The sequence below is a fragment of the Streptomyces sp. BE20 genome (genome assembly GCF_036322525.1).
Classification (GTDB): Bacteria; Actinomycetota; Actinomycetes; order Streptomycetales; family Streptomycetaceae; genus Kitasatospora.
In genome coordinates this window covers 1-48,403 of the sequence record NZ_JAQYWW010000848.1, presented here as the reverse complement: position 1 = coordinate 48,403, position 48,403 = coordinate 1, and the positions used below count along the sequence as shown (strand labels likewise).

Sequence of the window (48,403 nt, the reverse complement as noted above, 5' to 3'; positions counted from 1 at the left end):
TACATGGACTTCCACGCGATCTTCCCGTACGACCTCGGCAAGGTGGACCCGGCCGTGAAGGCCACCGTGGACGGCAAGGTCAAGGCCGACCCCAACTGGGCGCCCATCTTCGAACAGCTCGCCCGCAACACCCCCGACCTGCTGCTCCAGGACCGGCACGCCTTCCAGGCCCGCTGGGACGCCCAGAAGGCCAACATCGTGGCCGGCGTCAACGGCCAGATCCCCGTCGACAAGGCACTGAAGACCGTCGACGACGCGGTCGGCCAGGCCCTCGGCAAGGAATGACGGACCGTGGCGAGGGGCGAGGGAGACCTGTGACGAGGACGACCGGGCTCCTCGCGCAGCACCCCCTCGGCGGTCCTGCCGCCGGGGGCGGCCAGGGCCGGACAGCGAAGACCACGTAGCCCCGGCGCGGGCGTTCCAGTGGCGCGCTGGCCGGCCGGCTGCCGGTGGCGCCCGCGCTCCCGGTGATCCTGGGCGCCGATCCTCCTCGGCGGACTCCAGCGCATCCCCGACCAGATCTACGAGGCCGCCGCCATCGACCGCGCCGGCCCCTGGCGGCAGCTCCGCTCGATCACCCTGCCGATGCTCAAGCCGGCCACCGCCGCCGTCCTCCTCCGGCGGCCCTTCGTCCGCGGACTCATCGGTGGTCCCGTCGAGGAGTAGGACCCACGCGCGCCCGGTCGTCGCACGGGTGAACCGGGGAGGACCGGCCCGGCCAGGTGCCAGAGACAGGCACCCGGTCGGGCCTGCGGCATTCGCGCGTCGGGCCTGCGGTGGTCGCCCCGGCCGCAGTCGGCTCGCCGATGGAGGGCGGCAGGAGTGCAAGGGGCTCACGGGCCTTCGATCCGGGTGGTTCGCTCGGCACGGGCGAACACGACGCCGGTCGGACGCACTGCGCCGCTGGCGGCGGCACGGGCACACGAGCGACCGGGCTCGGTGCCGGCGATCGGCGGCCCCGGGGCCCAGTGCGGAGGCGGCCCGATGCGGGCCGGCGGCACCGGTGTCCGCACCGAGGGCGGCGTCGAGGGCGGCGTCGAGGCCGAGTGACGCTCGGGCCCGTTCAAGGACCTTCAGGGCGCGGGCGGAGTTCGGTGACCCCTCGACGGCATCGATGCCGCGGGCGAACAGGGTGGGCGCACCCAGGGCGGCGCCGGGGCGTCGCCCCTCACCCTTGTCCCTCTCAAGGGCCGGGCTCCCGCCGGTACGAGAGCAGGGAACGGGCCGTCGGCTTGCACGAATTCCTCGGGGGCACGGAGAAACTGGGCCGGGGCAGAGATAGGTACACGTTCAATCAGCTCAGAAAGCGCACTCGACCTCGTGCACGGCCTGCGAGCCGATGTGGGCGCGGACCGCGTCCGCGGCCGCGACCGGATCGCGCCGGCGCAGCGCGTCCACGATCACGTCGTGCTCGGCGACCACGGAGCGCCAGTCCCGGTCGCCCATCGGTACGGTGATGCGGTAGCGGCGGATGGTGAGCAGCAGTTGGCCGGTGAGGTCGTGCAGGACGCGGTAGCCCGCACTCCGGGCCAGGGTCCGGTGGAAGCGGGAGTTCAGCTCGGCCATCTTCTCCAGCGTGCCCGCGGCCAGCGCGTCGTGCATCGCCCGCTGGATGCTTTCGAGTTCGGCGAGCCGGGCGTCGTCCATCCGCTCGGCCGCGAGCTGGGCGACCAGCGCCTCGATGGCCTCGCGGGCGAGGAAGACGCCTCGCATCTCGGCGACGTCGATCGGGGTCACGGTGATGCCCGCGTGCATCCGCGAGACCAGCAGACCGTCCGACTCCAGCCGCTTCACCGCCTCGCGGATGGGGATCTTGCTGATGCCGAACCGGCGGGCCAGCTCGTCCATGTTGATCCGCTCGCCGGGTCGCAGACCCCCCTGGGCGATGGCGTTGTACAGGCTCTCGTAAACGAGGTCGGCCTTGCTCTTCACGGCGGGGATGCGCTCCGCCCAGCTGGTTCGGTCCATTCGTTCATAGTATGCGATATCCCGATGATCGGAGCCTTTCCCCAGAGGTGAATTCCTCATCTCGGCCCGGGGCTTCATCCAGTTCGCCCCGGATGTATCGTCTCCAGGATTCGTGTACCGAATTCGATAAGCCTTCATTCGGCAGCCGCGAAGCCCGCGCGCACGCGGCCCTACGGCGCCTGCGGCCGGCAGCAAAAAGGCGCGCGCCTGAAACGTCGAGGCGGCGAATCGGGCTTCGCCGGCGGGTGCGGGTGCGGCGAACGTCTCCCGGCCAGGTCCGGCCGGGAGACGTTCTTCACCATGCGTGCCGTGGCGCGTCGGGTTCGGGTGCGGGCCCGGAGTCCGATCGACCGCGGCGGAAACGGCTCGACCTACGGGCGCGGCCGGTCAGGGGGTGCGGACCCAGAACTCGATCGACCGCGGTGGGACGGTGATGGTGAGGGTGGGTCCGGTGAGCGTGGGGATGTCCTGGTTGTTGGTGGCCGGGCCGTAGCGGTGGCCCTGGAAGGAGGCGGCCGTCTGGGTATTGACGGTGTAGGTGAACGGCTGGGTGGCGGAGCGGTTGGTGATGACGAAGACCGGCTTGCCCTCCGGGGTCTTCCACGCCATGATCCGCTGGTCGCCGAGTTCCGCGGATTCGTCGACGTGGTAGCGCACCGAGTTCCACGGCATGTACTTCACGAACCCGGCGACGGCGTTCCAGTTCTGGGGGTTCCAGGTCCAGTGGCCGACCGGGAGGTCGGGGAAGTGGTTGGCGCTGAAGTCGGTGTCGCTCGGGGGGCGCCAGAAGCCGAGGGAGTAGCCGGGCGATTCGGCGTTGGTGGTGGGCTTGAGGGCGTGCAGCCAGAACCAGGTGGGGGAGTTCTGGAAGGTCATCCAGTTCATGATCGACTGGGCGGTGTTGATCGTTCTGTCGTCACTGGTCAAGTTGTCGAGGTACTCGAACTCGTTGTTGAAGACGGGCCTTCCGAGCGCTCCCGAGGTGTAGTCCCTCCCGAGCGGCTTCTTGCTCGGCATCTGCTCGTTGCTCGGCGAGCCGACGCGGTGGAAGGTCCAGGCGTCGACGTAGGACAGGGCCACGGGGTCGGCGGCGACGGCCTTGCCCCAGGGGCTCTCCCAGCCGTCCCGGCTGTCGGCGTGGATCATCGCTCGGGGGTAGCGGGCCTTGACCTTGGGTGCGACGGCCTTGAACGTCTTGAGGTACCCCTCGGGCGTGTACTGGCACGTGGAGTACGTGTTCTCCGCGTCCGGCTCGTTCTGCAGGCCCCACATGGAGATGGGAACACCGCGTGCCGAGAGGTAGTCGAGGTCGCCGACCATGGCGTCGCCCAACTGGTCGAGGAACGCCGGCTCGACGGACGCGAGACTGCCTCTGACGTAGGAGTTGTTGCTCTTCCAGCCGGGCGCGGGTGACCAGTACTCGGCCGCCACGCCCTCCATGCGACTGCTGTTGATCATGTCGGCGAGCAGGGCGGTCTGGCCGGGGTAGCGGTCGATGATGTGCTTGCCCGTGGGATCGAGACCGCGGTGGTAGAGCCCGAGCGCGAGCCGGCAGTAGCGGAAGCCCCGGTCGGTGCGGCCGCCCATGACCAACTGCTGGTAGAAGCGGGTCCGTTCGGCCGGCGTCAGGTCGTAGGGCACGCCGGAGACGGTGGCCGGCAGGCCGTTGTTGCCCGAGCCGATCGAGTCCGACTGGATCTCGAAGCCGAGGCCGAGGATGGTCTGCTTGCGCGCCTGGTCGAAGCGGATGGTGTAGGCGCCGGCCGTGGCGGCCGTGGCGGTGGAGAGGTTGAGCAGCGGGGTGATGGCCGCTCCGGCGCCTGCGACGGCCGCTCCGCGCAGGACGGAGCGGCGGCTGATGCCGTGAGGCTCGGGTCTGGTCATGTTCTGTCTCCGTGGGGGATGAGGGTGGGGGTGGAGGTGGCCTGCCGCCGTGGGGCGCGGGCGAGACCGCCTCCGGCAGGGGTGATGCCGGCACGGACAGTGGGTGCGAAGCTCGGGCGGGCGGTGCTTCGGCGACATGGGGCAACGGGCGCGGATCGGGGTCCGCGCCGGAGGGGCTTCGGGGCGTGACGGTGCTCGGGCCCGCTGATTCAGTAGACCGGCTGCCGGGAGTCAGGCTGTGGTGGCGGGCGCGAAGGTGTCCGCCGGGAGATGGCGGCGGATCCGCTGCGCGATGGTGTCATGCGCGCGTCTCTTGTGGGACGGGCCGCGGCTGGATCGACCCCGGGGTACGTGCGGGAGCAGGGAGAGGCCGGTCGCGATCCGGCTCTACACCCGCCCCCCCGAACGGCGCGTCGAAACTTCGGCGCGACATCCGGAGTCGTGCGTGAAATATATTCGATATACGAAAAGAGCACCAGGTGTGTTGCCGTTTCATTTCCGCTGGTCGAGGTCGATCCAGCGGGCGATGCGGTCCAGCTCGTGGGGCGGTACCCGTCTCTGAGGGCCCACCGGAGGCCCAGCCGGCCGAAGATGGCCGTGGCCGCTCGTAGGTCCGGGGTACTGGTCCGGCCGGTCCGGTGGGAGAGCGGCGCCGTGACACGAGCGCCGAGGTACTCCGGTGGGGAGGTCGCCGACACGCCCCGACATCCGGGCCCGTCGGTGGGCCCGGATGCCGCGGCGTCCGCGAAGGGGTGACGGGGCCCTCTCGGGTCAGTCGCCGATCTCGATGGCGATGTCGTCGAGGACGAAGCTGGTCCTGAGGCTGAAGTCCTCGGTCCCCTTGAACATCAGGGTCACGGTCTGCCCGGCGTAGGCCGAGAGGTCGACGCTCCGCCGGGTGTAGCCGTCGGCCCGGTCGAGGTTCGAGTGGGCCGCCAGTTGGGTGCCGTTGACCGTGACGGTGAGCCGGTCGAAGGCGACGGCGCTCGTGTCCTCGTCCGAGTCGACGTGCAGCCAGTACCCGAGGCTCGCCCGGCAGCCCGCCGGGACGGTGACCGTCTGGGCGAGGGTGTCCGTGCGGGAGGATCCGTACCCGTTCAGCCAGGCCTTCCACGCGCCGTCGTGGGCGGCCTGGCTCGGGTCGGCGTCCACCACTCCGGAGGTGGCCGTCCAGGGCGCCGCCGTGCCGCTCTCGAAGCCGGCGTTCCCGAGCAGTCGGGCGGAGGGACACGGGCCGGTGCCGTCGGTGACGGCCCAGGTGAACCGGGTGTCGGCGGTCGCGCCCGAGGCGAACGTCGCGGTCACGGTCACCGTCGTGGACCCGGCGTCGGTGGGTGTGCCGGCGATCCTGCCGGTGCCGGCGTCGATCGCCAGCCCGGCCGGCAGGCCCTCGGCCGAGAAGGTGGGCTCACCGGCAGCAGTGGGGGCCGCGATCAGGAGTTCGGCCGGCGTCCCGACCGCGGTGACCTGGTCGCCCGGGTGGGTGACCACGGGCGTGGTGGGGAGGACGGCTCCCACGTTGACGGCGGCCCAGGCCGCCCCGACGGTGGCGTACGCCGCGCTGTTCGCGCCGTAGAGCTCGGCGGCGGCCCGGAGGGTGGCCGTGCGGGCCCCGGCGAAGTCGGTGGTGGAGGTCATGTGGACGGTCAGCGCGCGGTACCAGATGGCGGCCGCCTCGTCCCGGCCGATGCCGGTGACGGTGATGCCGCCCCGGGTGGGCGAGTCGTAGTGGACACCGTTAATGTCCTTCGCGCCGCTGCCCTCGGCGAGGAGGTAGAAGAAGTGGTTGGCGACCCCGGAGGAGTTGTGGACGTCCAATCGGCCGATGCCCCGGTACCAGGAGTCGGGCGATTCGCCGTCCTTGGAGGGCTTGTCCATGTGCCGCAGGGGGGAGCCGTTGCCGAAGAGGTCGAGCTTCTCGCCGATGAGGTAGTCGGGGGTGTCGGCGGCGAGGTCGGCGTGGAATTCCACCATGGAGCCGAGGATGTCGCTGGTGGCCTCGTTCAGGGCGCCGGACTCGCCGGAGTAGACGAGGTCGGCCGTGACGGACGTGACGCCGTGGGTCATCTCGTGGCCGGCGACGTCGATGCTGGTCAGCGGGTGGGTGTCGCCGTCGCCGTCGCCGAACGTCATGCAGAAGCAGCTGTCGTCCCAGAACGCGTTCACGTACCCGCTGCCGTAGTGCACACGGCTGAGGGCGCCGACCCCGTCGCCGCCGATCCCCGCGCGGCCGAAGGTGTCCTTGTAGTAGTCCCAGGTGGCTCCGACGCCGAAGTGGGCGTCGACCGCCGCCGACTCGCGGTTGCCCGGTGTGCCGTCGCCCCAGCCGTCCTCGGTGGGCCGGGTGAACACGGACCCGGCTCCGGAGCGCTGGTTGCCCAGGTCCGTGGTGTAGCTTCCGCCGCGGGCGCCGTCCCGGAGCTCGTACCCCGATCCGCTCGCCGTGGTGCCCACCGCGACCTCTCCGACGTGGACGCCGTGACCGGTACCGGTCTGCACGCCCTCGAAGGTCCTGAGCGCCGCACCGTCGGCCGCGTCGGCGATCACGTGCAGCTTGCTCGGGCCGCCGTCGGCGGCGGATCCGGCGAGCACGGTTTCCCAGGCGAGGCGGGGCACGCCGTCCGCCGCCCAGACCACCAGCCGCGGCGCGCGGCCGACCGGGGCGCCCGGCCGGGAGTCGAGTGCCGCCGTCTGCGCCGCCGCGGCGTCGATCGCGGGCGTGCTGCCGAGGCCGGCCAACGACGCGGTCGAGGCGCGGTCGACATCCTTCAGCGCCCCGTCGGCACGCTGGTGCACCACCAGGTCGCCGCCGAGGACGGGCAGTCCGGCATAGGTGCGTTCGTAGCGCAGGTGCCGGGTGCCGTCCGCGTCGTGGACGACGTCCTTGGCGACCAGCTTCTCCTGCCCGGTGAGCCCCAGGCTCCGGGCGAAGTCGACTCCCTGGCGGTCCGCGGCCGCCAGCGCGGCCGACCGGTCGGCGGCGGGCCGCACCGGGGCGACGGAGGGCGACGGGGCGGTGGACGGCACCGGGGCGGACATGGCGGGGGCGGCGCACACCGAGGTACCGGTCACCAGCAGCGCGGTGGTGACGGCGAGCGGGACGAGCCGGTGCAGGGGAACGGAACGGGACACGGAATCTCCTTTGCCTGCCGGCCTTCGACGGCCGGCTGCTGAGTCCACGCCGCGGAAGGCGGCGCGTGGGGACGGTCGGCACTCGGTGCGGGGACACCGGAGCGGGCCGCCGGGGCTCCAGGCGGTCTGGGAGGTACAGGAGGAGCTGCCGCACCGCGGAAGCCCTTCGATTGATGACATGCACATGACATAAATGGGGGCGCACGTCACCCTGGCGGAAGGCGCGAGACACTTTCATCGAGGCTCGCGCAATGCCGCTTTCCCGCAACCCACTTGAGGAAGAGGCCACCTGAAGCCTAGCTGAAGCGCCGTGGAATCATGTTTGACTGTGCTTGATTTCATTGTTTTCTGTTGGCAATTTCGGCCATCCCGACGCCCGACACACCTCCGGCGAACGCGCCGGTGAGCGGCCGTCACGCCGGGGCCCGCAGCGGCGCGGACCGGTTCACCTGGCAGGACGTCGGCCGCTGCCGCATACGGCATCGACCGGATCCGCACGCCTTCGCCCCCCTCGTCGCCGCGGTCACGGCGCCCCGCGGGCCGGACGGTCGGGTGGACCGGGCGACCCGCGCCGGTGTTCACGGCGACCATCCGCCGGCCGCGCCGCCGTCGTCGGACCCGCAGCCGTCGGCCGCTCCCGGACCGAGCTCCCCTGTTCCCGGACGCTCCCGGAGCCACTGTTCGGTGCTGTTGACGTGCAGCAGCACCGCCGCCTCCCTGAGGGAGGCGGCACGGGTCAGGTCCCGCAGAGCAGGGCGCCGGTCCTGATCAGCTCACGGACCTCTTCTACGGCCCTGTCCGTCAGCGACACTCCGTGCCTCTCCCCCGGCCCTGTTCCAGGGGCACGTCCGACCTGATGAGGCCCCGGGCGCGGAGGTCGCTCCAGAGTCCTTCGGGCGTGTTCCTGCCGTGGAGTTCCACGTTCCGTACGACCTGTTCCGGGTTCCGCATACCGAGGGTGACGTTGATGACCTGGGAATGGGTCAGCGGGAAGGCGATCGCCGCCGCGGGCAGCGTGGTGCCGTGAGCCTCGCATACCTCCGCGATCGCACGGGCCCGGGCGACGAGGTCACGAGAGGCCTCCCGGTAGTCGTACCTCATTCCCTCGACGGGCCAGTCCCGGGAGAGCAGACCCGAGTTGAACACGCCCACCGCCACGACGCTCTTGCCGAGGTCCCGGGCGGCGGGCAGGACGTCGTCCAGGGCGGACTGGTCGAGCAGGCTGTAGCGCCCGGCGAGCATCACGACGTCGGCGGCGGTCTCGCGCAGGAAGCGGGCGAGCATGGCCGACTGGTTCATGCCCGCGCCGATCGCACCGATCACGCCCTGGTCGCGCAGTTCCGCGAGCGCGGGCATGGCCTCCTCGGCCGCCTGCCGCCAGTGGTCGTCCGGGTCGTGCAGGTACACGACGTCCAGCCGGTCCAGGCCGGTGCGCTCCAGCGTGTCCTCGACGGACCGGAGCACTCCGTCGCGGCTGAAGTCCCACTGCCGGCGCAGGTCGTCCGGCACGGCGAAGCCCTCGGGGTCGATGCCCTGCGGATCCTCGTTGGGCACGAGCAGCCGGCCCACCTTCGAGGAGACGACGTACTCGTCGCGGGGCCGGCCCCGCAGGGCGTCGCCGAGGCGGCGCTCGGAGAGGCCGAGGCCGTAGTGCGGTGCGGTGTCGAAGTACCGCACGCCGGCGTCCCACGCGGTGTCGACGGCGGCTGTCGCGACGTCGGCCGGGGTGATGCGGTAGAGGTTGCCGATGACGGAGGCTCCGAAGCCCAGCTCGGTGAGGGGGATGGAGGTGCTCTGGATGTTCCGCTGCTGCACGTCGTGCTCCTGGAGTAGGGGTGTGGGGGGTGTCCGTCAGCGGCTGACGTGGGCCGACCCGCCCGCGACGAGTGCCTCGACCTCGGCGAGGGTGGCCATGGAGACGTCTCCGGGCGTGGTCATGGTGAGGGCCCCGTGGGCGGTGCCGTAGGCCAGGGCGCGCTCCAGGCCGGTGCCGCCGAGCAGTCCGTGGATCAGGCCGGCCGCGAAGCCGTCGCCGGAGCCGATGCGGTCGAGGACGTGCAGTCCGGGCATGCGGTGCCCGGCGACGAAGCCGGTCTCCGCCGACCAGGCGGCCGACGACCAGTCGTTGACCCCGGCCGAGGGCACGTCACGCAGGGTCGTCGCCAGCACTTTCGCCCCGGGCAGCAGACCGGCGACCTCCGCGAGGGCTCCGGCGACCTCGTCGGCCCCGACGCGGGTCTGCCCCGGGTGCGCGCCGGCCAGGCCCAGGGCGCCGACCACGACGTCGGCGTGCCGGGCGAGCCGCAGGTCCACCTCTCGGGCCCGGACGGCGCCGCCCCGGCCGGCCCAGAGGCTGGCGCGGTAGTTGGGGTCGTAGGAGGTCGTGACACCGTGTCGGCGGGCCGCGGCCATGGCCTCGTCGGCGACGTCGGCGGTGGTGTCCGACAGACCGGCGAAGACGCCGCCGGTGTGGAACCAGCGCACCCCGGCCGAGAAGACGGCGTCCCAGTCCACGTCGCCCTTGCCCCACTGCGAGACGGCCGTGTGCGCGCGGTCGCTGACGCCGAGCGCGCCGCGGATGCCGTACCCCCGCTCGACGAAGTTCAGCCCGTTGCGTGCCGTGTGGTGCCCCACGCCGCCGTCGGGCGTCCACCGGATCATCGAGGTGTCGACGCCTCCCTGGAGGATCAGGTCCTCGACGAGGCGGCCCACCGCGTTGTCCACGAGCGCCGTGACGACGGCCGTGCGGAGGCCGAAGCAGCGGCGCAGGCCGCGTACGACGTTGTACTCGCCGCCGCCCTCCCAGACCCGGAACGAGCGGGCGGTGCGGATCCGGCCCTCACCCGGGTCGAAGCGCAGCATCACCTCGCCGAGAGCGACGACCTCCGGGCCGCTTCCCGTACACCTCGCCGCGGCCGGCGCGGATTCCGGTCCGGTGCCGCTCATCTGCCGAGCCATCCGCCGTCGACGGGCAGAACGGTGCCGTGGACGTAGGCGGCGGCGTCCGAGGCCAGGAACACGACGGCGCCGGCGAGGTCGTCGGCGCTGCCCCAGCGGCCGGCGGGGATGCGCTCCAGGATGGCCTTGCTGCGCGCCGGGTCGTCCTGGAGTGCCCGGGTGTTGTCGGTGGCGATGTAGCCGGGCGCGACGGCGTTGACGTTGACGCCGCGCGAGGCCCACTCGTTGGCCAGCGCCTTGGTCAGGCCGGCGACGCCGTGCTTGGCCGCGGTGTAGCCGGGGACGGTGATGCCGCCCTGGAAGCTCAGCAGCGACGCCGTGAAGACGATCTTCCCCCGGCCGCGTGCCGCCATCGTCGCGCCCACGGCCCTGGTCAGCGCGAACTGCGCGGTCAGGTTGACCTGGAGCACCAGGTCCCAGTCGTCGTCGGTGTGTTCGGCGGCGGGGGCGCGGCGGATCGTGCCCGCGTTGTTGACCAGGATGTCCACCGGCCGTTCGCGACCGGCGAGGTCCGCGCCCAGGGCGCGGACGGCTTCGGGGTCGGCGAAGTCGGTGCGGATCGCCTCGAACGTGCGGCCGGCGGCGATCACGTCCTCCTCCACCGCGCTGCCGGACTCCTCCAACGAGGCGCTGACGCCGATGACGTCCGCCCCCACTTCGGCGAGCGCACGGGCCACGGCCCGGCCGATGCCGCGCCGCGCTCCCGTGACGACGGCGAGCCTCCCGGTGAGGTCGAAGGGCGTCATGCGGCGTCTCCCCGGTCGTTGTCGGTGCCTTCCACGGTGGTGCCGTCCACGGCGGTGCCTTCCACGGCCGTGCAGTCCACCAGGATCTTCATCACGTCGCCGCCGCCCTCCAGGGCCTCGAACGCGGCGGGTGCCCGGGTGAGCGGTACGACCTTGCTGATCAGCCGCTCGGCCGGGATCGTACCCTCGGCGACGAGGGTGACCGCCCTCTCGAAGTCGGAGCGGTCGTACAACCGGGCTCCCACCAGGGTGAGTTCGCGCCAGAAGAAGCGGTGCAGGTTCACCTCGCGGGGTCGGGGGTGGATGGCCACCAGGCACAGCCGTCCGCGCGCGCCCAGTACGTCGACCGCCGTGTCGACGCCGCCTGCCGCGCCGGACACCTCGAACGCGACGTCCGCCCCCGCGTCACCGGTCCACTGCCGGACCAGCGCCGGCAGGTCGTCGTCGGCGGGGTTCCAGGTGGTCAGACCCAACTCCTCGGCGAGCAGGCGACGGTGGGTGCTCGGCTCGACGACCCGGACCTCGGCGCCCGCCGCCCGCGCGACCAGGGCGATGAGGACGCCGACGGGTCCGCCGCCGACCACGACGGCCTTCTCGCCCGCCCGGACGCCGGCCCGTGCGACGTCGTGCACGGCCACCGCGGTGGGTTCGACGAGCGCGGCGCGGTCCAGGGGCAGGGAGTCCGGGAGCCGGACCAGGGTGGAGGCGGGCACCGTCCAGCGCTGCTGCAGCGCGCCCGGGGAGTCGATGCCGATGAAGTCGAGGTGCTGGCAAATGTGCTGGTGACCGGCCCGGCAGGCCGGACAGGTGTCGTCCCAGCGCAGCGGCATCACGGTGACCGCGTCACCGGGCCGCCAGCCCTCCACGTCCGGGCCGACGCGTACGACGCGGCCGGACATCTCGTGTCCGAGGACGGCGGGCGCGACCACGCGGGCGTCCATGTCGCCGTGGAAGATGTGCAGGTCGGTGCCGCAGATGCCGACGTAGGCGGGCGCCAGCAGCACCTCCCCGGGACCGGGCTCGGGGGTCTCGGCGGGTGCCGTGTCGAGGGTTCGTGCGGCCAGGTAGCGGACTGCGAGTGTCATCGTGGTTTCAGTGTCCCTTCAGCGCGGACGCCGATGGTGAGCAGCAGGTTGGCGTAGGTGCGGGTGTCGGCGGTGACGACGGCGAGGGCCAGGTCCCGCGAGCGGGCGGCCTCGTAGAAGGCGGCGCGGTCGAGTGCCGTGACCGTTCGGGGTGCCAGCACGGAGCGGTACTCGGCGAGGGCCGGCGGCTCCGGTTCGCCCGCGGGCGGCACCATCACGTGGGCCGACTCGACGGGCAGCGCGCGCAGCAGGACGTCCAGCACGGTGGTCACGTCGAGCAGGCCCGGGGCCAGGTTGAGGTGGACGGTCCTGGCGCGCTCGCCGGTGGCGGTGCTGGCGGGGTAGTGGCCGTCGGCGAGCAGGACGCGGGCGCCGTGGCCGGCGCCGGCGAGGGATTCGAGGATCCCTGGGTGCAGCAGCTCGTTCAGGAGCACGGGCGTGGACCTTCCGTCGTTGCGGACAGCCGGTAGAAGGAGGTCGCCGTACCGGAGAGCACGGCCTGCTTCTCGCTCTCGGAGCAGTCGTCGAGCAGTTCCTCGACGGTGGCGGCCCAGCGGTTCCAGCCGCCGGCGAGGACGCACACCGGCCAGTCGGAGCCGAACATCAGCCGGTCGGCGCCGAAGGCGTCCAGCAGGACGTCCCAGACCGGCCGGACGTCCTCGATCGTCCAGGTCCGGTGGTCGGCCTCCGTGATCAGCCCGGAGACCTTGCACCGCACGTGGGGGGATCCGGCCAGCGCGCGCAGCTTCGGCTCCCAGTCGGACAGCGCGCGGCCGACGGGCGGCTTGCCGGCGTGGTCCAGGACCAGGGGCAGGTCGGGGAGGCGCCGGGCGAGTCGGATCGCCTGGGGGAGCTGGTCGCTGCGGATGAGGGCGTCGTAGCCGAGCCCGCTGTCCCGGACGGCCCGCAGGCCCCGTTCGACGGTGTGGCGTTGCAGCCACTCGGGGTCGTCCTCGCCCTGCACGACGTGCCGCAGGGCCCGCAGGTGCCCGCCTCCGGGTCCGGAGCGCAGGTCGTCGAGCACGTCGCCGATCGCGGGTGAGGTGAGGTCCGCCCAACCGACGACGGCGCCGATCAGCGGGTCCTGTTCGGCGAGGGCCAGCAGCTCCCGCGTCTCGGCGACGGACGTCACGCACTGCACGAGCACGGTGCTTGTCAGCCGCCGCCCGGAGATCGTCCGGGTCGCGGTCCGTCGCAGGTCGTCGACCGTGTGCGTTCGGCGGATCGGCTCGTGGCCGGGCTCGTCCAGCCAGGGCTGCGGCCGGCGGTCCAGGTCCCACACGTGGTGGTGGGCGTCGATCAGGGGCGGCGGCTCAGACACGGGCGGACCAGACCGGGCCGTCGGGGTAGGCGTACTCCTTGAGGGACTCGGCGTGCATCTGCGCGCCCAGCCCGGGACGCGCGGGTGCGAGGTAGTGGCCGTCGGTGATGCGGACCGGGTCGACGAAGTGCTCGTGCAGGTGGTCGACGTACTCGATGACCCGGTCCTCGACCGTGCCGGAGACGGCGACGTAGTCGAACATCGACAGGTGCTGCACCATCTCGCAGAGGCCGACACCACCGGCGTGCGGGCAGACCGGGACGCCGAACTTGGCGGCGAGCAGCAGGATCGCGATGTTCTCGTTGACGCCGCCGACCCGTGCGGCGTCGATCTGCACGATGTCCACCGCGCCGGCCTGGAGGAGCTGCTTGAAGACGACCCGGTTGGCGATGTGCTCGCCGGTGGCGACCTTGACCGGACCGACGGCGCTGCGGACGGCGGCGTGGCCGAGGATGTCGTCGGGCGAGGTGGGCTCCTCGATCCAGTACGGCCGGTAGGGGGCCAGGGCGCTCATCCAGTCGATCGCGGCCTGGACGTCCCACCGCTGGTTGGCGTCCACCGCGATGCGGATGCCGTCGCCGACCGCCTCACGGGCGGTGCGCAGGCGCCGTACGTCGTCCTCCAGGGAGGCGCCGACCTTGAGCTTGATCTGGGTGAAGCCGTCGGCGACGGCCTCGCGGGCGAGGCGGGCCAGCTTCTCGTCGGAGTATCCGAGCCAGCCCGGCGTGGTGGTGTAGGCGGGGTAGCCCCGGTCGAGCAGCCGGCCGATGCGCTGTTCGCGACCGGGTTCGGCGCGTCGCAGGATCTCCAGGGCCTCCTCGGGGGTGAGCGCGTCGCTGAGCCAGCGGAAGTCGATCTGCGCGACCAGCTCCTCCGGCGACATCTCGCCCAGGAACCGCCAGACGGGCTTGTCGACGCGCTTGGCCGCGAGGTCCCAGGCGGCGTTGACGACGGCGCCGACGGCCATGTGGATGGCGCCCTTCTCCGGGCCCAGCCAGCGCAGCTGGGGGTCGTGGACGAGGGAGCGGGAGAAGGCTCCGAGGTCGGCGCAGACCTCGTCGACGGACAGGCCGACCACGTGCGGGGCGAGGGCCGCGATGGCGGCGGCCTGCACGTCGTTGCCGCGCCCCGTGGTGAAGGCCAGGGCGTGGCCCTCCAGTTCGTCGGCGGCGTCGGTGCGCAGGACGACGTAGGCGGCCGAGTAGTCCGGCTCGGGGTTCATCGCGTCCGAGCCGTCGAGGTGCTCGGAGGTGGGGAAGCGCACGTCCAGGACGTCGAGGGCGGTGATGCGGGCGGATTCCGGGGAGGCGGGCAGGGGGGATGACATGGCGACAACTCCTGTGTGGGCAGGGGAACACGGTCCCCTGCGACGAGATGGGGAGGAAGGGCGTGGGGCGTGGGCGCCCGGGTCACTCCTGGGCCTTGCCGCCCGTGATGCGCGAGATGATCAGCGCCACCAGGATGATCAGGCCGTTCAGCGCCCCGATCCACTGGGCGGGGACGCCCCCGAGGGTGAGCACGTTCTGGATCATGAAGAGGAGCAGGATGCCGCTGAAGGCTCCGAACATCGTGCCCTTGCCGCCGTTGAGGCTGATCCCGCCGATGACGGCGGCGGCGAAGACGGTGAAGATGTAGCCGTCGCCCTGGGCCGCGGCGACGGAGGCGAGCCGTCCGGAGAGCAGCAGTCCGGCGAGGGCGGCGAGCACGCTGCCGCTGACGATGACGATCCACAGCACCCGGTCGGTGCGGATGCCGGCCGCCTTCGCCGCGTCGACGTTGCCGCCGATCGCGTACAGGGAGCGGCCGAAGCCGGTCCAGCCGAGGAGGACGACGGCGACGGCGAACAGCGCCAGGCATATCCAGATGGACGCCGGTGTCCCGAACCACTCCGCGGTGCCCAGGTAGAGCATGGAGGGCGGGAGCTGGAAGAACGTCTGGCCGCCGGAGAGGCCGGTGAGGATGCCGCGCAGGACGATCAGCATGCCGAGGGTCACGATGAAGCCGTTGAGCCCGAAGCGGATGATCAGCAGGGCGTTGAGCACACCGACGACCGCGCCCACGGCGAGGGTCACCGGTACGGCCCAGGCCCCGGGGATCAGCCCGAGCCCGTGTCCGGCACCGGCCGGAACGACCAGCAGGGCGGCGACCCCGGGGGCGAGTCCCATGGTGGACTCCAGGGACATGTCCATCTTCTTGACGATCAGGATCATCGTCTGGGCGAGGACCAGGAGGGCGATCTCGGACATGGTCTGCAGGACGTTGACGAGGTTGTCGGCCTGCAGGAACACGGGGTTGACGATCTGGCCGACGATCGCGATGACCACGATCGCGGGGACGAGCGCGAGGTCCCGGAGCCGGGCCAGCGGCACCCGGCCGCCGAACAGCGCGGTCCGCCTCACCCGCGGTTCCGTGGCCTCCGGTGGGGCTGTGTCCACGAGGACGGTGTCAGGCATTGAGGTCCACTCCTTCCATCGCGGCCACGAGGTCGTGATCGTGCCAGCCGCGGGCGATCTCCGATGTCACACGGCCCTGGAACATCACGAGGACCCGGTCGCACATGCGCAGGTCGTCGAGTTCGTCGGAGGCGACGAGCACTCCGGTGCCGGTCCGCGCCGTCTCCTCGACCTTGCCGAGGAGGAATTCCTTGGACCGCACGTCCACCCCGGCGGTCGGGTTGATCAGGACCAGCAGCCGGGGGTCGTCGGCGAGGGCGCGCGCCATGACGACCTTCTGCTGGTTGCCGCCGGACAGCGCGGAGACGGGCAGGTCGGGCCCAGGAGTCTTGATGGCCAGCTTCTCGATCATGCTCGCGGCGAGCCGGTCCCGGCGGGCGCGGCTCAGGAAGCCGTTGCTGCCGATCCGGCCCGGTACGGACAGGGTGGCGTTGTCCGCGATCGACATGTCGGGCACGAAGCCCTGGTGGTGCCGGTCCTGCGGAACGAATCCGGCACCCGCCGCCAGCGCCGCCGGCACGCTGCCCGGCCGGGGCCGGTGGCCCGCGATCTCCAACTCGCCGCCGTCGGCGGCCCGCAGCCCCACGACGGTCTCGGCGACCTCGGTGCGACCGCTGCCCGCGGCCCCCGCGAGCCCGACGATTTCCCCCGCGGCGACCCGGAAGGTGACGCCGCCGTAGGTGGCACCGCTCAGGCCGCGGACGCTCAGCGCGGCCGTGGCGCCGGGGTCGGCGGTACTCACCCGTTCCCCGCGCCGGGTGGCTGCGGCCTCGCCGGTCATCGCGGCGACCAGCTCGCCGCGGGGGAACTCCGTCACCGGCGCGGTCACGATGTGCCGGGCGTCCCGGAACACCGTCACCGTGTCGCAGATCTCGTAGACCTCCTGGAGGTGGTGGCTGATGAACAGGAAGGTCACGCCCTGGTCCTGCAGATCGCGGATCCTGTCGAAGAGCCGGTTGATGGCCGCCCCGTCGAGCTGGGCGGTCGGCTCGTCCAGGATGATGAACCGGGCCCCGAAGGACAGGGCCCGGGCGATCTCCACGAACTGCCGCTGCTCCACGTCGAGATCGCCGGCGGGGGTCTGGGGATCGACGTCCACCGACCAGGTCGCCAGCAGTTCCTCCGCGCGGCGGCGCACGTCCCCCCAGCTGATCAGGCGACCGCGGCCGGGGGCGTGCCGGTTCAGGAAGAGGTTCTCGGCGACGGTCAGCGTGGGGATGATCGTCGACTTCTGGTAGACGCAGGCCACGCGTCGGCGCCAGGCGTCCCGGTCCGCCTGCCGCGGCGCCGGGCTGCCGGCGAAGGTGACCGTTCCCTCGTCGGGGGCCTGAAGGCCGGTGAGGACGGACACCAGGGTGGACTTTCCGGCCCCGTTGCGGCCGACCAGCGCGTGGGTCTCACCGGGTCTGATGGTGATCCGGGCGCCGTTGAGGGCCACCGTCGGACCGAATCGTTTGACGATGCCCGTCGCCTCGACGACGGGCGGGTCCGTGAGGGTCCGCCCGTCGTCCGCCGGGGCGGGCACGGGGCCGACCACTCGCTCCCCGTCGCTCATCTCAACCGCCTTCTGCTCGAATGCCGTGGGGTTGCCGGTCGGGAGGTCAGCCGACGTTGTTGCCCCACAGGGACTTGTCGTCGCTCTTCACACTGGTCACGCCGCCGTAGGTGCCGCCGTCGGCGGTGACGAGCGGGGCCTGGAGCTGGTCCTCCAACAGACCGTCACGGACCTGGACGATCGTGCTGTCGTGGTCGGTAGGACCGGGCTGGAACGTTCTCCCGTCGATCGCGGCCCTCAAGTAGTGCAGGGCGTACCGGGCGTAGAGGTCGGCCGGCTGGGAGACGGTGGCGTCGATCTTCCCCGCGGCGATGTTCCTGAGCTCCTCGGGGATGCCGTCGTTGGAGACGACGAAGACGTGCTTCTCGTCCTTCGGGTCCACCAGCAGCCCCGCCTGCTTCAGGACCTGGAGCGTGCCGGCGAGGGCGAAGCTGGACTGCATGTAGACGCCCTTGATGTCCGGGTTGGCGACGAGGTCCGTCTGGAGCTTCTGCGCGGCGACCGCGCCGTCCCAGTTGGTGGCCTCGCCGAACACCTTGATGCCGGGGAAGTTCTTCTTCATGCAGTCGTTGAACGCCTCGGTGCGGTCACGGCCGTTGATGGAGGACAGGTCGCCCTCCAGCATCACGACCTTGCCCCGGCCGTCCAGCTTCGTACCGAGGTACTGGCACGCCTTCTCCCCGTACGCCCGGTTGTCGGCCCGCACCACCATGAAGACCTTGCCGCTGTCCGGGCGGGTGTCCACGGTCACGACGGGGATCTTCTTCGCGGCCAGCTGATCCAGCGTCGGGGCGATGGCGGCGGTGTCCTGCGGGGCCATCGCGATGCCCTTGACGCCCTGGCTGATGAAGGTCTGGGCGTTGGCGGTGAGCTTGGCGACGTCTCCCTGGGAGTTGGTGGTCTTCAGGGACAGGCCTAGCTGCCCCGCGGACCCGGGCGTGTACTTGATGTACGAGTTCCAGAAGTCGGTGTCGGAACGCGGGTAGTCCACGCCGATCAGCGACCGGTCCGACGACGCGGTGGTTCCGGAGCCGCATGCGCCGAGCAGCGCAACGGCGGAGAGCGCGGAGACGGTCGGGCAGAGGGCGTTTCTGAGTCTCATCGGTGGTTCCTCGTGGTGGTCCCGGAGCAGGGGATCGCCCCTAGCGGATACGGCAGGTGTCACGCTTCGGAGACATGGGATGTTTATAGGTCTCAGCTGAAGAAGCTGTCAATGCCTCGGTGGAACCATGCTGCAAATAAGGCATTCTGCGACGGCGAGGGGTCAGGTCCGCTCAGATCGGCCGACGATTGATCCCATCAATAGCGAGGATCGACGGTGCGGCGTCACGGGCCGCCGTCCACTCCCGAGCGGCGTCGGCCGGGCGCCGCGCCCCTCGGTCGACTCGGGCACGGCCACTCGGGGAGGACGCCCGGTCCGCGATGCCGGCCGACGACCGGGCCTCGGGATCGGTCGGTGCGGATGTGGCATCGGCGGGCCCGAGTCATTCGCGGCACGGGCCCGAACGCACTGCGGGCACTCCGGCCGGTCCGGGCCGGCCCGCTCACGCGGCCCCGGCTCGGATCGGGTCAGGCGGGACGGCGGGCGAGTTCGGCGCGGGTGGTCCGGAGCCCGACCAGGCCGCGGGCGACATGGTTCTCGACCGTGCGGATCGGGCCACCTGGGCGGTCACGAGCGCCGGGTCGTCGCCGGCCCCCGTCACTGTCCGCTCGACGTGGCGCGGCCGTGGGCCTGCCATCGTGCCTATGTTTACGCAACCATCTCCCTGTGGCAAGCATCCTGACCGCCGGGACGGTCCCCCCGACCGTGCCGGCCCGGCCGAGCGAACGGGTTGACATCGGTACGGAAGGAGCGTTGACGGACGGGTCGGACAGCCCGCAGACTTTGCGCACCGGCGGGGCCTCCACGGACCGCCGGAACGGTTGCGGGCCGTCACCCGCGGATCAGCGGCCCCGAGCCGACTGCCCTGCCGACCGCCCCGCCGACCGCCGTTCCCGCGGTCGACCGTGCCCGCTCCGCGGTCGGACGAAATCGGCCCGCCCGGCTCGCCCGTCACGGGTCCCGCACCCGCCGTCCTGATGCAGAGGAGGTGCATTCCGTTTTTCGTCGGCGTCGTAGGGCCACCAGCGCGGCCCGCGCCGCGAGCTCTTGTCCCGTCCCGCCTCGGCGCGGATCCACCCGAGGCCCGCCGGTCGGCGGGCCTCCGAACACCGGCCGAGGTGCGGGTTGAGCAAGCCGATCAAGGTACGGAAGACACCCAGGGCGCTCAAGGCGTCCAAGGACCCCGAGGGGCGGATGGCCCTCGCCGACCACCTGCGGGAGCTGCGCAACCGCGTGGCCAAGTCGGTCCTGGCGATCGTCGTGTTCACCGTCCTGGCGCTGTTCTTCCACAAGAGGATCGAGGACTTCCTGCTGCAACCGCTCCGCTGCACCCCGGAGATCATCGCCACGGGGAAGGAGAAGTGCGCGCAGGTCTCGACCATCGGCCTCACGGCCGGCTTCACCTGGATGCTCAAGGTCGCCCTGACCGCCGGCGTGGTGGCCACCGTCCCCGTCTGGCTCTACCAGATCTGGGCCTTCGTCGTGCCCGGTCTGCACCGGAACGAACGCAAGTACACCCGGATCTTCGTCGCCTGCGGCGCCCCGCTGTTCCTGGCCGGAGCCGCCCTGGCGATGGTGCTGCTGCCGACGACGGTCCAGATGCTCATGTCGTTCACCCCCGACAACACCACGCCGATCCTGCCGCCCGACGACTACTTCGACATCGCCACCCGGCTGGTCCTGGTCTTCGGCCTGGCCTTCGAGTTCCCGCTGCTGCTGGTGATGCTCAACCTGACCGGCATCGTCACCGGCAAGCGGCTGCTCGGCTGGTGGCGCGGCATGGTACTGGGCATCACCGTCTTCGCCGCGTTCGCCACCCCGAGCGTCGACCCGCTGAGCATGCTGGCACTGGCCGCACCGATCTGGGCCCTCTTCTTCCTCGCCTGCGGCATCGCGACGGTCAACGACCGGCGCAAGGCCCGGCGCAACCCCGACCACGGGCTCGGCGCCGACGAGGCCTCCGACGTCGACCTGACGGTGCAGCCGGTGGCGGAGGTGGCGGCCGTCGAGGCCTCCACCCGGCCGGCCGCGAGCATCGAGGTGCACATCCCCCGCCAGGAACACCCGGAGCACCGGGCGCACCTGGACGACATCACCTGATCCGACGGCGGGCGGCCGAACCGCACGCCTCGGCGCCCGACCCACCGGACGCGGGACCGTGGCCACCGGGGCCCCGGCCGTCCGGATCACGATTGTGCATCCCACCGGGCTCCGGAGCCGCCTCCGCACTCCTTCCCCCGGAAGCGGCACGCGCCGGGGCACACCGCGACCGGGGCGTGGTCGGCCCGGTCGCGGTGGCCTGCGCGGCGCGCCATTGGTGCGGTTTCGGGGAGGCGGGTGTTTCATGAGCCGGTTCGGCCGGGGCCGGGGACGGGGGTGCGGCTCGGGGCCGGTAGCGGTTCCGCGGTGGCCCCGAGCGGTCGCCGGAGGGACGAGCGGCTTCCGGCCCGGGAGGGAAGCAGGACGCGACCGGGGCCGGACACGGCCTTCCTCCCGCTCGCGTGGGCGAAGGCCCGCGATCCAGCCGGCGCCCGTCCGCACAGCCGCGCCGGTGTCCTCACCCGGGCGTTTCGACGAAGCGGGCGCCCGCGTGGAGGCGGTGGTGCTCCACCCGCACGATGCGGCCGTCCGCCATGGACGCGGTGACGTCGACACCCGTGCTGCCGCCGGGGTCAAGGACGTCGAGGTCGTGGGAGACCACCACGGTGGCAACCCCACGGTCACGGACGAGCTCCGCCAGCAGGGCGATGATCCGACGGCCGCGCTCCCGGTCCAGGGCCGACGTGGGCTCGTCGACGAGCAACAGGGAGGGCGAACCCATCAGCGACCTCGCGATGTTGACGCGCTGCCGCATGCCGCCGGACAACTGGTGAGGCCGGCGATCCGCGGCGTCGGCGAGGCCGACCTGTTCCAGCAGTTCCATGGCCAGGGTCCGATGCGCGCGCCTGCTGCCCCTCCGCAGGTCCACGGCCAGCAGCACCTGCTCAAAGGCGGTGAGGGACGGGATCAGGTTGTCCTGCTGGAAGACGAAGCCGATGTGGTCGCGGCGGACCCGGGCCCGCTCGGCCGCCGGAAGGTCGGCAGTCCGGACGCCCTCCGCGCACCCCGCCACCAGCTCGACGGGCTCGTCCGCACCGGACCCCTCGGCCGGCGGATCCCCCGACGGCCACGACCCCTGCCACCAACCAGGTGACAGGCGTTTCCGGATGATCCGGCTGCTGCTCGTCGACGACCATCCTGTGGTGCGCGCCGTGCTGTCGGCCACCGACGACCTCCATGTGCGCGGTGAGATCGTGCCCGGAAAGGAACACCCGCGGACTTTCCGACGGCCGACGCCGTGGATTCACCGCGCTGCTCGATCCCGCACGAATCCCTTCCGCGACGGATCCCGTAGAACGACCGGCGGGCCACGTCCGGCAATTCCCCGAAGTCGCACCGCCCAAGGCCCGGAGCCCTCGCGACCCACCATGACGCACCGGAGAGCGAGCGTTCACCCCACGGCCTCGGGATCGGCGGCTCCGTCGTATCCCGGAGCGGCCAAGCAGGGTGCCGAGTCCGGCCGCTCGATCGACACCGTCGCCAACACCGGGCCGTACCTGTGAGCCGGCCGACCCGGGCCCTGGAGCACGGCGGATTCACCCCCCACCCACCACTCCGTATTCGCCGGCGGACCACTACTCCCCATTTCCTCACCAGAGAGCCGAATACTCAATGGCCGCCAGGGAAGTCCGCTTTCTCTTGAATGTCCGACTCTGTCGGGTATTCTGCACGACAAGGCCGATGACAGCGGAAACGCCGGTGTGTAGCGCCGCCGAGACCCCGATCAGCCATCCGCCCGCACGGCCGGGCCCTCGCCGGGCCGGGCGCCTCCTCGAATCCCGCGGAGCCCGTACATGCGCGTATCCGACACCTCCCCCACCCTGCGGCCGGCCGCCTACCTGTGCAGCCCCCCACAGAATCCGAGGGCAGCGACCGGTGACCGCGAAGCGCTGACGCACTTCGCCGCCCGGCTCGGCCTGCCCACTCCGGTGTTCTACCTCGACGACGTCCACCCGTCCTCCTGGGGCCACCGGTCCCGGCCCCAGTTCGAGACGCTCGTACGCGCGGTGATCGACGGCACGCACCGGCTCCTGCTGATACCGGGCCCCTGGGTCTTCTCCGCCGACGAGGGTCGCATCCGCCTGTCGCTCCGTGTCCTCACCGCGGCCGGCTGCACCCGGGTCCTGACCCTCCCGAAGCAGCCGGCCCCCGTCCCGCGGGAGCACCCGGCGACGGCCGGCGCGCGTCCCGGGCGAGTGCCGGGCCAGCGAAGGCCTCCCGCGTGACCGAGCCCTGAGCGACGCCGGGGAGGAAGGACCCCGGCCGGCGCGCGTACAGCGGCGGCCGGGGTCCGCCGGGGCGAGGAGGGCGAATCGATCGCCCCTGCAAACGATCGGTGTCCTCGCCGACCTGGTCCGACGGGGAGTCCCTCGGCGGCTGCCTGACCGGCAGGCCGACGGCGGTCAGCCAGGCACCCGGCAGTCTCGACGACTTCGTCCTCCGGGCCACGGACGACCACCTGGCCGAGAAGTCCTTCAACGGCGTGTTCTGGTCCGCCTGCACCGATCTCGGCGCACCCGCCCCGCGACAGGATCGTCGGGGCACCCGCGGCGATCTCGCCGGAGAACGGACGCGTGGACGTGTTCGTCCGCGGATCGGACGACGCGCTCCGGCAGAGGTCGTCCGTCGGCGACAGCAGGACGGGGTGCACGACTCACCACGAGTGGTGACAACGAGTCCCGGACCGCGACGGGCGCCCGGTGGTCGTCAGGGGTGCGGAGCCTGGTCGTGGACCCAGGCGGCCACCTGGGCACGGCGGGTGAGGCCCAGCTTGAGCAGAATCCGCTGCACGTGCCCCTGTGCGGTCCGCGGCGAGATCACGAGCCGAGCGGCGATCTGCTTGTCCGACAGCCCCTCCCGGAGCAGATCCGCGACCTGCTGCTCCCGGGCGGTGAGGAGCGGGCGGACGGCCTTCTGCACGGGCTCGGCGAGGACACGGTCGTCCAACAGGGCCAGGGCGAGGGACTGCTGGACCGTCGAGGTCTCACCCCTTCGGACATGCGCCTCGAACGCGGCATCGCCCAGCGCCGTCCGCAGCTCGCGCTCGCACGCCAGGTGGTGGACGGCCAACTGCCCCATGCCGGAGATGGCGGTACCGGTCCACCGCCACAGGCTGCGGGCCGCACCCAGGTGTTCGGCCGCCTCCTGGCTCTGGCCCTGCCGCGCCCTCGCCCAGGCCATCGTCTCCAGGCACCGGGCCACCAGCAGCCGGTCGTGCCCGGGCAGGGCGGCGCGGAGGCTCTCGCGCAGCACGGCGACGGCCTGCTCGGCGTCCCGGGCCGACCAGTGCCGCAGGGCCAGGGCCCACAGGGCGTGGGGACGGGCCCACCGGAGGTCGTCGGTGTCACACCGGTCCAGGCACTCCTGGGCGAGAGCGGCCGCGCGCCGGTCGCCGGCGAGGCAGGAGGCGACGGCGAGGAGATGGAGGGCGGTCCAGTACTCCCCGGGATCACCGAGGGCCTCGGAGCGGACGAGCGCGTCCTCCAGGAGCTCGACGGCCCGCACCGGATCGCCCCGGAACAGCGCGCCGAGCCCGGCCAGTCGGCCCGCCGCCGCGATGGAGCCGGGGTCGTCCATGGCCCGGGCCAGCTCGCCGCACTCGTCGGCCCGGACCTCGCCGCCGGCCGCATCGCCGGTGAAGAGCGCCAGCCAGCCGTCCGTCCAGAGGGCCTTCGCCCTGACCGGGCTCGGCTCGGTGTCCACTGCGAGCAGCTGCGCGAGCCAGCCGCGGTCCTCCTCCAAGTCGCCGATGCCCACCCCGTGACTGCGGACCGCGGTGATGATCTCCATCCCTCTGCGCGCCTCCCCCGGCTCGTCCAGGCAGGACCGCAGCGCGTCACGGATGTTGGGCTGCTCACGTCGCAGCCGGGCCAGCCACTCGGGCTGCTTCGCGGTGAACCGTTCCGCCTCCGCACGCCGGACGAGGGCGTGGTAGTGCTCCCGGTGCCGCCGCACCACGTCCCGCTGTCCTCCGTGCTCGGGCAGCCGGAGCCGTCCGTACTGCCGCGCGATGCCCGGCATCCGGTAGTAGACCTGCTGCTCCTGTTCCTCGCGGACGAGCACGGACTTGTCGACCAGGCCCGCCACCACGTCGAGCACGGCCGGGCGCGGCAGGGACTCGTCCGTGCAGACCGCCTCGACCGCGGCGAGGTCGAAACCGGCGGTGAAGACCGACGCCCGTGCCCAGAGCCGCCGTTCCTCCTCGCCGCAGAGGTCGTAGCTCCGGTCGACGGCCGCCCGCAGGCTCCGCAGGCGCGGCGGCGCGGACCGGCTCCCGCCCGTGAGCAGGCCGAAGCTGTCGTCGAGGCGGTCGAGGATCTGGTCGCAGGCGAGGACCCGCAGGCGGGCGGCGGCCAGTTCGATCGCCAGGGGAACGCCTTCCAGGCGGTGGCAGATCTCGGCGGCGGCCCGGGCTTCGGCGGGCGACGGGTCGAAGGCGCCGAGGACGGAGACGGCGCGGTCGGTGAACAACCGCAGCGCGTCGTTGCGCGCCACCGGTCCGGTGGGACGGAGGCCCGGTCCGGGTGCGGGAAGCGGCGGGACCACGAGCAGTTGCTCGCCGTCCACCCCGAGCGCCTGCCGACTGGTGGCGATCACCCGCAGGTGGGGGGCGGCCTCCAGGAGTGCGCCGGCGAGGACCGCTGCGGTGTGCAGGAGGTGCTCGCAGTTGTCGAGCACGACCAGCGTCCGGCGGTCCCGCAGGTATGCCGTCAACGCCCCGATCGGCCGTTGGCCGGGAGCGACACACAGTCCGAACACGGCCAGGGCGGCGGTGACGACGCCGTCCTCCGTCTCGAAGGCCGCCAGGTCGATCAGCCAGGTGCCGGCCGAGAACGAGCGCCGGAGTGTGTGGGCGAGGTGCACGGCGAGGCGGGACTTGCCGATACCGGCGGGGCCGGTCATGGTCAGCAGTCTGCTCCTGCCGACCAGGTGCCGGGCGAGTGCGAGCTCCCGCCGCCGTCCGATGAAGCTGGTCGTATCCGCGGGGAGGTTCCCGTGTCCCGTACGCACTGCCGTCCTGCCTCTGTTCTCTGGTTCGGGGTGCTGCGTCCGACCCGTTCCGCCGACGCGGGCCCGGCACGTGCCGGGCCCGCGCTCCTGCGGAAAGCGAAGGCCGGGACCGTCCGCGGATCGCGTGGTTCGGCTTCCGAGGACGAGCGGGGGAAGACCCGGCCCGGCTCCGCCGGAACGCCTGAGCCGGGTATGCGAAACTCGATGATGCGCCCGGTCGAAATGCGCAGGGATTTCTCCCGGAGAATCGCCCGACCAGCCCACGAATTTCCCGTCCGGACCGTATGCCATATGAGATCTCCACGGCGACGCGATCGTCAAGTCGGACCAGCGACCGCCGATCAATCGTGACGGACCGTCACCATGCGTGTCCGGAAAACCGCTTCACGGGCAATCGCTCCAGAAGGAGGGCAGCGGAAAACAGGTAATGAGACAGGTAAACGTACGTGTGCGGGCCCGTCGCCCATCGGGCCACAATGAGCCCCGGATCGGCTGACGGACCGCCGGTCGGACTCGCGAGAATTTCGTCACGACCCCTTAACACCTCTCTTGTGGCGTCACATTGACGATTCAACGGGTGGCGACGGGTCGATACGCCTTTCACTGACGACCGACACCGGGTCATGCCGATCACCGCCCGGCCGAGGCGCACCCTGCGCCGGCCCGAATTCCTGGAGATGTCCGCGTGACTCGCAGAACCGCCCGCACAGCCGTCAAGCTCGCAACCGTCCTGTCCCTGACGCTGGGCGCCGGGCTCGCCGCCGGCCAGCCGGCCTTCGCGTACTGCCCGGCGTGCTCGCACCCGGGCCAGTTCCACGACGAACCCCAGGAGCAGAAGCCGCGCACGACCGGCGACAAGGTCCACGAAGGCATCGAGATCGCCCTCGGCGTGCTCGGCGGCCTCACGATCACTCCAGAGTTCGGTGGCGTCGAGGGTGTCGGGGTCGGTGAGGCCGGAGCCCGGGGCGGCGACGAGGCTGGGGGTGAGCGCGGCGGCCCGTCACGGTCCGGCGGCACCCGCGACGAGAGTCCCCAGCGCCCGACAAAGCCGGACGGGGCGCAGAAGCCGACCACCGGCACCGGAGCGGCCAAGCCGGAGGCCGGCCGCCCGGAAGAGAAGTTCGTGGAGGCCGACCGCGGCCCGGGCTACGGGATCGTGACCGAGGGCGACACCGCGTCCGGCCAGCCCACGAAGGTGCCGGAGTCCGGGATGGAACTCGACTTCCAGACCCTCGACCTGAACTCCCAGAAGCCCGCCGACGGCGTGACCCGGATCAGGACCGGCCGGACGAAGCTGGCCGAGGACGACCCGAACTACGACTCGGACAGTGACGACTTCGACGAGGCCTACCGCGGCCGGATCCCCAAGCCCACCTCTCAGTCCGAGGTCGCGAAAGCCGTGGCCTCGGGGGCGGACCGGACCGTGATCCTGTGGCGGGGCACCGGCCTGAAGGCGGCCGAGAGCATGGCCAAGCAGGGATCCGCGTCAGGGGACCCCGCCTCGGCCGCCACGGCCAGGCCGTCCGCCGCGACCGCCGCCCAGCAGGTCGGGAAGGGCGGGGTGCTCCCCGAGTTCACCACGGACCCCGGTGTCGCCGAAGGCTTCAGCCACAAGAACGCCCTGGTGGTGATCGAGATATCGGCCAAGTACCTTGCCAAGGGCAGTAGTTCGGAGTCCGGCTGGGTGGCCGCCCGGACCGCCCCGGCGAAGGTCCGGGTGATCGTGGACCGCACGGGCGGCGCCGGTGGCTCCGGCGGCCCCAACGCCTCCTGATCCCGCTCCGCCCCGCGGTGCCCGTGCACCGCGGGGCGCCACTCGGTGAGGACCGCGGTCTCGCACGATCCGCAGATGCCCTGACGGCAGGTGGACGGGACCACCGTCCCCGCCTCCTCCGGCGCGTGGAGCAGCGTCCGGTCCGCGCCGTCGGCGGCGCCGGACCGGCTCGGTGCGCCGAACCGTCGCAAGTCCACGGCATACGGCAGAGCTCGCACCGGACCACCTCCACCACGTGACGAAACCTCAGCGACTGTGCACATGAACGCTTCCCGCATCCCGCTTCCCTAATAAGGAGTGCGGAACGACCGCCGGAGCCCGGCGCGTTACCAAGTCGTGATCGGGGCGGACGGTCCGGAGCACCGACAGCCCGGCCTACCGGTCGTCAGTTGCCGTACCCCGCGCGGGATCCGGGGCACAGACGGGCGAGGAACCGGGACCCGGCGAAACCTACGGTCGGGTAGGACTTGACGCCCCACCCTGCCAACTGAAAGCTTCATGGTCGAAAGTGCTTTAAACACTCGCGCTTGCAGCAACTACAAGCACATTTTCTGCTCTCATGCGGCACGAGCAACCTGCAGCGCGGCAGGTTCTCGGCGGGGAGCGGGGCGAGGTCGCCGGCCGGAACGAACCCCCAGCGGTCCGGTGCCCGACGCGCGAGCCCCGCGCATCCCCTCGCCGCCGGCGCGGTTCGCGCCTCCCGGTCGCCCGTTCATCGGGCGGCTTCCTGACCTTCCCCCACAGAAGGAGTCAGCCATGCGCTGGTCCTGCCGGCGAGGCCGAAGCCTCGTCGTACTCGCCACAGCCGCCGTCACCCTCCCGCTCACGGCGACGCTCTCCCCCGCCGCCGCCGACACGCCGGCCTCCACCCCCGTCGCGGCCGTGGTGCCGCAACCCGTCTCACAACAGGCCCTGTCCGGAGGCGAGTTCACCCTCACCGCCAAGACCCGGATCGCCGTCCTCTCCAAGGACTCGGCGGCAGTGGGGGTCGGTACCTACCTGTCGAAGCTCCTCGCTCCCGCGACGGGCTTCGACCTCCAGGTGGTGAAGGCGACCAAGGCGCCCGACAAGGCCGTCGTCCTGGACCCCAACGGCCCCAGGGAGCTGGGCGCCGAGGGGTACACCGTCTCGGCCAGGAAGAACGGCATCGTCGTCACGGCATACGGCGCACAGGGCCTGTTCCGGGGCGTGCAGACCCTTCGCCAGCTGCTCCCCGCCGCGGTCGAGTCCCGCACCAAGCAGTCCCGGGCGTGGACCGTCGCACCCACGGAGATCTCCGACTCGCCCCGTTACGAGTACCGCGGCGTGATGCTGGACGTCGCCCGCCGCTTCTTCCCCGTCGACCAGGTCAAGCGCTACATCGACGAGGCCGCGGCCTACAAGATCAACAAGTTGCAGCTGCACCTGACCGACGACCAGGGCTGGCGCATCGCCATCGACGCCCTGCCGAACCTCACCAAGGTCGGCGCCAGCACGCAGAGCGGCTTCACCGGCGGCACCGACTGGTACTACACGGCGGCGGACTACAAGGAGATCGTCTCCTACGCCGCCTCCCGCTTCATGACCGTCGTGCCCGAGATCGACGGGCCCGGCCACACCTGGGCCGCCCAGACCTCGGTGCCCGAACTGCGCTGTGACGACAAGTACGCGCAGCCCTACTCCGGCTTCGACGTCAAGATCAGCCTCTTCTGTCTGGGCGAGCAGAAGCAGAAGGACGCGACGAAGAACTTCCTGCAGACCGTCATCAAGGCCGTGGCCGAGCTGACCCCCGGCCCCTACGTCCACCTCGGTGGTGACGAGGTCCCCGCGGCCACCACCTCGGAGCAGTACGACTCCTACGTCAAGACGGTCACCGACGCGACCACCGCGCAGAAGAAGACCGTGATGGGCTGGCACCAGCTCGGCCAGTCCCCCCTCCCCGCCGGCAGCCTCCTCCAGTACTGGGGCGAGGACAGCGACCGGGAGACCATCGGCACGGCGAAGGAGGCGCTGGGCATCCGCCACCTCCGGGCCGGAGCCGCCCAGGACGTCAAGTTCATCATGTCGCCGTCCGACCACGCCTACCTCGACATGAAGTACGACGCCTCCACCCCGTACGGCCTGAGCTGGTCCGGATACGTGCCGGTGCAGCGCTCCTACGAGTGGGACCCGGAGACCGTCACCGGCAAGCTCGACGGCACCGGCTCCATCGTCCCGGCGCACAAGGTCGCCGGCGTCGCGGCCGCACTCTGGGCCGACCGCGCCTACGAGGGCAGCAATGCGCTGCCCAACGCCGGCACCCGCTGGCCCGCGCCCCGGGACTACGCCGACTTCATGAGCTTCCCCCGACTGCCCGCCATCGCCGAGGTCGGCTGGAGCCCCCAGTCCGCCCGGGACTGGAACAGCTTCCGCCAGCGCCTGGGCCTGCACGGCCCGCGCTGGACCGCCGCCGGCATCGGGTTCTACCCGGCCCCGGGCGTCCCCTGGGCCAACACGGCCGGCAGCGGCCTGGAGGGTGTCCACACCCTCACCACCGGCGGCAAGGCCCTGACTTCCGCCACGGCTTCCGGTACCCAGCTCACCACCGCGACCACGGACGGCGGCTCCGACCAGAAGTGGTCCTTCACTCGCTACAACGACGGGACCTACGCGCTCGTCAACCAGGCCTCCGGGCTCTGCGCCGATGTGAACCGCGGATTCACCAGCGCCGGCGCAAAGATCATCCAGTGGACCTGCACCGGCAACCCCAACCAGCGCTGGATCGTCACCCCGGTGAACGGCGGCCACACCATCACCTCGGCCAAGACCAAGTTCCTGCTCACCGCGGCCTCGACCGCCGACGGCGCCCTGATCACCCAGCGGGCCGCCTCGGGCACCGCCCTCCAGAAGTGGACCGTCGAGTGACCCGGTAGCGGCGAGCGTCCGCACCACCTGCCGAGGTGCGGGCGGCCCGCACCTCGGAACCCTGCCGGGGACGGTCCGGCAACAGAGCGGGACGGAGAGCCCCCACCCGCGACTCCCCCTCAGGAAGGCCGAGGACGGCCTTCCTGAGGGGGCCTTCTGCGTTCGCGGGACGTCCCGTGGCCCCGGACAGCACACGGGCTCTCACCCGACATCGATCGAACCGGGCGATGCCCCTCCGCGAGAGGTCGGCTTCGTCAGTGCAATGCCCTTGATCCGGATCTTCCTCGGAACCAGACACCCAATCAATGCGCGCCATCACCGAGAAGCACGGCACGTCTTCGCGCCACCTCGGAAGCCGCACTTCCCTTGAAAGCCCATGTAGAAGCTACCAAGTTCAAGATTCTTCGGTCCGGGCTCTAGACAAGGCCGAATGTCATCCTCGTTAATTCATCCCATGTCCCCCTGTCATGGCGGGACGCGGGATCAACTGCGTGGGGTCGTGCGTTCGGCAGCCCCGACGTCGTCGACCCCGCGCAGCAACAGGCCTACACGGTCCGGGCGTAGCCCCGGCCGCGCGGCCGCCCCTTGATGCGGGGGTGGCAGGTCTCGCCGCCTCCGGCGCGCCACCGGGCTGCCCCACCCACACCGGCCCGGTGGCCTCGCCCCCATCGTTCGACATCGGAGTCGACCCATGTCCCTGCCCGACCTTCCCCTCAACCGTCGTCACTTCCTCACCGCCGCCGCTCTGGTGGCCGGCGCCACGGCCGTGCCCTCCTCCCTCCTCACCCCCCGGGCCGCCGCGGCCGTGCCGCCCCAGGTCACCCTGCCCGATCGCGGCATCTGGGACGGCACCGCAGCGTCGGCCTGGACCGACGGCTTCCTGAGCGGCAACGGCGAGTACGGGGCCGTCTACTACGGGGCACCCGCCCTGGAGAAGATGGTCCTCAACCACCACCGGCTGGTGCTGCCCAACGGCACCCGGGACGTCATGCCGCCGGTGATCTCCGGCCGGCTGGAGGCGGCCCGGGACAAGGCGCTCGCCGGCGACTACGCGGGAGCCTCGTCGACCTTCGCGAACGGCTGGAGGCTGCGTTGGACGCAGACCTTCCACCCCGGTTACGAGCTACGGCTGAACACGCCGGGCATGACGACGGTCAACGACTTCGCCCGCATCACCGACTTCCGGACCGGCGAGGTCACCCACACTTGGGCCGACGGCTACGGCCCCTGGAAGCGCCGCGTCTTCGTCTCCCGCGCCGACCGGGTCATCGTCCACGAGCTGCTGCCGGCCACCGGCCGTACCGTCGACACCACCCTCAGCGTCAGTACCGCCCTTGAGGACGTGCCGGCCAGTGTCTCCTTCGCCACCACCGCCACGGTCACGAACGGCGAGGGCCATCTCAACCTGCGCGGCACCTACCCGTCCGGCGGCGCCTACGGTTACGAGGGTGTCACCCGGGTCGTCGTCTCCGGCAGCAACGCCTCGGTCACCGCCGACGGGCAGACCCTGGTGGTCGCGAGGGCCACCAAGGTGCTGCTGCTGACCAAACTCGGCCGGTACGAGACGTCCACCGGCTGGAACTCCCGGCCCCTGCAGACGGCCCTGGCGGGGCTGACGGCCGACTACGCCACCCTGCTGGGCCGCCACGCGCCGAGGCACCAGGTCATGTACGACCGCTCCGCCCTCGACCTGAACGTCTCGGCCGCCGACCGCCGGCTGACCACCAGCGACCTGATCGCCCGGCAGAACACCAACACCTCGGTCGTCGACGTCGCGCTGATGGAGCGGATGTACGACTCCGGCCGCTACCTGTTCATCAGCTCCAGCGGCGTCCTCCCGCCGCGCCTGACCGGAATCTGGAGCGGTACCTGGAGCGGTGCCTGGGCCGACGACATCACCACCGACGCCAACATCAACCTCCAGGTGGCCGGGGGCAACATCCTCGACCTGGGCGACGCCATGCAGGGCTACTTCGACCTCGTCCTGGGCCAGCTCGCCGACTGGCGCAGGAACGCCACCAACCTCTACGGCGCCCGCGGATTCCTCGCCCCGTCCCGCACCGACGGCGAGCACGGGCGCATGCTGCACTTCGACGACGTCGGCTTCCCCGGCCAGGTGTGGACCGGCGGCGCCGACTGGCTGCTCTACCCGCTGCTGGAGCACTACGAGGTCACCGGCGACGCCGCCTTCCTGCGGGACAAGCTGGGCCCCGCGCTGATGGAGCTGGCACTGTTCTACGAGGACTTCCTCACCCGCACGGACTCGAACGGCAAGGCCGTCTTCGTGCCCTCCTTCTCCATGGAGAACAGCCCGACCAGCACGGGCAGGTACTTCGCCGTCAACGCCACCGCCGACATCATGGCCGGCAGACACGCCCTGCGGGCCGCCATCGACGCGGCCAACACCCTCGGTCTCGAACAGGGCGCAGGCAAGGGCGTAGCCCGTTGGACCGCTCTGCTGGCCAAGTTGCCCGACTACACCGTCAACGGTGACGGGGCGCTCGCCGAGTGGTCCTGGCCGGGGCTGACCGACCGCTACAACCACCGGCACATCTCGCACCTGCACGGCGCCTGGCCGCTGCACGAGATCAATCCCGAGGACCGGCCCGACCTGGTCACGTACGCCCGCACCGCCCTGGACAAGCGCGGGGACGAGAACTACTCGGCCCACGGCAGCCTGCACCGCGCGCTGGCCCGCGCCCGCCTCAAGGACGGCCCCGGGGTCTACGCCAACCTGCTGAAGATCTACGGCAGGAACATGGTCTTCCGGTCGCTGATGACCTCCCACAACCCCGGCCTCGAAACCTACAACTGCGACGCCGCCAACGCCCTCCCCGGCATCCTCGGTGAAGCGCTGGTCTACTCGCGCCCCGGTGTCCTGGAGATCCTCCCCGCTCTGCCCGACCAGCTGGCGAAGGGCAGCATCAGGGGTGTCCGCGGCCGCAACCGCATCACCGTCCGGTCGCTGTCGTGGGACACCGCCGCCCGCACGGCCACCGTCCATCTCACCTCCGCCGTCGACCAGGACATCACGTTCATCTGCCGGCGCGGCATCACCTCCGTCAGCACCGGCGCGAGGGTCGCCGCCTCGCCGCTCGGCAACCACGCCCGGGTCGTGTCGCTGACCGCCGGCACCGGCACCACGCTCACCGTCGGGCTGCTCACCGGCGAGTTCAAGCTGGTGAACCGCAACAGCGGCCTGGTCATGGACGTCTTCGGAGGCGCCACCACCGACGGCGCCCCGGTCATCCAGTACACCTGGTCCGGCAGTACCAACCAGAGGTGGAGGCTGCTGCCGGACCACGACGGCTCCTTCCGCCTGTCCAGCGTCAGGAGCGGCAAGGTTCTGGATGACCCGGGCGCCTCCGGCACCGTCGGCAAGGCCCTCGACCAGTGGTCGGACACCAACAGCGGCAACCAGTGGTGGCGGCTCGTTCCGGCGGGCACCGGCGGCTACTACCGCCTGGTCAACGTCAGGAGCGGGCTCTGCGCGGACGTGCGGAGCGGGTCCACCACCAACGGCGCCGCGATCGTCCAGTCGCCCGCCGGTGGCGGCGCAAGCCAGGAATGGAAGCCCGAGGGCGTGTGACGGCCCCGGGTGCGTGAAACGGCGGTGACCAGGCGTCGCCGCCGTCACGGCCCCGTGCCGCCCGTCGTCGGCCGCCGGGGCAGCCCCGACGACGCCGAGGGTCCTCCGGGCGCCACCGCCCGTGGCCTCAGGTCGATGACGACCTGCTCGGGTTAGCGGCAGATCGAATCGGACCCTACGACGCGACGGGTTCAGTGGCGCGTGCCGCCCATGACCGGGCCGTCCATGCTGTCGATCGGGAGGATCTCGACGTTCTTGCCGGTGCGGGGTGCGTGGATCATCTTGCCGTCGCCGATGTAGATACCCACGTGGTGCAGATCGGCGTAGAAGTAGACCAGGTCGCCGGGCTGGAGGTCGGCCCGGGCGATGCGCCGGCCGGCGTTCCACTGCGCCTGGGAGACCCGCGGGAGGGAGACCCCTGCCGCCTTCCACGCCGCGCCGGTCAGGCCGGAGCAGTCGAAGCCCGAAGGACCCGTGGCACCCCACACGTAGGGCTTGCCGAGCTGGGCGTAGGCGAACTTGAGCGCTTCCGCGGCACGACCCGTGACCGGGCCCTGATAGGCGGGCGCCGGCTCACTGCGACCACTGACCCGGGAGGCGCGGGCGGCGGCCTCCTGGGCGTTGACCTTGGCCCGGTCCGCCGCGCTGAGCTTGTTGAGCAGCGCCTGGGCCTGCGCGAGTTTGTTCTGGATCCCCTTCTTCTCCGCGGCCAGCGCGGCGTCGGTAACCTCCAGCTGGGCGAGGGAGGCGGCGGCTTCCGTGCGGTCCTGGTCAAGACGACGCTGCTCGCCCTGGAGTTGCTTCAGCAGTTCGGTCTGCGAGGTGGCCACCTGGCCCTGCATCGAGGCCTGGGTGAGGTAGGAGTCGGGGCTGGAACTGAACATGAGCTGGACCGCGGGGTCGACCCCACCGTTGCGGTACTGCTCGCCGGCCAGTACACCGAGTTCGGTCCTGAGCTCGTTCAGCCTGGTCTGCCCGTCGGCGACCCGCTCCTGTATCCGGTCGGCCCCGGTCCGGAGCTGTTGCTGCTTCTCCTTGAAGCCGTTGTACTTCTCGATCGACGCCTCGGCCTCCTCGTTCAGCGCGTCGACCCGGGCCTTGACCGCGTCGGGCGAGGGCGCCGGCTCGGCGTGGGCACTGACGGTGGAAGCCAGGGCCGCGGTGCCGGCCATCGCAGTCGTCAGGACGGCCATCCGGGCCCGACTCGGCGGGTTCGGCTTGCGGTGCGATCCCATCGTTCGGCGCGCTCCTCCGACGTGTGTGATGCGCCCGCGCGAGTGCGGGCGCAGAACCCGCCGCGGGCACGGCCCACAACAAGTGCGAATAAACTTAGTAGATTGGTGGGTGGGTTCCGCAACCCCCCGGACCTCGGCAGCACCGCCGGACGACCGCCGCGTCTCCCGGCATCCCACCGCAGGGACTTCGCGGTCTAGCATGGGGGGCTACCAACGGGATCCTCGGGGAAGTGGGCAGGCTGTGCGTCGGTTGGGTGACCTGGAGGCGGAGATCATGGACCGCCTGTGGACGTGGAACCGACCCGCCACGGTGCGGGAGGTCGTCGACGACATCAACCGGCAGCGCCCCGTCGCCTACACCACGGTGATGACCGTCGCCGACATCCTGCACGGGAAGGGCATCCTCACCCGCGAGAAGCAGGGCCGGGCCTGGCTCTACCGGCCGGCCCTCGGCCGCGAGGAGTACACCGCCGCGCTGATGCAGGAGGCGCTCGGCTCCAGCCGGGACCGCCCGGCGGCGCTGGCCCACTTCATCGAGGAGATCTCCTCCGACGAGCTTGAGGTGATCCGCGGCCTGCTCGACGCGAAACCGGTGCCGGACCAGCCGTGATCTCGGCCGCGCTCCTCGCCGCCTACACCCTGCTCGTCGGGCTGGGCGTCCCCCGACTGCTCCGACGGGCCCGATGGCCGTACCGCGCACCCGGGCTGGCCGTCGCCCTCTGGCTCGGCCTGATGGTGTCCTTCATCGCCTCCCTGGCCCTCGTGGTGCATCACCTCGTCGTGCCGGAGGTACACCTGCACCGGGGAGTGCTCCGGCTTCTCCACGCCTGCGGCATCGCCGGGGCGGCCGGCCGGGGGATCGCGGTCCACTCCGCGCAGATGGCCGCCCCACTGGTCGTCGCCCTGTGGCCGGTCGGCTGGTTCGCCGCCGTCGTGCTGCACGCAAGGCGTCACCGCCGCCGGCACGGCGCGATGCTCGATCTGGTGGCTCGGCGCGATCCCGGCCTCGCCGCCACCGTGCTGGACCACGGCACGCCCGCGGTCTACTGCCTGCCGGGGCGATCCCGCCGGATCGTCCTCACCAGCGGCGCCCTCAAGGCGCTCACCCCGCCCCAGCTCCAGGCCGTACTCGCCCACGAACGGGCCCACCTGAGCGGCCGCCACCACCTGGTCACCGGGGCCACCGGCGCGTTCACCCGCGCCTTTCCCGGCCTGCCGCTCGCGATCGGTGCCCGCGCCGAGATCGCCACCCTGCTGGAGATGGTGGCCGACGACCGCGCGGTCCTCGCCCACCCGCCGCGCACCCTGGCCGGCGCCATGTGCGAGGTCGCCGCCGGCCAGGTACCCGGCTTCGGCCTCGGCGCGAACGGCTCGGCGGTCGTCGCCCGGGTGACGCGCCTCCTGCACCCGGGCAAGCCCCCGCACCCGCTCGCCTGGACGTCCGTCGCGGCCCTCGCGCTCGCCGCGCCGATGATGCCGTTCCTGTTCGCCTGCTGTTCCATCGCCGGCTGAGCCACGCGCTCCCGGGCGTGCCGCACCTCACAACGGCGTGAGGGTGCCGGGCACACCACGCGATGACCGCGCTCCTCCGTTCAGAGGACTTCCGCGCCCGGCCCCGGGTCGAGCGAGGCTCCCGGAGCATCGCGAGCGCCCGCGACCGACGACGGAGGATCGCGCGCGAGGCCCCTCACCCGGACCGCCGGCCCCTCCTTGGCCGCCCTGTCCCCAGCCGCCGCCCCCACCGCCCTCGGCGGCAACGACACGCCCCCCGGGGCAGGCCCCGGGCGGCTCGCCACCGAGCAACCGGCCGACATCCGGGCCGCCGACCCCGGCGACCGCCTGCGCAGCCGTCCCGTCGCCCTCGGCGCCGAAGGAATCCCCCGCTATCCGCTAAGCTACTTAGTAGCACCCGGTGGTGCTCCTACCCCCCGGGGAGCACCACCGGCGTGTCGTCATATTCGCCGCCCGGTACGGGCGGGCAGGCCACAGGGGGGCGGGGCTCGTCGTCGATGACGACACCCTCACGAGCGACAGGCAGGCACTCCCGCGGCCGGCCGAGGGCCGCCGGGAGCCCGGTCAGGGCCACACCTCGGAGGAACGCCGCCCGCAGGACCCGCAGAAGGGCATGAGACCCGTCCACCGACCGACCTCGTGACCGGGCGGGGCGGGACGACGGACGCGACAGGCCGGGGCATACGGACCTGGCCCCGGTCCACTCCGCCCTCACCCCGCGGTCCGGGTGGGACAGCGTCCGGACTCGCGACGTGCCCCCTCTCCCTGCCCGCACACGCCGCACAAGGCACCGCGCCGACCCGAACGGAGTCCGATGTCCGACTCGACCACCGACCCACGCCGTCGCGCGACCGACCCGACGGTCCTGGCACTCGCCGCGATACCGGCGGTGGGGGCCGCACTCCTGTTCAGGATCCTCCTCCTGGACGGCGAGTCGTCGGACTACTTCTACTTCCTCGGCCCCTGGTACCGGTACATCGCGGAGAACGGCGGGTTCGCCGCCCTCAGCGACATGGAGTTCTCCGACTACAACGCCCCGTACCTCTACGTCATGGCCGCGCTGACCTATCTGCCGGTGCCGGCGCTGGCGAGCATCAAGTGGGCCTCGATCCTGTTCGACCTGGCGCTGGCGTCGTACACGTTCCGCATCGTCGCCCTGCGCCGGCCCCGGCGGCTCCGGCCCGCCCTCGGAGCGGCGGTGGTCGTTCTCCTCCTCCCCACCGTCGTCATCAACAGCGGTTGGTGGGGCCAGGCCGACGCGATCTTCACGACCTTCCTGGTCGGCGGCCTGTACCACCTGCTCCGGGACCGGCCCTGGTGGGCGGGCGCGTTCTTCGGGATCGCGCTGGCGTTCAAACTCCAGGCGGTCTTCCTCTTCCCCCTGCTGCTGATACTCGTCCTGGTGAAGCGGATCCCCTGGCCGAGCCTGCTGGCCGTTCCGGCGGTCTGCCTGGCGCTCGACATCCCCGCCCTCCTGCTCGGCGCCGACCCGTGGAAACTGCTGACGGTGTACACCCGGCAGACGGGCGCGTACACGCAACTCACGCTCAACGCGCCGTCCGTCTACCAGTTCGTCTCCGTGCCGCAGACCGCGGAGGGCGCCGTACGGAGCATCGGCGTCCTGATCGCGGGTGCGACGGTGCTGGTCCTGGTCGGGCTGGCCGTGCGGTCCGTCCGGCGGTCCGGCGGAGCGGTGGAGCGGGACGGACGACCGCGGCTCACCCACACCACGGTCCTCCTGCTGGCCACCACCTCCGCGATCGCGGTGCCGTTCCTGCTGCCGTCCATGCACGAGCGCTACTTCTACGTCGCCGACGTGCTCAGTGTGATCGTCGCCTCCCACCGCCCCCGTCGGCTCTGGCATCTACCGCTCCTGGTGCAGGCGTCGTCCCTCGGCAGCTACCTCACGTTCATCGCCCCCGCCGTGGCACCGTACCTGTCGATGCCGGCCCACGGCATGCTGATGCTGCTCGCCCTGCTCGCCGTACTCCGGTCCACCGCCGGGGAGTTGCGCGGAGCTCCGGCGCCGGACACCGTCCGATCCGTCGAGCCGGGAGGCCCCCGACCGGCTGCCCCGCGCATCCCGGAGCCACGGCAGGCCGGGTTGAGGCGGTAGCGGCCGGCGGGGCGTCACTCAGCACCAGGAGCACGATGTCGAAGCCCCTGTGAGGTACCCCGCGTACTGGACCTCCGGCAGCCCGCCGCAACCGTTCCAGGCGCGCGTACACCGTGCCGTAGGAGACGTTCTGGGCATCGAGGCGCGGTCGCGGCCGACGTCCACACCTGACCCGGGTCGGGTGTGACCCTCGTCACCATTGACCCCGGAAGCCGCGGCGACGCAGGATCGGCCGCACTCCCCGCACCGGCCCGGCACAGGTGCCACCTATCCGGGGAGTGAGAGCGAGGATCCGATGACGACGACCGCGCCCGAGCCTCCCGGTCCGACGACGGGAACCGGCGAGAACTGGCTCGCCCGGCTTGCACTCCGCTTCACGGCCTTCACCGAGAAATGGCTGCCCGACGCACTGGGCTTCGTCCTGGTGGGGACGTTCCTGATCTTCGCTCTCGGACTGGTGTCCGGGGAGGACCTGCTCGGTGTTCCGGACAAACCCGGGGCGACGAGCGGGTACGGCCTGGTCGACGCCTGGGGCCAGGGATTCTGGTCCCTCATCACCTTCACCCTGCAGATGGCCATGATCGTGATCGCCGGCTACGCGGTGGCGGCCTCCCCGCCGGTCGGGCGCCTGATCGCGCGGATGGCGGCGCTGCCCCGGACCCCGCGCGGCGCCGTCGCGTTCACCGCCGCCGTCGCCATGCTCACCTCCTACGCGAACTGGGCGTTCAGCCTGATCTTCACCGCGATCCTCGCCAAGGAGGTCGCCCGCCGGGTCCCCGGCGTGGACTACCGCGCACTCGGCGCGATGGCCTTCCTCGGCCTCGGCACGGTGTGGGCCCAGGGACTGTCCGGGTCGGCCGCGTTGCAGGTGGCCAGCGCCACGTCGAGCCCGGCGGCCGTGCAGAAGGTCATCGCCGAGGGCCGGGGCAGCGGGCTGATCCCCCTCACCGAGACCATCTTCCTGTGGCAGGGCGTCGTGGCCACGGCGGTCATCTTCGTCATCGGTGTGGGCATGGCCTGGTTCCTGGCCCCCTCACCGGAACGCGCGAAGACCGCGGAGCAGCTCGGCATCGACCTGGGACCCGGTCTCGACCGGCAGCGCCGCGACAGCCGGCGGACCAGGCCGGGCGAGTGGATCGAGTACAGCCCGGTCTTCACGGTCCTGCTGTTCGCGCTCGGGGCCTGGTACCTCGTCCGGCGCTTCGCGAACTCCGGTGGCAGCCCGCTCGACGCGCTCGACCTGAACACCATCAACCTGATCCTCATCCTGCTGGCGCTCGTCCTGCACTGGCGGCCGGCGAACCTCGCCCGCGCCGTCAAGGACGGCACGCCCGCGGTCTCCGGCATCCTGCTCCAGTTCCCGCTGTACGGCGGCATCTTCGGGATGATCGCCTACACCGGTCTGCACAAGACCATCGCCGGCTGGCTGGTGTCGGTGTCGAACGAGTTCTTCTACCCGGCCATGATCGCGGTCTACAGCTGCGTCCTCGGGGTGTTCGTGCCCAGCGGTGGCAGCAAGTGGGTGATCGAGGCCCCCTACGTCCTGGAGGCGGCCAACCAACTCCAGGTCAACCAGGGCTGGATGGTCGTCGTGTACGACCTCGGCGAGGCCAGTGCCAACCTGCTGCAACCGTTCTGGATGCTGCCCACGCTCGCCGTCCTGGGGCTCAAGGCGCGCGACATCATGGGGTACACGTTCGCCATGTTCCTCGCCCTCTTCCCCGCCGTGCTGGTGCTCGTCACCGTCTTCGCCCGCACGCTCCCCTTCCCCTGAGCTCCTGCCGAGGCACGGGCGTACCGGTGACCGACCGGCCTGCCGACGACCCTCACGACGGCCCCGTGTTCCGCTCAAGGAGCGCGCGGGATCCGTACGGGGGGCCGTCGGCAGACCGGTCGGCTCAGACCTGCCCGTCGGTGAGGTCGGCGCGGGTGGTGCGGAGTTTGGCGAGGACGCGGGCGACGTGGTTCTCGACGGTGCGGGTGGAGAGGAACAGGGCGGCGGCGATGTCCTTGTTGGTGGCGCCGGTGGTGAGGAGGTCGCGGATCTGTTCCTCGCGAGGGGAGAGCCGGTCGCCGTAGCCGGCCCGGCCGCGCGGGTTGGGGGTCTGCCGGCCGAGTTCGCGGAGCCCTCGGTGGCAGCGGGCCGCGTCGGAGGTGGCGCCGAGGCGCTCGAAGGCGGCGATCGGGCCGGTGAGGCGGGTCTCCGTCTCACCGGGGTCGGTGCGGGTGCGGGCGGCGCGTTCGGCGGCGAGGGCGGCCCGGTAGGGGCGGTCGATGTCGCTCCACCGCGCTGCGGCGAGGTCGAAGGCCGCCGTCGCGGCGTCCGGGTCGGTGCCGGCCAGCAACAGGCCACGGCAGTGGTGCTGTTCGGCGTCGGCGCCGGGCGCGTCGCGGCCTTCGGCGGCGGTGGCGTGGCGTTCGGTCAGGCCGCGGGCCTCGTCGGCGCGGTCGAGGGCGAGGAGGGTTTCGACGGCGGTGGGGACGAGGTCCCAGGCGTAGCCCCAGGCCTCCTTGCGGTCGAGGAACGTCAGGAAGTCGAGCGGGTCGGTCAGGGTCCGCCAGGCGGCCTGGGGGTCGCTGCGGGCGAGGTGGAGCCTGGCCCGGCCGGCGGCGGCGCCGAACAGGTCCAGGTGCAGTCCCCGCGTGAGCGCGGCGTCGAACACCGCGGCCGCCTGCGCGGTCAGACCCCGGGCGGCGGCGGTGAGACCCCGCACCGCCGCCAGCAACCCGCCGGACCGCAGGGGGTTGTCCGGGTGACGGTCGTGGAGGGCCGCCAGTCCGCGCTCGGCCTCGTCCCAGTGCCCGGAGTGCCAGTCGAGCACGACCCGGAAGGTGTCCAGGTAGGGGTCCAGCATGGGCAGGTGGGTGCGCGGTGCCATGGCCCGCAACTCCTCGACGGCGCCGGCGGACCACGTGTCGTGCCCGACGCAGAGCCAGGTCTCGGCGATGCTGCAGACGCTGAAGGCCGTGGCCTGGAGCACGGGCACCTCGCCGTCGCGGGGCAGCGCCGCCAGGACCTCCGGGAGGGCCGGGTCCGCCACCACGCCCCGCAGGAAGATTCCGGCGACGTCCATGATCGGCCGGGCGTTGCGGCTCTCGGCTCCGGCCAGCAGATCGTAGCCGCGCCGGACGAGGGCCCGCTGCTCGGCGAGCGTGAAACGGTCGGTCTGCGACAGGCCCAGGTAGCTCAGGATCCGGGCCGAGGTGACCGGGGTGCTGTCGCCCACCTCCGCCAGGGCGGTCACGATCTCCTGCTCGCCCGCCAGGTCTCCGACCTGGTAGATCAGCAGCCCGCCGAGGCTCGTCCTGATCCGGCCGCGCACCTCCTCGGGCAGACCGGCCACGGTCAGGATCCTGCGCAGGATCCTGACCGTGGTGGCGGCCTCGGTGCCGACCGAGGCCGTGTAGGAGAGCGCCCAGGCAGCATGGGCGAGCTCCCGCGGGGTGAGGTCGGGCTGGTCGATGATCTCGTTCAGCAGCGTGGCGGCGGTACCCGTGTCACCGACCGCGGTGGCCTGGTCGGCGGCGGCCCGGGCGCGGGGCAGCCAGGCCTTCCGGTCCCCCAGCGCACGGGTGTGGTGGGCGATCTGCACCAGCGGCGGCGGGTCCTGGGCCAGCAGCGTCTCCAGGACCCGCCGATGGGTCCGGTTGCGCACCGGCCCCGGGAGGGCGGCGTAGACCGCCTCCTGGGCCAGGACGTGCGCGAATCCGTAGGTGTCCGGACCGACCTGCCGCAGCACCGCGGCGTCGAGCGCCTCCACGAGTGCAGCGTCGCCCCGCTCCTCGTCCAGCCCGGCGGCTTCGGCGAGCAGCCCGGTCCCTGCCGGGACGGACAGCACGGCCGCGGCGTCGACCAGGGCCGCCGCGTCGGGGCCCAGCCGTCCGGTCCGGTCCGCCAGCACCTCGCCGAGGCTGCGGGGCACCCGCAGGACCGCCGTGTCCGCCCCGTCCGGTGACCGTGCGAGGGTGATCAGGTCCTCCTCGATCACCAGCGGCAGACCACCGCTGCGTTCCAGCAGGGTCCGCACCAGGGCCGGTGCCGGATCGCCGCCCAGCACCTCCCGCGCCATCGTCCTCAGCTCCGCCTCACCCAACGGACCGAGCCGGACCTCCGCCCCGCCCGTGCCCGGCGGACGCCTGAACGGCACCCCCAGCACCGGCCGCCCGCCCGGCAGCTCCTCCCCCCGGTAGGTGAGCACCAACGCGACGTCGCCCGGCATGTCCCGGGCCAGCAACAGCAGCAGCTCCCGGGTCGCCTCGTCCGCCCAGTGCACGTCCTCCACCACCAGGACCGCCGGCGCCACCGCCTCCAGCACCGTCCGCACCGCCGAGACCACCCAGAACCGTCCGGCTCCGGACACCGAGACCTCCGGCGGCAGCGCGGGCGGCGGCTCGGGCAGCGCACCGGCGAGGTCCGGCAGCAGCGGCGCCAGCACGCCCGCCGAGGCACCCAGCCGCCCCACCGGCGGCAACCACGGCCCGACCCGGCGCAGCGCGTCGATCACCGGGCCGTACGCCAGCGGCTCCCGCAACGGATGACACCCGCCGACCAGCACCCGCAGACCCTGCGCGCGCAGCACCGCCGACGCCTCCGCGACCAGCCGCGACTTGCCGATCCCCGCCTCGCCCTCCACCAGCACCACCGCCGGACGCAGCCCGGACACCGCGGAGAGCAGCGCCCGCAGCTCGCCGTCCCGGCCCGCGAACGCGACGCCGTGCACGCCGAGGAGGGCCGTGCCGTCACCGAGGTCGTCCACAACCGGCTCCCGTCCTGCCCGCGGCCTTCCCGGGCGGGAAGGATCTCGGTCTCTGCGTCCACGGTAGCCATCCCGGCGCGGGTCGGCGGAGCGGGGGCGCGGCCGCACGGGGACGCCCGGTCCGCCGAACCGGCGGCCGGGCTTCGAGGCCGGGCGCGGCCGAGGGGCCGCGCCCGGGTGTGGGGATCCGGTCAGGAGGGGGTGTGCGAGTGGGAGGCGCTGGGTGTGGTGCGGCCGCCGGCAGGTGCGTCGGTTCTGGGCGGGGGGATGGCCGGGGTGGTGGTTTCCGGGGCGGTGTGGGCCGTGGGGGCGGTCTGGGAAATGTCTGCGGGGGTGTCGGGTGCGGGGTCGGGCGGGGTGTCCTCGTGCAGGGCCCTGGTCTCGGCCTTCAGGATGCGCAGGGACTTGCCGAGCCCGCGCGCGGCCTCGGGGAGCTTCTTCGAGCCGAAGAGCAGCACGATCACGGCGAGCACGACGATGAGGTGCCAGGGTTCCAGGCCGTTGCGGAGCATGGGGGTCTCTCCTTGACTGTCGATCCGGAGGGTCCGGGTGGTCGGCGCGGGACCGCGGTCGCCCCGCGATCCCGCGCCGACCGGGGTGTCAGGCGCGGGTGAGCTCGGTGATGATGTGCGTCTGCGTGTGCAGCACCGCACCGTCCCGGTTGATCCACTTGGCGGTGAGCGCGGCCGGCGTCACGGTGGTGTCGGCCGTCAGCTCAGGTACGGCTCTCAGTAACCGAGTTGGGCCGCGGTGAGCACGAGGGGGCCGATGACGGCCTTACCGGCTGCGTTGATCCAGGTGGCGGTCAGCTTCGCCTGCGTGGCGGTGCTGGTGTCGGCCTCCAGCTTGAGGAAGGTACGGGGTTCGGCGACCTTGTCCACGAGACCGACAGGGGGGGTGCCCACGTGGTGCACGTCGGCGGCCGTCTTGTCGTGCAGCGGGCTGACGACGAACTCCCACAGGTCATAACCGACGTTCGGGTCCCCGTGGTTCTTCAGGGTGCGGGAGACGTGGATGTCCCCGCTGAGCAGGACGCAGCCCTTGATGTTGTTGTCCCTGATGTGCTTGAACAACTCGGCCCGCTCGGCCTGGTAGGTGAACCAGTCGTCGCTCTCGGGGCCGGCCTTGTCGTACCAGGTCATTCCCGAAGCGAGGACCTTGAACTTGGCGGTGCTCGCCTTCAGCTTCCCGAACAGCCAGTCCTTCTGGACGCTCCCCATGCAGACCCGCGGGTTCGAACCCGAGTTGGAGAACCACCGCGGGTCGATGAGGAACACCTCGACCGGGCCGCGCCGGAAGGACGTGTAGATGCCCTCACCGGGACCCCGGCCGGTCACCGCCTGGGTCCCGTTGGTGGCGTGACCGAAGGAGGCGTTGGCGCGGTAGTCGACGAACACCTGGCGGAACAGGTCCTTCTTCACGAAGGTGCCGTCGGAGCCGTTGGCGCCGTAGTCGTGGTCGTCCCACGTCCCCCAGACCGGCATCGACCTGACCAGGTTGTCGATTCCGGGCGCGGCCAGGAACTCCCGGTGGGTCCTGCGCGCCTTGGTCAGGACCTCGGTGTCCGTGGGGGGAGTGCCGCCCTTGAAGCTGAGCCCCCGGTCGGCGTACGGGGTGTCGCCGAGCATGACGAAGCCCTCGCAGCCGTTCTCGATGATCCGCGCCCACACGGGGTTCGAGATGCTGTGTGCGCAGGAGCCCACGCCCAGGGTGACCTTGGTGGCCGCGGTCGCCACCGGCGCGGTCCTGAACTTCCCGGTCAGCGGGACGGAAGGGGCGTCGGGGGTCGTACAGGTGATGGTGAAGGTGTAGTCCGTGTCCGGCGTCAGACCCGTCACGTCGAACAGAACGGTCTCGTCGTTGGCGGCCGTGACGGTCCGGTCGGCGGGTTGGTTCACGGCCCCGCCGCTCACCTGGCACTTCCAGGTCGGGTAGGCCGTCCGGTTCACACCCGGCCGTGCCCAGATCCGGGCCGTGGTCTCGTCCACGTCGCCGACGAGCGGACCCGCCTTGGGCGACGGGGTGGTGGACACGCCGGGCGCGCTCGAAGCCCGCACCTTCTGCACGTATCCCGTCAGGGCGTTGAAGAACGTGTGGCTGTCCTCGACGGCGGCGGCGGACTCGACCGGCGTGGTGCCGTCCGCCGCGTAGCACTTGTCGATGGTGAGGCTGGAGACCAGATATCTGCCCTTCTCGTGTCTGCCCTCCACCAGGGCCGCCGGGAAGCCCGTCGTCCCCGGCACGCAGGACAGGAGCACGCGCATCTCGGCCCAGGCCCCCAGCGACTCCCAACTGGTCCAGAGCTTCTTCTCGTATCCCCCGTCGCTGCGCCGGGTCCGCCGGCCGGTGAGCACCTGGCCACTGGTGGCCGCTGCCGTGGACACCGCCAGAGGCTTCACCAGCGGGTGGTTGGTGTCCACCGGGTAGATCGTGTTGGAGTCGTAGTCGGTGCGCACCGCGTGCATCGGGACCGCGTCGTACTGGTAATCGAAGACCGGCAGGTAGGGAACGCCGGAACCGGGCCGGTCGGGCTGGGCGAGGTCGAGGACCACTCCGCCGGCCTTGACGAAGTCCTGCAGCGACGCGCGCTGACCCGTCTCGAAGGTGGAGTACGAGGACAGGGTGCCGGCGAAGCTGCCGAAGGCGACCAGGGCCACCTCCTGCACACCGTTCGCGGTCGCCGCGACCGCCGCGACCGCCGGGGGCTGCGGGGACGGCGCGGCCTGGTAGCGCACTCCCTGGTTCGGGTTCAGGGTGATCACGGCGAAACCGGCGTTCTCCAGCAGCGTCCTCAGCCCGCGGGCGTTGGTCTCCGCATCGGTTTCGTCCAGAACCGCCGCCACCAGCCCCGACCAGGCGCCGGAGTGCGCCGCCGCGGTGGTGCCGGTCATGGTGGTACCGGCGGTGGCCATCACCGCGCCGGCGCCCAGCAGCTGTACGACCCTCCGGCGGCTGATCTCGGAGGGGGTGTGGGAAGAGTCGTCCATGGTCTTCTCCTGAGGGGGTGTGTCAACCGGTGCCGTCGAACCACGGCCCGGCAAGGGCGTGGTCCAGCGGGGGTGGGGTGGGTACGGGGGACCCGATCGGTGGGGTCGACGGTGTGTGGCACGTGGGGCGGCCGTCGGCGCCGGGGTGGGGGCGTCACGGGTCGGCCGGACGAAGGTCTGCAGCCGCTCGGGTGGCCGGTGCCGTTCAGGCAAGAACCGGCGAAACCGGTCGGGGTGACTGAGTCGAACTACAGCGCCAGCGAAACCGCACTGTCAATACTCGCGCGCACGGATATCCGTGCGCGGAATCGGGGACGGGGATTCTCTTCAAGATCCGGGGGACGGGCGGGAGGGCCGGGTCGCGGCTTCGGCCCCCGGCCCGGCCCGGGGCGATTCCTCCCGACGGCGGGGGCGCTCCCCTCGAGTCCGCGACGAGGCGCCGGGTGGGCGCGTATCCACCGGTCACCGACCGGCGCCATCACCCCGGGACCGAACGGACGGGGTGAAGTGCCTCCGCGTCCGGGGGAATTGGGGCCGGCGGCCCGCCCGGACCGACCGGCGACCTCCGGCGGATCCGGAGCCGCGCGATCGTCCCGAGACCTCTCACGTCGAATCTCCTGACCGGGTGTCAGGTATCGTCCCGGTCGATCCGGACAGGGCGTTACGGATCGGAAATTCGCGGGACACAATCCGGACTTACCACGCCGCTACGGGCACGGATCGCGGCCCATACGATTCCGTTATCCACCCCATCAGCATTTCGGGCCTTGCCACCGTACTCCCCCGCGCCAACCATCGGATCCCGCGCTCCCGGGACGGGGGCGTAGCGCGATGCCGTCGCCCCGGACCCGGGCCACCGCTCTCGTCGGGACGGGACGCAGGTGCGCTCCGCCCGCGCGGCGGCGGCACTGCACACCACCCCCAGGACCACCCGGAGGCAGGGCCGCCATGACCGTCACCCGTTCACACCCCGAACACGTCCGCCCCGCACCGGACCGTGACCGCGCCACCACCACGGTGCGGGGCACACCCGCCGAACAGCGCGGCGCCCTTCCCCGTGCACCGGGACAGGAGGCTCCGCGAGGGCGTCCCGCTGCCGGGACGAGTGTCGTCGCCCTGGACGTCGGCGCGCGCTACATCACCGGGACCGTGATGACCGGCGACGGCCGGGTGCGGGAGTCCGAGCGCTGGTACACCAGGCCCCACCGGGGCCCGGACGCCGTGCTCGACACCCTGCTCGGCTGCGCGAGCGACCTCGCCGCGCTGGCCGGCCGCCGGGGAATGCCGGTGGTGGCGGCCGGCCTCGTGGTCGGCGGATCCGTCGACCGGATCACGGGCGCCGCCACGGTGCCCCGACTGGGCTGGGCGGGCACGCCGTTGCGCTGCTGGCTGGAGGAGCACCTCGACGTGCCTGTCGCCCTCGGGCACGCGGGGCACGCCGGCGCCGTCGCCGAGGGGAGGCTCGGAGCCGGCCGCGGGTGCGACGCGTTCGTGTTCGTGGCATCGGGTGATCCGGTCCTGGCCGCGGTGCTGCGCGGAGGACGGCCCGCGGGGTCGGCGGCCTTCGTCCCGGACGGGGATGCGTTGGACGACCGGACCGTGACGCTGCGGAGTGCGGACAGCAGGGCGCTCGCCGAGCTGATCCTCTCCGCCGAGGTCGAGCGGGTGGTCGTCGGCGGACCGCTGCCGGCGGCGGACACGGCCCTGCGGCAGGAGATCGGCTCCAGCCTCCGGAGGAACCACCGGCGCGGGCCGCGCCCGGAGGTGGTCGTGGGACGGGTGGGTGGCAGGGCGGCCTGTCTGGGGGCCGCCATGTTGGCCCAGGAGCTGGCCGGGAGCCACTGACCGCGCTCCCCTCCCCGCCCCGTCCACACACCGCGCACCGCGCACCGCGCACCGCGCACCGGGCTGATCCGCGCCTTCACCGGATCGTTGCCAAAGAGTTCTCAAAGCCCGTCTCAAGCTGCCGTAAAGCAGCGGTCCGCGCTTATGGCCCGGATAACCGGATCGGGGGTTCCTCCCGGCCCGGCCACGCCACCACCCTTGCGTTACCAACAGATACGAGCCACGTAAACGACATGCTAAGGAGCCCCCCGTGACCACCGGGAATTTCACCGTCAACGGCAGGACGTACGCCAGGCCCGCAAACCCGGTCGTCGTCATCTGCATCGACGGCAGCGAGCCGGACTACCACATCGAGGCGATGGCGGCCGGTCGGATGCCCTGGCTGAGCAAG

The 48,403-nt window shown here is 72.0% G+C and carries 32 protein-coding genes and 1 pseudogene; 12 read left to right on the top strand and 21 right to left on the bottom strand.

Annotated features, from left to right (window positions below; genetic code table 11):
• Together PUR61_RS18335 and PUR61_RS18330 are read left to right on the top strand one after the other, a co-directional pair.
• Positions 1 to 285, top strand: a 285-nt coding sequence (locus PUR61_RS18335; RefSeq protein WP_329879980.1) for a hypothetical protein, incomplete at its 5' end; no start/stop codon positions are given.
• Positions 286 to 483: 198 nt separating this feature from the next.
• Complete coding sequence (locus PUR61_RS18330) at positions 484 to 666, top strand: ABC transporter permease subunit (protein WP_443034573.1); 183 nt, start codon at positions 484 to 486, stop codon at positions 664 to 666.
• 633 nt (positions 667 to 1,299) lie between these two features.
• Here the strand turns inward: PUR61_RS18330 and PUR61_RS18325 are convergent.
• The 14 genes from PUR61_RS18325 to PUR61_RS18260 form a co-directional block, all read right to left on the bottom strand.
• The gene (locus PUR61_RS18325; protein ID WP_329879979.1) at positions 1,300 to 1,968 is read right to left on the bottom strand and encodes a GntR family transcriptional regulator; all 669 of its coding nucleotides are present in this window, start codon (positions 1,966 to 1,968) and stop codon (positions 1,300 to 1,302) included.
• A 387-nt stretch (positions 1,969 to 2,355) separates the two neighbouring features.
• Positions 2,356 to 3,852, bottom strand: a complete 1,497-nt coding sequence (locus tag PUR61_RS18320) for a hypothetical protein (protein ID WP_329879978.1) — start codon at positions 3,850 to 3,852, stop codon at positions 2,356 to 2,358.
• Between the two features lie 771 nt (positions 3,853 to 4,623).
• Positions 4,624 to 6,984, bottom strand: coding sequence for a M4 family metallopeptidase (locus PUR61_RS18315; protein WP_329879976.1), 2,361 nt, complete (start codon positions 6,982 to 6,984; stop codon positions 4,624 to 4,626).
• Between the two features lie 578 nt (positions 6,985 to 7,562).
• Positions 7,563 to 7,691: a hypothetical protein gene (locus PUR61_RS18310; protein ID WP_329879975.1), complete on the bottom strand. Its 129-nt coding sequence runs from the start codon at positions 7,689 to 7,691 to the stop codon at positions 7,563 to 7,565.
• A 94-nt stretch (positions 7,692 to 7,785) separates the two neighbouring features.
• Complete coding sequence (locus tag PUR61_RS18305) at positions 7,786 to 8,799, bottom strand: aldo/keto reductase (protein ID WP_329879973.1); 1,014 nt, start codon at positions 8,797 to 8,799, stop codon at positions 7,786 to 7,788.
• Between the two features lie 36 nt (positions 8,800 to 8,835).
• On the bottom strand, positions 8,836 to 9,930 hold the full coding sequence (locus tag PUR61_RS18300; protein WP_329879972.1) for a sugar kinase: 1,095 nt from the start codon (positions 9,928 to 9,930) through the stop codon (positions 8,836 to 8,838).
• Complete coding sequence (locus PUR61_RS18295; protein WP_329879971.1) at positions 9,927 to 10,688, bottom strand: SDR family oxidoreductase; 762 nt, start codon at positions 10,686 to 10,688, stop codon at positions 9,927 to 9,929. The genes PUR61_RS18300 and PUR61_RS18295 overlap by 4 nt, the downstream gene beginning before the upstream one ends.
• Positions 10,685 to 11,773, bottom strand: coding sequence for a zinc-dependent alcohol dehydrogenase (locus tag PUR61_RS18290; RefSeq protein ID WP_329879970.1), 1,089 nt, complete (start codon positions 11,771 to 11,773; stop codon positions 10,685 to 10,687). The genes PUR61_RS18295 and PUR61_RS18290 overlap by 4 nt, the downstream gene beginning before the upstream one ends.
• Positions 11,770 to 12,207 carry an RbsD/FucU domain-containing protein gene (locus PUR61_RS18285; RefSeq protein WP_329879968.1) on the bottom strand — a complete coding sequence of 146 codons (438 nt, stop codon included), beginning with the start codon at positions 12,205 to 12,207 and terminating at the stop codon, positions 11,770 to 11,772. The genes PUR61_RS18290 and PUR61_RS18285 overlap by 4 nt, the downstream gene beginning before the upstream one ends.
• A complete protein-coding gene (locus tag PUR61_RS18280; protein ID WP_329879967.1) occupies positions 12,198 to 13,094 on the bottom strand; it encodes an amidohydrolase family protein in 897 nt (298 codons plus the stop codon). The genes PUR61_RS18285 and PUR61_RS18280 overlap by 10 nt, the downstream gene beginning before the upstream one ends.
• Positions 13,087 to 14,421 (bottom strand): enolase C-terminal domain-like protein, encoded by a 1,335-nt coding sequence (locus PUR61_RS18275; protein ID WP_329879966.1) that lies wholly within the window; start codon positions 14,419 to 14,421, stop codon positions 13,087 to 13,089. The genes PUR61_RS18280 and PUR61_RS18275 overlap by 8 nt, the downstream gene beginning before the upstream one ends.
• A gap of 82 nt (positions 14,422 to 14,503) precedes the next feature.
• Positions 14,504 to 15,547, bottom strand: a complete 1,044-nt coding sequence (locus PUR61_RS18270) for an ABC transporter permease (protein ID WP_329879965.1) — start codon at positions 15,545 to 15,547, stop codon at positions 14,504 to 14,506.
• A complete protein-coding gene (locus tag PUR61_RS18265) occupies positions 15,540 to 17,102 on the bottom strand; it encodes a sugar ABC transporter ATP-binding protein (protein ID WP_329879964.1) in 1,563 nt (520 codons plus the stop codon). The genes PUR61_RS18270 and PUR61_RS18265 overlap by 8 nt, the downstream gene beginning before the upstream one ends.
• A gap of 46 nt (positions 17,103 to 17,148) precedes the next feature.
• Positions 17,149 to 18,204 carry a sugar ABC transporter substrate-binding protein gene (locus PUR61_RS18260; protein WP_329879963.1) on the bottom strand — a complete coding sequence of 352 codons (1,056 nt, stop codon included), beginning with the start codon at positions 18,202 to 18,204 and terminating at the stop codon, positions 17,149 to 17,151.
• 1,194 nt (positions 18,205 to 19,398) lie between these two features.
• On the opposite strand from PUR61_RS18260, the gene tatC reads away from it, so the two are divergent.
• Complete coding sequence (tatC, locus tag PUR61_RS18255) at positions 19,399 to 20,304, top strand: twin-arginine translocase subunit TatC (protein WP_329879981.1); 906 nt, start codon at positions 19,399 to 19,401, stop codon at positions 20,302 to 20,304.
• A 457-nt stretch (positions 20,305 to 20,761) separates the two neighbouring features.
• Here the strand turns inward: tatC and PUR61_RS18250 are convergent, their stop codons facing one another.
• The gene (locus tag PUR61_RS18250) at positions 20,762 to 21,469 is read right to left on the bottom strand and encodes an ABC transporter ATP-binding protein (protein ID WP_329879962.1); all 708 of its coding nucleotides are present in this window, start codon (positions 21,467 to 21,469) and stop codon (positions 20,762 to 20,764) included.
• 628 nt (positions 21,470 to 22,097) lie between these two features.
• Between PUR61_RS18250 and PUR61_RS18245 the strand changes: the two genes are divergently transcribed.
• Positions 22,098 to 22,529: a hypothetical protein gene (locus PUR61_RS18245; protein WP_329879961.1), complete on the top strand. Its 432-nt coding sequence runs from the start codon at positions 22,098 to 22,100 to the stop codon at positions 22,527 to 22,529.
• A gap of 481 nt (positions 22,530 to 23,010) precedes the next feature.
• On the opposite strand, the gene PUR61_RS18240 is transcribed toward PUR61_RS18245, so the two are convergent.
• Positions 23,011 to 25,314 carry an ATP-binding protein gene (locus PUR61_RS18240; RefSeq protein WP_329879960.1) on the bottom strand — a complete coding sequence of 768 codons (2,304 nt, stop codon included), beginning with the start codon at positions 25,312 to 25,314 and terminating at the stop codon, positions 23,011 to 23,013.
• A gap of 685 nt (positions 25,315 to 25,999) precedes the next feature.
• Here PUR61_RS18240 and PUR61_RS18235 point away from each other — a divergent pair.
• On the top strand, positions 26,000 to 27,088 hold the full coding sequence (locus PUR61_RS18235) for a DUF4765 family protein (protein ID WP_329879959.1): 1,089 nt from the start codon (positions 26,000 to 26,002) through the stop codon (positions 27,086 to 27,088).
• Between the two features lie 50 nt (positions 27,089 to 27,138).
• Here the strand turns inward: PUR61_RS18235 and PUR61_RS18230 are convergent.
• A pseudogene (locus PUR61_RS18230) lies at positions 27,139 to 27,351 on the bottom strand (2Fe-2S iron-sulfur cluster-binding protein); the annotation flags it as partial.
• A 493-nt stretch (positions 27,352 to 27,844) separates the two neighbouring features.
• Here PUR61_RS18230 and PUR61_RS18225 point away from each other — a divergent pair.
• Complete coding sequence (locus tag PUR61_RS18225; protein ID WP_329879958.1) at positions 27,845 to 29,971, top strand: family 20 glycosylhydrolase; 2,127 nt, start codon at positions 27,845 to 27,847, stop codon at positions 29,969 to 29,971.
• A 691-nt stretch (positions 29,972 to 30,662) separates the two neighbouring features.
• Complete coding sequence (locus tag PUR61_RS18220; RefSeq protein ID WP_329879957.1) at positions 30,663 to 33,560, top strand: glycosyl hydrolase family 95 catalytic domain-containing protein; 2,898 nt, start codon at positions 30,663 to 30,665, stop codon at positions 33,558 to 33,560.
• 191 nt (positions 33,561 to 33,751) lie between these two features.
• On the opposite strand, the gene PUR61_RS18215 is transcribed toward PUR61_RS18220, so the two are convergent.
• Positions 33,752 to 34,795 carry a C40 family peptidase gene (locus PUR61_RS18215; RefSeq protein WP_329879956.1) on the bottom strand — a complete coding sequence of 348 codons (1,044 nt, stop codon included), beginning with the start codon at positions 34,793 to 34,795 and terminating at the stop codon, positions 33,752 to 33,754.
• Between the two features lie 241 nt (positions 34,796 to 35,036).
• On the opposite strand from PUR61_RS18215, the gene PUR61_RS18210 reads away from it, so the two are divergent.
• The 4 genes from PUR61_RS18210 (at position 35,037) to PUR61_RS18195 (ending at position 40,197) form a co-directional block, all read left to right on the top strand.
• On the top strand, positions 35,037 to 35,405 hold the full coding sequence (locus tag PUR61_RS18210; protein WP_329879955.1) for a BlaI/MecI/CopY family transcriptional regulator: 369 nt from the start codon (positions 35,037 to 35,039) through the stop codon (positions 35,403 to 35,405).
• Complete coding sequence (locus PUR61_RS18205) at positions 35,402 to 36,307, top strand: M56 family metallopeptidase (protein WP_329879953.1); 906 nt, start codon at positions 35,402 to 35,404, stop codon at positions 36,305 to 36,307. The genes PUR61_RS18210 and PUR61_RS18205 overlap by 4 nt, the downstream gene beginning before the upstream one ends.
• 814 nt (positions 36,308 to 37,121) lie before the next feature.
• Positions 37,122 to 38,423: a glycosyltransferase 87 family protein gene (locus PUR61_RS18200; protein WP_329879951.1), complete on the top strand. Its 1,302-nt coding sequence runs from the start codon at positions 37,122 to 37,124 to the stop codon at positions 38,421 to 38,423.
• Between the two features lie 295 nt (positions 38,424 to 38,718).
• Positions 38,719 to 40,197, top strand: coding sequence for a short-chain fatty acid transporter (locus PUR61_RS18195; protein ID WP_329879949.1), 1,479 nt, complete (start codon positions 38,719 to 38,721; stop codon positions 40,195 to 40,197).
• 124 nt (positions 40,198 to 40,321) lie between these two features.
• Here PUR61_RS18195 and PUR61_RS18190 read toward each other — a convergent pair whose 3' ends face one another.
• The 3 genes from PUR61_RS18190 to PUR61_RS18180 form a co-directional block, all read right to left on the bottom strand.
• Complete coding sequence (locus PUR61_RS18190; RefSeq protein WP_329879948.1) at positions 40,322 to 43,180, bottom strand: ATP-binding protein; 2,859 nt, start codon at positions 43,178 to 43,180, stop codon at positions 40,322 to 40,324.
• A gap of 191 nt (positions 43,181 to 43,371) precedes the next feature.
• Complete coding sequence (tatA, locus tag PUR61_RS18185; RefSeq protein ID WP_329879946.1) at positions 43,372 to 43,692, bottom strand: Sec-independent protein translocase subunit TatA; 321 nt, start codon at positions 43,690 to 43,692, stop codon at positions 43,372 to 43,374.
• A gap of 216 nt (positions 43,693 to 43,908) precedes the next feature.
• Positions 43,909 to 46,167, bottom strand: a complete 2,259-nt coding sequence (locus PUR61_RS18180) for an alkaline phosphatase D family protein (protein ID WP_329879944.1) — start codon at positions 46,165 to 46,167, stop codon at positions 43,909 to 43,911.
• A gap of 948 nt (positions 46,168 to 47,115) precedes the next feature.
• Here PUR61_RS18180 and PUR61_RS18175 point away from each other — a divergent pair.
• A complete protein-coding gene (locus tag PUR61_RS18175) occupies positions 47,116 to 48,012 on the top strand; it encodes an ROK family protein (protein ID WP_329879943.1) in 897 nt (298 codons plus the stop codon).
• The last annotated feature ends 391 nt before the right edge of the window (positions 48,013 to 48,403 follow it).

Coding starts and splice junctions, on each gene's coding strand:
- tatA (WP_329879946.1), bottom strand. CDS start 43,692: ATGCTCCGCAACGGCCTGGAACCCTGGCACCTCATCGTCGTGCTCGCC.
- PUR61_RS18295 (WP_329879971.1), bottom strand. CDS start 10,688: ATGACGCCCTTCGACCTCACCGGGAGGCTCGCCGTCGTCACGGGAGCG.
- PUR61_RS18180 (WP_329879944.1), bottom strand. CDS start 46,167: ATGGACGACTCTTCCCACACCCCCTCCGAGATCAGCCGCCGGAGGGTC.
- PUR61_RS18300 (WP_329879972.1), bottom strand. CDS start 9,930: ATGAGCGGCACCGGACCGGAATCCGCGCCGGCCGCGGCGAGGTGTACG.
- PUR61_RS18260 (WP_329879963.1), bottom strand. CDS start 18,204: ATGAGACTCAGAAACGCCCTCTGCCCGACCGTCTCCGCGCTCTCCGCC.
- PUR61_RS18320 (WP_329879978.1), bottom strand. CDS start 3,852: ATGACCAGACCCGAGCCTCACGGCATCAGCCGCCGCTCCGTCCTGCGC.
- PUR61_RS18225 (WP_329879958.1), top strand. CDS start 27,845: ATGCGCTGGTCCTGCCGGCGAGGCCGAAGCCTCGTCGTACTCGCCACA.
- tatC (WP_329879981.1), top strand. CDS start 19,399: ATGGCCCTCGCCGACCACCTGCGGGAGCTGCGCAACCGCGTGGCCAAG.
- PUR61_RS18275 (WP_329879966.1), bottom strand. CDS start 14,421: ATGTCATCCCCCCTGCCCGCCTCCCCGGAATCCGCCCGCATCACCGCC.
- PUR61_RS18195 (WP_329879949.1), top strand. CDS start 38,719: ATGACGACGACCGCGCCCGAGCCTCCCGGTCCGACGACGGGAACCGGC.
- PUR61_RS18175 (WP_329879943.1), top strand. CDS start 47,116: ATGACCGTCACCCGTTCACACCCCGAACACGTCCGCCCCGCACCGGAC.
- PUR61_RS18325 (WP_329879979.1), bottom strand. CDS start 1,968: ATGGACCGAACCAGCTGGGCGGAGCGCATCCCCGCCGTGAAGAGCAAG.
- PUR61_RS18270 (WP_329879965.1), bottom strand. CDS start 15,547: ATGCCTGACACCGTCCTCGTGGACACAGCCCCACCGGAGGCCACGGAA.
- PUR61_RS18220 (WP_329879957.1), top strand. CDS start 30,663: ATGTCCCTGCCCGACCTTCCCCTCAACCGTCGTCACTTCCTCACCGCC.
- PUR61_RS18265 (WP_329879964.1), bottom strand. CDS start 17,102: ATGAGCGACGGGGAGCGAGTGGTCGGCCCCGTGCCCGCCCCGGCGGAC.
- PUR61_RS18290 (WP_329879970.1), bottom strand. CDS start 11,773: ATGACACTCGCAGTCCGCTACCTGGCCGCACGAACCCTCGACACGGCA.
- PUR61_RS18200 (WP_329879951.1), top strand. CDS start 37,122: ATGTCCGACTCGACCACCGACCCACGCCGTCGCGCGACCGACCCGACG.
- PUR61_RS18245 (WP_329879961.1), top strand. CDS start 22,098: ATGCGCGTATCCGACACCTCCCCCACCCTGCGGCCGGCCGCCTACCTG.
- PUR61_RS18215 (WP_329879956.1), bottom strand. CDS start 34,795: ATGGGATCGCACCGCAAGCCGAACCCGCCGAGTCGGGCCCGGATGGCC.